Annotated in this window: 36 protein-coding genes, 1 tRNA gene and 1 pseudogene (1 of these 38 running past the window's edge); 14 read left to right on the forward strand and 24 right to left on the reverse strand. The window is 64.0% G+C overall.

What is annotated here, in order from left to right:
* The 8 genes from VDP74_RS06565 to VDP74_RS06600 form a co-directional block, all read right to left on the reverse strand.
* On the reverse strand, positions 1–3,587 hold a 3,587-nt coding region (locus VDP74_RS06565; RefSeq protein ID WP_322998834.1), incomplete at its 3' end, for a retention module-containing protein.
* 266 nt (positions 3,588–3,853) lie between these two features.
* Positions 3,854–10,987: a retention module-containing protein gene (locus VDP74_RS06570; RefSeq protein WP_322998835.1), complete on the reverse strand. Its 7,134-nt coding sequence runs from the start codon at positions 10,985–10,987 to the stop codon at positions 3,854–3,856.
* 206 nt (positions 10,988–11,193) lie between these two features.
* Positions 11,194–15,960: a retention module-containing protein gene (locus VDP74_RS06575; protein WP_322998836.1), complete on the reverse strand. Its 4,767-nt coding sequence runs from the start codon at positions 15,958–15,960 to the stop codon at positions 11,194–11,196.
* Positions 15,961–16,246: 286 nt separating this feature from the next.
* The gene (locus VDP74_RS06580) at positions 16,247–16,882 is read right to left on the reverse strand and encodes a response regulator transcription factor (RefSeq protein ID WP_322998837.1); all 636 of its coding nucleotides are present in this window, start codon (positions 16,880–16,882) and stop codon (positions 16,247–16,249) included.
* 14 nt (positions 16,883–16,896) lie between these two features.
* Positions 16,897–18,258, reverse strand: a complete 1,362-nt coding sequence (locus VDP74_RS06585) for an HlyD family type I secretion periplasmic adaptor subunit (protein WP_416232947.1) — start codon at positions 18,256–18,258, stop codon at positions 16,897–16,899.
* A 2-nt stretch (positions 18,259–18,260) separates the two neighbouring features.
* Positions 18,261–20,483 (reverse strand): type I secretion system permease/ATPase, encoded by a 2,223-nt coding sequence (locus tag VDP74_RS06590; RefSeq protein ID WP_322998838.1) that lies wholly within the window; start codon positions 20,481–20,483, stop codon positions 18,261–18,263.
* Between the two features lie 7 nt (positions 20,484–20,490).
* Entirely contained in the window at positions 20,491–20,712 is a 222-nt protein-coding gene (locus VDP74_RS06595) for a hypothetical protein (protein ID WP_322998839.1), read from the reverse strand.
* A gap of 103 nt (positions 20,713–20,815) precedes the next feature.
* On the reverse strand, positions 20,816–22,297 hold the full coding sequence (locus VDP74_RS06600; RefSeq protein ID WP_322998840.1) for a TolC family outer membrane protein: 1,482 nt from the start codon (positions 22,295–22,297) through the stop codon (positions 20,816–20,818).
* 494 nt (positions 22,298–22,791) lie between these two features.
* Here VDP74_RS06600 and VDP74_RS06605 point away from each other — a divergent pair, with 494 nt between their 5' ends.
* Together VDP74_RS06605 and VDP74_RS06610 are read left to right on the forward strand one after the other, a co-directional pair.
* The gene (locus VDP74_RS06605; RefSeq protein WP_322998841.1) at positions 22,792–23,958 is read left to right on the forward strand and encodes an alpha-hydroxy acid oxidase; all 1,167 of its coding nucleotides are present in this window, start codon (positions 22,792–22,794) and stop codon (positions 23,956–23,958) included.
* Positions 23,959–24,013: 55 nt separating this feature from the next.
* Positions 24,014–25,243 (forward strand): nucleoside recognition domain-containing protein, encoded by a 1,230-nt coding sequence (locus tag VDP74_RS06610; protein WP_322998842.1) that lies wholly within the window; start codon positions 24,014–24,016, stop codon positions 25,241–25,243.
* A 66-nt stretch (positions 25,244–25,309) separates the two neighbouring features.
* Here VDP74_RS06610 and VDP74_RS06615 read toward each other — a convergent pair whose 3' ends face one another.
* Positions 25,310–26,203, reverse strand: coding sequence for a phosphorylase (locus VDP74_RS06615; RefSeq protein ID WP_322998843.1), 894 nt, complete (start codon positions 26,201–26,203; stop codon positions 25,310–25,312).
* 156 nt (positions 26,204–26,359) lie between these two features.
* On the opposite strand from VDP74_RS06615, the gene VDP74_RS06620 reads away from it, so the two are divergent.
* Entirely contained in the window at positions 26,360–26,890 is a 531-nt protein-coding gene (locus tag VDP74_RS06620; protein ID WP_322998844.1) for a hypothetical protein, read from the forward strand.
* 75 nt (positions 26,891–26,965) lie between these two features.
* Here the strand turns inward: VDP74_RS06620 and VDP74_RS06625 are convergent.
* From VDP74_RS06625 to cysS, 6 genes are all read right to left on the reverse strand, one after another.
* Positions 26,966–27,058: transfer RNA gene (locus VDP74_RS06625), tRNA-Ser, on the reverse strand.
* Positions 27,059–27,157: 99 nt separating this feature from the next.
* A complete protein-coding gene (locus tag VDP74_RS06630) occupies positions 27,158–28,423 on the reverse strand; it encodes an aspartate kinase (RefSeq protein ID WP_416232948.1) in 1,266 nt (421 codons plus the stop codon).
* A gap of 60 nt (positions 28,424–28,483) precedes the next feature.
* On the reverse strand, positions 28,484–29,545 hold the full coding sequence (gene tilS, locus VDP74_RS06635; RefSeq protein WP_322998845.1) for a tRNA lysidine(34) synthetase TilS: 1,062 nt from the start codon (positions 29,543–29,545) through the stop codon (positions 28,484–28,486).
* Positions 29,546–29,620: 75 nt separating this feature from the next.
* On the reverse strand, positions 29,621–30,583 hold the full coding sequence (locus VDP74_RS06640; protein ID WP_322998846.1) for an acetyl-CoA carboxylase carboxyltransferase subunit alpha: 963 nt from the start codon (positions 30,581–30,583) through the stop codon (positions 29,621–29,623).
* A gap of 27 nt (positions 30,584–30,610) precedes the next feature.
* Complete coding sequence (locus tag VDP74_RS06645) at positions 30,611–31,258, reverse strand: DNA-3-methyladenine glycosylase 2 family protein (RefSeq protein WP_322998847.1); 648 nt, start codon at positions 31,256–31,258, stop codon at positions 30,611–30,613.
* A gap of 9 nt (positions 31,259–31,267) precedes the next feature.
* A complete protein-coding gene (gene cysS, locus VDP74_RS06650) occupies positions 31,268–32,710 on the reverse strand; it encodes a cysteine--tRNA ligase (RefSeq protein WP_322998848.1) in 1,443 nt (480 codons plus the stop codon).
* 130 nt (positions 32,711–32,840) lie between these two features.
* Between cysS and VDP74_RS06655 the strand changes: the two genes are divergently transcribed.
* From VDP74_RS06655 to VDP74_RS06665, 3 genes are all read left to right on the forward strand, one after another.
* Positions 32,841–33,569, forward strand: coding sequence for a tetratricopeptide repeat protein (locus tag VDP74_RS06655; protein ID WP_322998849.1), 729 nt, complete (start codon positions 32,841–32,843; stop codon positions 33,567–33,569).
* A 157-nt stretch (positions 33,570–33,726) separates the two neighbouring features.
* Complete coding sequence (locus VDP74_RS06660; RefSeq protein WP_322998918.1) at positions 33,727–34,236, forward strand: peptidylprolyl isomerase; 510 nt, start codon at positions 33,727–33,729, stop codon at positions 34,234–34,236.
* Complete coding sequence (locus tag VDP74_RS06665) at positions 34,229–35,047, forward strand: UDP-2,3-diacylglucosamine diphosphatase (RefSeq protein ID WP_322998850.1); 819 nt, start codon at positions 34,229–34,231, stop codon at positions 35,045–35,047. The genes VDP74_RS06660 and VDP74_RS06665 overlap by 8 nt, the downstream gene beginning before the upstream one ends.
* A gap of 117 nt (positions 35,048–35,164) precedes the next feature.
* On the opposite strand, the gene VDP74_RS06670 is transcribed toward VDP74_RS06665, so the two are convergent.
* Both VDP74_RS06670 and VDP74_RS06675 read right to left on the reverse strand, forming a co-directional pair.
* Positions 35,165–36,745, reverse strand: coding sequence for a TerC family protein (locus tag VDP74_RS06670; RefSeq protein WP_322998851.1), 1,581 nt, complete (start codon positions 36,743–36,745; stop codon positions 35,165–35,167).
* 12 nt (positions 36,746–36,757) lie between these two features.
* A complete protein-coding gene (locus tag VDP74_RS06675; protein WP_322998852.1) occupies positions 36,758–37,537 on the reverse strand; it encodes an inositol monophosphatase family protein in 780 nt (259 codons plus the stop codon).
* A gap of 40 nt (positions 37,538–37,577) precedes the next feature.
* On the opposite strand from VDP74_RS06675, the gene VDP74_RS06680 reads away from it, so the two are divergent.
* Together VDP74_RS06680 and cysE are read left to right on the forward strand one after the other, a co-directional pair.
* Entirely contained in the window at positions 37,578–38,402 is an 825-nt protein-coding gene (locus tag VDP74_RS06680; RefSeq protein WP_322998853.1) for an RNA methyltransferase, read from the forward strand.
* A gap of 6 nt (positions 38,403–38,408) precedes the next feature.
* A complete protein-coding gene (gene cysE, locus VDP74_RS06685; protein WP_322998854.1) occupies positions 38,409–39,329 on the forward strand; it encodes a serine O-acetyltransferase in 921 nt (306 codons plus the stop codon).
* 7 nt (positions 39,330–39,336) lie between these two features.
* Here the strand turns inward: cysE and VDP74_RS06690 are convergent, their stop codons facing one another.
* The 4 genes from VDP74_RS06690 to VDP74_RS15305 all read right to left on the reverse strand — a co-directional run bounded on the left by VDP74_RS06690 (position 39,337) and on the right by VDP74_RS15305 (position 45,139).
* Entirely contained in the window at positions 39,337–40,188 is an 852-nt protein-coding gene (locus tag VDP74_RS06690; protein WP_322998855.1) for a mechanosensitive ion channel family protein, read from the reverse strand.
* A gap of 39 nt (positions 40,189–40,227) precedes the next feature.
* Positions 40,228–41,952, reverse strand: coding sequence for a PAS domain-containing sensor histidine kinase (locus VDP74_RS06695; protein ID WP_322998856.1), 1,725 nt, complete (start codon positions 41,950–41,952; stop codon positions 40,228–40,230).
* Between the two features lie 44 nt (positions 41,953–41,996).
* Positions 41,997–44,207, reverse strand: a complete 2,211-nt coding sequence (locus VDP74_RS06700; protein ID WP_322998857.1) for a putative bifunctional diguanylate cyclase/phosphodiesterase — start codon at positions 44,205–44,207, stop codon at positions 41,997–41,999.
* A gap of 617 nt (positions 44,208–44,824) precedes the next feature.
* Positions 44,825–45,139, reverse strand: coding sequence for a hypothetical protein (locus VDP74_RS15305; protein ID WP_416232949.1), 315 nt, complete (start codon positions 45,137–45,139; stop codon positions 44,825–44,827).
* 390 nt (positions 45,140–45,529) lie between these two features.
* On the opposite strand from VDP74_RS15305, the pseudogene VDP74_RS06705 reads away from it, so the two are divergent.
* Positions 45,530–45,842 (forward strand): annotated as a pseudogene (locus VDP74_RS06705) (HigA family addiction module antitoxin).
* 33 nt (positions 45,843–45,875) lie between these two features.
* Here VDP74_RS06705 and cas3f read toward each other — a convergent pair.
* Complete coding sequence (gene cas3f / locus VDP74_RS06710; protein ID WP_322998858.1) at positions 45,876–49,268, reverse strand: type I-F CRISPR-associated helicase Cas3f; 3,393 nt, start codon at positions 49,266–49,268, stop codon at positions 45,876–45,878.
* A complete protein-coding gene (cas1f, locus tag VDP74_RS06715) occupies positions 49,265–50,269 on the reverse strand; it encodes a type I-F CRISPR-associated endonuclease Cas1f (protein ID WP_322998859.1) in 1,005 nt (334 codons plus the stop codon). Before cas1f ends, cas3f begins: the two co-directional genes overlap by 4 nt.
* A 157-nt stretch (positions 50,270–50,426) precedes the next feature.
* Here cas1f and mutS point away from each other — a divergent pair, with 157 nt between their 5' ends.
* Together mutS and VDP74_RS06725 are read left to right on the forward strand one after the other, a co-directional pair.
* Positions 50,427–53,021, forward strand: a complete 2,595-nt coding sequence (gene mutS / locus VDP74_RS06720) for a DNA mismatch repair protein MutS (protein WP_322998860.1) — start codon at positions 50,427–50,429, stop codon at positions 53,019–53,021.
* Between the two features lie 90 nt (positions 53,022–53,111).
* Positions 53,112–54,317 carry a cupin domain-containing protein gene (locus VDP74_RS06725; RefSeq protein WP_322998861.1) on the forward strand — a complete coding sequence of 402 codons (1,206 nt, stop codon included), beginning with the start codon at positions 53,112–53,114 and terminating at the stop codon, positions 54,315–54,317.
* Here VDP74_RS06725 and VDP74_RS06730 read toward each other — a convergent pair.
* Positions 54,308–55,402 (reverse strand): substrate-binding domain-containing protein, encoded by a 1,095-nt coding sequence (locus tag VDP74_RS06730; RefSeq protein ID WP_322998862.1) that lies wholly within the window; start codon positions 55,400–55,402, stop codon positions 54,308–54,310. The two genes, VDP74_RS06725 and VDP74_RS06730, sit on opposite strands and share 10 nt — an antisense overlap.
* Positions 55,403–55,597: 195 nt before the next feature.
* Here VDP74_RS06730 and VDP74_RS06735 point away from each other — a divergent pair, with 195 nt between their 5' ends.
* The 3 genes in view from VDP74_RS06735 to fdhF are tightly spaced (at most 10 nt apart) and all read left to right on the forward strand, a layout consistent with a single transcriptional unit that may run on beyond the window.
* Positions 55,598–56,062: an NAD(P)H-dependent oxidoreductase subunit E gene (locus VDP74_RS06735; RefSeq protein WP_322998863.1), complete on the forward strand. Its 465-nt coding sequence runs from the start codon at positions 55,598–55,600 to the stop codon at positions 56,060–56,062.
* A 1-nt stretch (position 56,063) separates the two neighbouring features.
* Positions 56,064–57,623 carry an NADH-quinone oxidoreductase subunit NuoF gene (locus VDP74_RS06740; RefSeq protein ID WP_322998864.1) on the forward strand — a complete coding sequence of 520 codons (1,560 nt, stop codon included), beginning with the start codon at positions 56,064–56,066 and terminating at the stop codon, positions 57,621–57,623.
* A 10-nt stretch (positions 57,624–57,633) separates the two neighbouring features.
* Positions 57,634–57,671, forward strand: the 5' end (the start) of a protein-coding gene (gene fdhF, locus VDP74_RS06745; protein WP_322998865.1) for a formate dehydrogenase subunit alpha. It continues 2,836 nt past the right edge of the window; only the first 38 of its 2,874 coding nucleotides appear in the window; the start codon lies at positions 57,634–57,636; its stop codon lies off the right edge, out of view.

The raw sequence follows: 57,671 nt of genomic DNA on the forward strand, positions 1-57,671 counted from the left end.
GGCACATCGTCCACAATCGTCACCTGCAAGGTGCCGCTGTCCGTGCTGCCACCCTTGCCCGTCACCCCCACCACAACGCTGTCGCCAACCGTGTTGTTGCCATTGGCATCGGGGTGCGTCTGCGCCCCAGACAGCGTGTAGCTGTAGGTGATCTCCACCGACTTGCCATCGGCAGACACCGTGTGGCCCGTCACCTCCAACACGCCCTTGCCGGTATCCACCGTCTTGCCGTTCAGATCGGCCAGGCTATAGGTATCGGTACCCAGCGTCACGCTGGCCACCCCATCGGTGGCAGTCACCGTGATCGTGCCCGTCGTCGCCTCGCGGCCATCGCTATTGTTGGTCGAGTCGCCATCGGCCATCTCGCCCGTACCCGCAGGCAGGCCCGCCTCATACACCTTGCCCGCATCCGGGCCGGCCCCCGCATCAAAGCTCACACCCGCCGTGTCAGCAGCGCCATTAACTGTAATTTCCAGCTTTGCCGGAGCATTATCCCCATCGCCATCGACTAGGCTGTAGGTGAAGACATCCTTAGGATGGTCACCCTCGCCCAGCGCCTGCAATGCCGAATAGCGAGAATCTTCCATGGTCGCCAAGGTGTACGTATAGTGGCCATCTGAGTAGATGGTCAAATCCCCATAAGCTCCCTTGATGCTCACGCTGCCACCGAATGGCACAGAAGCATGATCCATACTGGAATCGGATGCGATTTCCGACACTCGCGCGCCGTCTGCACCTTGCGTATCTACATGGTCACCAGCCGTCGCACCGGTGATACCAAGCACATTACCCGTCACCGAGGTGCCGTCCTCGCCAATTGCATTGGCATCGTCGGCGGCCTGCGGCGCATCGTCCACGATCCGGATGTTCAGATCCTGCGTCGGGTTCACATCCCCGTCCACATCCTTGGCCACCACAGTGAAGCCATCGGTCGTCGAGGCACCATCCACTGCCGGCGCATTAACCAGCGTGTAGCTGTAGGTCACCGTGATCGTGCCATCGGCCGCCTGGCTGTAGCCGGTGAGTTCCATCGTGCCGTACTGCGTCGTCACCGTCTGATGCGTCGCACTCAGCGCCTCCAGCGCCGCCTTGCTCAGCACCAGCGTGGCCGGGTTGCCGCCCGCATCCGTGTAGCCCAGCGTCACCGCTTCGCTGACATGCAGTCCGTCGAGCGCCTTCACCGTGAACGACCCGGCGGCCGCCAGGTCCGCCGCATTGGGTGCGCTGCCGCTGGCCAGCCCGCTTTCAAAGACCGTGTTATCCGTCGTCGTGCCATGCACCGGATTGCCCGTCTCCGTCGGCGGCACCACTACCGTCACGCCATCGTCGGCCCCGGTCACCGTGATCGTCAGGTCAGCCGAGGACTGGTCATTGTCGCCATCGGTCAGCGTGTACTTGAAGACTTCATCGACCTGCTGGCCCTCGGCCAGGCCCTGCAGCGCCAGGTAGCGCGGGTCGCCTTCAGCGGCCAGCGTATAGGTGTACTGGCCCTGCGCATCAATCGTCAGGTCGCCATACTGGCCATGGAACACCGTCGCGCCGCTGTCGGCCACCGCCGAACTGCCCGCCGCGCTCGGCTCTTGAACGCCCGTCACCTTGGCGCCATCGGCGCCTTGCGTATCGAGGGCATCCCCCGCCGTCGCGCCTGTGGCGCCCAACACGTTGCCCGTCACCGAAGTGCCGCTCTCGCCAATCGCATTGGCATCGTCGGCAGCCACCGGCGCATCATCCACGATCCGGATGTTCAGATCCTGCGTCGGGTTCACATCCCCATCCACATCCTTGGCCATCACCGTGAAGCCATCGGTCGTCGAGGCGCCATCCACCGTCGGCGCATTGACCAGCGTGTAGCTGTAGGTCACCGTGATCGTGCCATCGGCCGCCTGGCTGTAGCCGGTGAGTTCCATCGTGCCGTACTGCGTCGTCACCGTCTGATGCGTCGCACTCAGCGCCTCCAGCGCCGCCTTGCTCAGCACCAGCGTGGCCGGGTTGCCGCCCGCATCCGTGTAGCCCAGCGTCACCGCTTCGCTGACATGCAGTCCGTCGAGCGCCTTCACCGTGAACGACCCGGCGGCCGCCAGGTCCGCCGCATTGGGTGCGCTGCCGCTGGCCAGCCCGCTTTCAAAGACCGTGTTATCCGTCGTCGTGCCATGCACCGGATTGCCCGTCTCCGTCGGCGGCACCACTACCGTCACGCCATCGTCGGCCCCGGTCACCGTGATCGTCAGGTCAGCCGAGGACTGGTCATTGTCGCCATCGGTCAGCGTGTACTTGAAGACTTCATCGACCTGCTGGCCCTCGGCCAGGCCCTGCAGCGCCAGGTAGCGCGGGTCGCCTTCAGCGGCCAGCGTATAGGTGTACTGGCCCTGCGCATCAATCGTCAGGTCGCCATACTGGCCATGGAACACCGTCGCGCCGCTGTCGGCCACCGCCGAACTGCCCGCCGCGCCGGGTTCCTGGACACCGGTCACCTTGGCGCCATCGGCGCCCTGCGTGTCAGCCACATCGCCGGCGGACGCCCCGGCAGCCCCCAGCACATTGCCAGTTACCGAACTGCCGTCCTCTCCGATCGCATTGACATCCGGATTGGCTACCGGCACCGTGTCCGTAATGTTCGCCACCAGATCCGACGAGGCGGTCCTTCCCTGGTCATCGACCACGGTGATGCCGATGGAGTCGAGCACCGACTCGCCGTCGCCTTGCCGATGGTCCTGCGCCCCGTCGGAGGTATAGCGATAAGAGACTTCGCCTGTAGCCGGGTTATAGCCAGTGATCACCAGCAACCCGCGGTCGGTGTCAATTTCGATCGGAGTCCCGGATGAAGCCAGCAACTGGGCCAGGGTGACAGACTGACTGGCGCCAGCCGGAGCGGCTGCGCCACCCGGCGTGCCGGTTTCTCCGGCAAAATCGAATACCAATGACTGCAGCCCACCTGCTGCCGTGAAATTGAACGTGCCTTCGATCCCAACCCCTGTATCCGATTCCACGATACTGAAATTACCAGGAACAGCCACAGGTGGTTGACCATCCCCACCCGGCTGATCATTCGTATCCGGAATATCAATGGTCGGCCCGGCCGGCAGCGGCGCCACAGTGCCATCCGGCGCTGGCGCCGCCCCACCCAACTGCACGAATTCCGGCGTTTCCAGACCCGGACGCGGGTAAGCCAGAGCCAACGGGGTCACCGTCTCCACGATGCTGGACAAGCGCGTGAAGCTGGCGCCGCCGCCACCGCCTCCGGTCAGGACGGCGGCGGTCGGATCCAGGACTGCGAACGGGTCTTGCCCGGCATCCAGCGCGGCCAGGACCTGATCGGCCACGGGATCAGCGGGCGGGGTCACGGCGTTGTCGGCCGGTTGCGGCTGGGCAGCGGCCAAGTCGTCGGACACCAGCATGTCGGTGTTCTGGCCGACGATGACCGGCGGCACGCCGGTAGCCTGCAGGGTCACGCTGGCGCCGCCGTCCGTCAGGATGTGGGCATCGACGGGCACGCGCATGCCTTCGTGCAGCGCGATCAGTTGCCCATCGGCATTGCGCATCCAGGCCTTGCCAGTGACGTGAGTGATCAGGACGGTATCGGTAGCCATGGTGGGGTTCCCCAGAGGTGGAATTCGGTCATGCCTGCCAGGGCGCATCCAAACGCCATGGCGGCCATCATAGGGAAGATGCTACCGATGTAAAAAAATGCTGCCTATTGGCGGGTCGGCCAATAAAGGAGAATTTGAGGTAGGTGGTAACCCGTAGCGGGCACTATCAACGCAACTGGATGAGTTGTGCTGCCGACATTCAAAGGGGAACGCCCGCGCCCCGGAAACACCGGGAGCGCGGGCGCGGGGCCTGCGTAGAGTACCGCTTAGCTGGGATCGACCTTCAGCTTGCCATCGTTGATCAGACTGTTGATGAGGGCTGCCTGATCACCGCCATGACCGACCGTCAGGTCCACGTTGTCGATGACGATCTGCTGAGTCACATGATCGGCTGCCGTTCCGTCCGCATTGACCTTCACATCGATGAAGGTCTTGTGGCCATCACCGCTGACGTTCAAATACTGCGTCAGATCGCCATGGTCGCCCGGCGTGGCACCGTCGACATGGCCCTTAAGCAAGTCGCTGAGATCCAAGAGGTCTTTGCCATTGGCGCCGGCGGCATCCACGCCAAAGTCCATCACGTGATCCACGGCCGCGGGCTGGCCGGCTGCAGCCTGGTCACCAAGCTTCCAGACGAAGACGTCGTCGCCAGCCCCGCCATACAGCGTATCGTTGCCGGCCCCGCCGATCAGGGTATCGTTACCGCCCTGGCCGTAGAGGGTGTCATTCCCGGCGCCGCCATCCAGAGTGTCATTCCCGCCCCGGACATCGCCCGCAACGTTGAACTGATCGGAATGGCCCTTGATGTAGTCGTAGATGTCCTGGTTCGAGGCATCGTGACCCAGGTCAACCTTCAGGAACGCCTTCAGCGCAGCCAGGCCCGAGCCGTCCGGCAGATTATCCGGACGCCCTGCCCAGGTCAGACCATCGGTGTTGATGACGTCGCCGAACAGAATATCGTTGCCGTCGCCGCCCGACAGGGTGTCATTGCTGACAGGCAAGGGATCGATGCTGTCCGGCCCGCCGCCCTGCAAAGCGGCATTCAGGCCGTCGGCATCGTTGACGATGTCGACTTGGCCGGCGTCGGCATGGACCCAGCTGCCATCCTGGAGCTGAACCCACTGCGGGTTGGTGACATCCGTATTATCGAAAAACTGCAGGATGTTCTCATTGACACCCGCGCCGATTCCGATCGCATGGACCTCACCGTAACCGGCAACCCGCTGATAGTCGTCCAGAGCGTTGGCTACATCGCCATAGTTGGTATAGCTGCCACCGCCTTCACCAATATGCGTCGTGGGATTCCCGTCTGTCAGGAAGAACGTCAAGTCCTTGTAGCTGGCATCGGACGGCAGCGACTGGAACCAGTCCCCCGTCTGCTTGAAGGCATCTTCGTAGTTGGTCGCACCATCAGCCACCAGATCGTCGATTTTGTCGATCAGGGTCGCCAATTTTGTGGCATCAAGATCATTGAACACATAGCCCGACTGCCCATGCTTCGGCGTGACGTCCGTCGCACTCTCGCCAAACCCGATCAAGGCTACATTCACCTTGCCGTCGTGACCTGCAAGCTGGGTCGCCAGGTTCTTCAGCGCTTCCTGGACGAGCTCCATACGAGACATTGCCTGGGTTTCAAAATGGCTGGTATCAACCCAATGCCCTTGCAAGAACCCCGTCCATTTCCACTCTTTGCTCTCCACCCAGACCTCCTTGGTCTGGCCAGAGTCCTCGGCCATCGAGCCGGACGTATCCACCACCAGCGCGATGTTGTAGTTCTGGCCCGGCCGCACCGTGACGTCGGCCCCGCCCGGATCGCCCAGCAGGATGTCGTTGCCGACATTTCCGGCCAGAACGTTCTGGTCATTGGTGCCGGTCACCAGCTTGTCGCCGACCAGGTGGATGTCCACCGTCGCGGTGTCCGTACCGCCCTTGCCGTCGGCGACCTGCACCGTCAACGTGTCGGTCTGCTCCTTGCCAAACAGGTCACCGACCTTCGAACCGTCGACCTGGATTTCCCCAGTCGCGGCATCGATGCTGTAGGCGCCGTCTCCGTTGCCGCCAGTGATCTGGTAGCTCAGGGTATCGCCATCAACGTCGTGCGCCTGCACCTCGCCCACGGCTGACGAGCCGTCATGCGGATCCGCAGCCGTGAAGGCGTAGGCGTCGCTGTTCGGCGGCGTATCGGCCGTGTCGGCGCCGCTGAGGAACTCGGGCGGCGTGTTGGCCTTGGTTGTGACATCGAACGAAGTCGTCACAGAATCGCCGTCACCATCCTTGCCAGTGACGTGGACTGTGAAGTCAGGCGCAACGACATGCGCCGAGGTGTATTGAAGATCACCATCAAACCCGACCTTGATATTTCCCTGGCCCGTCACATCCACCTGATCAAACGCCAGCCCGCCCAACTGCTCGCTTGTGACAGCGATGGTCGAGTGATTCTGATCGACAGGAAGATAGAGCGTCTTGACAAACTCGCCGTCGTTATACAGATCGACTTTGACGGAGCCGCCATCCCATACCTTCTTTACCGACAAGCTGAAGTCGGATACTGGCTCTTTGAAGACGATCTGGAACTGTTCGCCCGACTGGAATTGCCCGCCGTTATCAATCCCGAATCCATTCGCGGTACTTGCATTCAGATCACCGCCACTCAACGCACGCACCTGTACGTCATCCCCCCACTGATAATGATCCGTCGGCGAGTTGGAGAGTGGGTAGCCTCCGACCGGAGGCAGAGTGTCTTTTCCTGCCAGCACGTAATGCTGATCAACTGAGTAAGTGCCGCTGCCATTCAGCGTAACGGTATACAGCGGCGTACCCGAATGGCCGGAAGCAAAAATATCCGCCGTCTTTCCATCATCGCTGATCCGCGCCTCGTAGCCTTGGGGCAAGCCATCGATTTTGGTGATGTCCAGTGATGCGCCATTGACATCCGCGCCCGTATGGAAGATCAGCACACCGGACTCGTCACCCACGCCGTTGGTCAGCGTGACATCGGTGACCTGGCCGAATTCGGGACTGTCATCTTCGATATTGATCGTCAAGGTGCCACTATTGCTGCCGCCATGATTATCGGAGACCTGCACGCCGATGCCCAGGGACAGCACATCTTCCACACCATGCCCCGGGGTCCCTTGATCGGGGTGATCGATCTGGCCCGACAGCGTGACGGTGTAGGCACCGGCATCTGTGATCGTCACGGTGACCACAGGAACGCCATCCACCGTACCGATCAAGGTGTGATCGCTATCCGACAAAGCCCAGACGACCGGCTTGCCCTGGGAAGCCAACGCATCGTCCGCCGGCTTCACCAGAGTGACCGTATGCGTGTCGCCGCTATCCTGGTCGGTGATGGCCAGTGTACCGGTCCTGACTGTCTTATCGGTCGTATCCCTGGCTGCATCCGGCAGATCGTCCTGCAGCCCATAGGGCAGCAGACCCTCTTCGGAAACAGCTGTCGCGCCATCGGTGATGGTGGGCGCGTGATTGAGTTCAGGCAGGCTGATGGTGATCCGCCCGACCGACGGATCGCCATCGGCATCCGTCACGGTGTAGGAAAGCGGTAGCGAGGTCAAGTGCTGGCCACTCTCGTTGGTCAAGGACTTGTACTCAAAGAATTCCCATTTGCCAGTCGCGGGGGACAGGATCAACTGGAAGGCCAGCTGGTCGCCAACCATGCCGGTCATCACCGTGCCGTTGCCGCTCATCGTAACGGCGACGAGCTGGCCATCCGCCCGGATGCTGCCGTCCGCAGGCAGATTCCAGTGGGCGCCGCCCGCGCCATCAGCACCGTACTGGTAGTCGAACTCGCCCGTGCCATACGCCAGCGCCCGCGGCAACTCGGAACCGCCGAAAGTGATGCTCTTGACAGCGAAATCACTGTTATCGTCGAAGTTGGTATTACCATTGCTGGTCGCCCGGAACACCAGCGTGTCGAAACCACCGAAGCTGTCGGCATTGAAATCCGCCGCATAGTTGCCAGACCCGGCGTTGGAATCGAAGGCCTGCTGACCAACCCTGACGCCGCCCCGCCAGAATTCGACAACGCCTGATTCGAGTTCGCCGCCGAACATAACGGAGAATTCCACATGGGCGCTGTAGGCGACCTTGCCGTCCTGCAGGGCGACGGTCAGGGTTTCGGAAGCATTCTGGCCGTCCTCGAAGTTCCGAAAATCGACCTCGCCGGGCAGGACGTGATAGGGCTCACCCGCGCTGATCACACCCAGGCCATTGCCGGACTGTTGAACGCCCGCGTCGATCAAGGTGGAATCCGCATCCGAGGTGAACCCCTTGGCCGTGACGAGGATGGCGCCGCCATTGAAGCTCAGCTCATTGCCGGAGGCATTCCCCGCGAAATCCACGGTCCCGACATAGACGTCCGGAATGCCATCCGTACTCACGGAACCTTGGGCATCAGGTGTACCGATATTGGGGCTGTCGTCCTCGACGCGCACCGTGATGGAAGAATGCGTCACGCCACCCGGCTGATGATCGTCCACCGTCAACGGAATGTGCAGGTTCAGCACGTCTTCGGCCGCATTAGCTGTGATCGGATGATCAATGGCGCCCTTCAGAGTTACCTCGTACGTGTACTGTCCGTTAGGCTGACCACCCGTCATCTCCGGAACCAGCTTAATCTCGATGATGTCCTGGCGAACACCATCAATCATCACATAGCCGTTCAACACATGACCACTGGGGTTGGGGTCCCACTGGATGTCCTGCCCATGTGAGGTCAATGCTTGCGCTGCCCCCCCCACATCCTGGGTTGCCGTTACACCGGTTCCATCCCCCAAGGACACTGAAGCAGTCGATACCGCCGTATCTACATCCGCGACGGTGAACGAGCCCGACGCGGCAAGCGCGTCGGTCTGGTCGCCGCTGGGAACATTGTTTCCATAGCCAGCGATACCGTCGTCGTAATTGCCGCCGGCCGCCGTCAGGCCTTCCTCGGAAACGACCACTCGACCGCCATCCTGGCCAAAGGTGAGCGTGGGCGCGTCGTTGGTGCCCTTGACCGTGATCGTCAGTGTCGCCGTGGATGTATCGCCGTCATTGTCCTTCAGCGTGTAGGTGATCGCAAAGTTACGCGTCTCGCCCTGGGCCAATGCCTGGGTCGCGTCCTTGCCGCTGTCCAGCACGAACACCCAGCCGCCTGCGGGCCCCAAGGTCAGGTGACCATAATCGGACAGGCTGGCGCCACCAGGCACCGCATTGCCATCGACATCCACCTGGATCGCATTGCCGCCATTCCACTGGAAGCCGTGCACGACGTCCTTCGGACCATCCGCACCCCAGCCAGTGTCGTTGGACAGCACGTTGCCCGTCAGGACCGCCGCCAGACCCTGAGAATCCTCGACAACCTTGCCGCCATCGTCCTTGACGGCCAGCGGGCTGTCGTCCTGGATGTTCACGGTCAGATTGCCCGTGGTCGTGACATGCCCATCCCACACCAGGATCGGCACCCCAATGTTCAGGGAATCCTCGATACCCTGGATCGGATGATCGAGCGGCGCCAACAGCTTCACGTCGTAGGAATAGGAACCATTGCCGTTGTCGTGCAGCGTGATCTTGATCACGTCCTCGCCGACGAACTTCCCGCCAACTCGCCCGGTCAGCGTCTGCCCGTCGGCGGATACCAGCCAGTGCACGGTCTGCTCGTTCGAGGTCAGGGCTTCCGACGGCTTGCCCAGCTTCACCGTCAGCGCATCGCCCACGTCCACATCATGGACCGTGAAGGTGCCGCCATCCTTGGCGCTGTCGGTCGTATCCGGGGTACCGGCGCCGTCCGGAATGCCAGCGCCATGCGGCGGCAGCGGGAACGGGAACCCGGCCCTGAGCCCCTCTTCCGACACAGCTGCATTCGCATCAGCACCATCGACACCACCAAACGTGATCGTCGGCGCATCGTTCGTGCCATTGACCGTGACAGTCAAGGTCGTGGTCGCGGTATCGTCGTCTGCGTCCTTCAGCGTGTAGCTGAACACGTCATCAGCCGTTTTGCCCTGTCCCAGGGCCTGCACGGCATCGTACCGGGCATCCTCAGGATCACTGACCAAGGTATAGACATAGGAACCATCAGCATTCAGGACCAGATCGCCGTAAGCGCCATGAATGATCTCCCCTACTCCGGCAGTCAGCGCGGTATCGCCCGCATTGCCTGTCGCCACCCCCGCCACAACCGTGACATCGGCGCCAATCGAATCAGCGGCGCCAGCCGCTTCATTCAAGCCGGAGATCACATTGCCCTCGGCAACCGGGCTCGTGTCTTCCGTCACCTGATTGGTGTCAGGACTGGCAAACGGCTGGGTGTCCAGGATATTCGCCACCAGGGATGAAGAAACTGCGCGGCCCAGGCCGTCCACCACGGTGATATCGATGGTGTCGAACACCGAAGTGCCGTCACCCGCCGTCTTGTCATGATCCTGGGCGCCATCGGACCAATAGGTGTACTGCACGACACCGGTGATAGAGTTGTACCCCGTGATGTGCAGCAACCCCCGGTCCGTGTCGATCACGAGAGGATGGTCCACCGTGGCGCCAAGCAGATCTGCTTCTGAAAACGAAGTGTGCTCGGGCGTTGCCGTCGAGCCACCTCCACCGGGATTAGTGCCCTCAGGCGCGGCAGGCGTGGATTCCGGCACATAGCTGAATTGCAGAGCCCCCAGCCCGGCTGCGGCAGAAATGGTAAATGTTCCGGATGCACCGCCATGTGACGGAATATTGTCCGAGGGATCGGGCGCCGCGAACAGCGCGACCGCTGGCTGGGGTGCCGACAGGTAGGTATTGTTTTCCAGGATGTCGAAGGTGCCCGGCACCAGGGTCGGATCCTGCCCATCGCCGCCGGGGTTGTCGTTGCCATCCGGGATGTCAATCGTCGGGCCAGCGGGAGTCGTGTCGGCAGCAGCAGCCGTATCATCCGGCGCCGCCCCACCCAGCAGCACGAATTCCGGCGTTTCCGAACCCGGGCGCGGATAAGCCAGATCCAGCGGAGACACGGTTTCAGTGATGCTGGCCAGGCGCGTGAAGCTGGCGCCGCCGCCACCGCCGCCCGTCAACACTGCAGCAGTCGGATCCAGCACAGCGAACGGATCCTGCCCGGCATCCAACGCCGCCAGCACTTGGTCGGCCACGGGATCAGCCGGCGCAGCAACGGCATTTTCCGCAGGCTGCGGCGTGGCTGAAGCCAGGTCGTCGGACACCAGCATGTCGGTGTTCTGGCCAACGATGACCGGGGGGACGCCAGTGGCCTGCAGGGTGACGCTGGCGCCCCCGTCCGTCAAGATGTGAGCGTCGACGGGCACGCGCATGCCCTCGTGCAGCGCGATCAGCTGGCCATCGGCATTGCGCATCCAGGCTTTGCCAGTGACGTGGGTGATCAGGACGGTATCGGTAGCCATTGTGGATTCCCCATGTGTGAATTTGGTGGTGCCTGCCGGGACGCTGTCTGCGCCATAGCGGCAATCATGAGGAAGAATGCTACCGATGTAAGGAAATGTCGCCTATTGTCGGATCGGCCAATAGAGGGAGAAGTTGACTAAGGGATGACCCAAGGCTTGCGGCCCCCGCAGGGGCCGCAGGATCACGCTCAAGCTGCACAGCGTTTTCAGCTGTGGTCCACCTTCAGTTTGCCGTCGCTGATCATATTGTTGATCAAGGTCGTCTGATCCGTGACGCCGGCAGTCAGGTCCACGTTGTCGATGACGATCTGCTGGTCGTGGCCGGCACCGACATTTCCCGTCGTGCTGATGTTGACCGTGGTGGTGTGGTTGGCGCTGTCCCCCTGGATGTTCAGGTACTGGGTCAGGTCGCCGCCATGCCCCTGCAGCAGCTGGCTGACGTCCAGCACGTCCTTGCCGCTCGGGTCCGCCACTGTGCCGTGCGGGGCACTGTCCGGGCTGGAGGCATGGTCGATGGACAACATGGTGGCGGTGGCCGTCTGCGTGGTGACGGGAGCATCCGCCACTGCATTGAACGTGATGGTCGACGTCTGCTGATCGTTGTCGCCGTCATGCAGGGTGTACTGCACGACTTCCGTGCCAAGCTGGCTGGCGACATAGCTGTAATGCCCCAGGTCGGTGCCCTGCAGATCAAAGATGAATGTACCCCCTGTGGCATGGATGGTCAGTTTGTCGGTATTCGTATCGAAGGACCAGTCGGCTGCTGGGGCCGTGGTGGTGACGCCGCCATCGTGGGCGTAGGCATAGGTATGGCCATCCACCGTCACCGATTCGATATAAGACCCGGCGATATCGGCGCCGATCAGGGTGTCGCCTGCCGTCACGTCGCCACTGACCGGGATATGGACCAGATCCAGCACCGTGCTGTTGAGCTGGCTGTAATCCGTGACCCGAATGGTGTTCTGATCGTCGGGATGCGTGGCCGCCGCCGGGTCGTAGCCGATCGGCTGCAGACTGCTGACATGGGCGCCGTCGCCCAGGCCGATGGCGTAGGAATCGATGCTGTGGCTGGTCAGGAAAGTTTCCCAGGTCGATTGCTCCGTGCTGTTGATGCCCTCCGAGTGCGAAGGCTCATTCGGTTCGCCATCCGAGAAGAAGTAGGCAACGTTGTCGACGTTTGAACCTGTCAGCTTGCCGGAATCTATCCAATGATCTTCGGCCTTGTCCAGGGCGTCGTCGTAATTGGTGTTGCCGCCGGCGCTGAGGTTCTGGACGACTGTCCGGGCATCCGCCAGCGTCATCCAGGTTTGGTCGCCCAGGACAGATGCATGGGACGAGAACCCCACCACCATGACGCGGACATCCTGGCCGGAATCCTGATAGGCATCGAACAGGTGATCCAGGGCTTCCTTCAGGGCCTCCATCCGGGTCTTGCCGGGGATGCTGCTGTCCTCATCCATGCTGCCGGACCGGTCCAGCACCAGCATGATATTGACCCCGCCAGAGCCGACCGCCACGGTCTGCGTGATGGGAACCAGGTCGGGATGGGTGTCCTGGATCAGGATGTCCAGATTGCCCGCGCCGGTCCCTTGCGAATCGTGCGCCGTGATGACGAGATGATCCAGCACACTGTCGTCACCTGCCGAATGGTCGCGCGCCTGGTTGGACTGGTAGGAATACGAGACCGTCCCGCCCCCCGATCCGCTGGGCGTGTAACCGGTCAGCGTCATGACGCTGCCATCGTCCAGATTGATGACCTGATCGGTCCCACCCTGCAGGCTGGCCAGGTCAACGGTATGGTGCGCGCCCGTTTCCTGGATATCCAGGGTCAGGCCCGTGCCGTGGGCCACGATGGCAAAGGAACCAGAAACGGCGCCGTCGTGTTCGACCACGCTCAGTTCGCCGCCCATCTGGCCATTGGTGTCCGGCACGTCCACCGTCGGCGCTTCTGGCAGGCCGATCTGCAGGTTGCCCACGGACGGGTCCCCATCCGCGTCAGTCACGGTATAGGAAAACGGCAGGCCAGTCAGCGCCTCGCCCGAAGCATCGGTCAGCGGTTTGTATTCATAAAATTCCCATTGCCCCGTGGCCTGCGTCAGGATCAGCTGGAACGCCAGTGCGCCATTGACCATGCCGGTCAGGGTGGTGCCATGGCTGTCAGGGGTCACGGTGACCGCCTGGCCATTTACGTAAACCGCAGTCGTCGGCGCATTCCAGTGCACTGTGCCCGCGCCGTCGGCGCCATACTGGTACGACAGGTCGCCAGTGCCGTAGGCGATTGCATGCGGCAGTTCCGATCCGCCAAAGGTGATGCTTTGGACAGCGAAATCGCTGTTGTCGGAAAAATTGGTGTTGCCATTACTGGTGGCGCGAAACACCAATGTGTCGAACCCGCCAAAGCTGTCGGCATTGAAATCCGCCGCGTAATTCCCCGATGCAGCATCGGAATTGAACGCCTGTTCACCGACCTTGGTCCCACCCCGCCAGAATTCCACGACGCCGGATTCCAGTTCGCCGCCGAACATCTTGGAAAATTCCACATGGGCGCTGTAGGCGACCTTGCCGTCCTGCAGGGCGACGGTCAGGGTTTCGGATGCGCCCGGCTGGTCATGATAGTTGCGATAGTCGATTTCACCCGGCAGGGGGAAATATGATTCGCCCGGGCTGCTGACCCCCAGGCCACCGCCGGTCTGCACGACGGTGGCGGCCGTCAGGGTCGGGTCCGTGCTGGACTCGAATCCCTGCCCGGTGACCAGGATGGCGCCGTTGTCGAAACTCAGCGACGCGCCGGACGAATCGCCGGAAAAATCGACCGTGCCGACGTACACGTCCGGGATGTGCTCCGTCGTGGCGGTGCCCTGTTCCTGGGTATCCTGGATGTACGGGCTGTCGTCCTCCACCCGCACGGTGATGTGGCTGGGCGTGACACCGCCCTGCCCATCATCCACCACCAGGGGGATGTTCAGGTTCAGGACGTCTTCGGCGGCGTTCGTCGTGATCGGGTGGTCGATGGCGCCTTTCAGGTCCACGGTATAGCTGTAGTCGCCGGGTGTGGATCCCTGGGCCAGATGGACTTCCAGCACGGTGCGCACGCCGCCCGGGACGGTCGCGTCTGCGACAGTCCCGATCAGGGTGTAGTCATGCGTGGCCAGGCTGCCGCTGGTCGCCCACTGGACGAGCTGCCCGTGCGATGTCAGCGGAACCGTCTGGTCCGAGCCATAGGCGGGATTCCACACGACGCTGAGCGCGGTAGTGCCCGGGATGCCAAAGGCCACGGTGACGCCGGACAGGTCCGTGTCCGGATCGGCGATCTGGAAATGCCCAGCATCGGTTGTCTGGTTGGTCCAGTCTCCGCTGGGCTGGTTCAGGCCGTGCCCCGGAATGCCGTTGTCGTAATTGCCGCCGACAATGAGCAGGCCTTCTTCGGACACCACCGCCATCTGGTCGCGGCCATTGCAGTCGAAGGTGACAGTCGGCACGTCATTGGTGCCGTTGACGGTGATCGTCAGTGTGGTGGACCGGATATCGCCATCTTCGTCGCTCAGCTGATAGGCAAAGGTCTCGGTGGGGTGCGAATTCACGCCCAGGGCCTGGACGGCCGCATAACGGCCCAAGGCATCGCCTTCGGCCGCCAGGGTGTAGGTGTAATTGCCCTGGGCATCGATCACCAGGTCGCCGTACTGGCCGTGGATCGTGGTGGTGGCGCCAGGCGTGGCCACATCGACCGCGTGATCGGCGGCCGCGTCCGGCAGCCAGCTGGCCGCGCTGGTGTCGCCTTGCCACTGGATGCCGACAACGTGCGCGGGCTGGTCGTAGGCATGGTCTGCAGCGGCTGCGGGGTTGCTGCTGCCGGCGCCGGAGATCACGTTGCCGACGGCCGACAGCGCCGTGTCTTCGGTGACGCTGTTGGCGTCCGGCTGCGGGTCGGGCACGGTATCGGTGATCGCTATGCCCAGCGTCTGCGGCGGTGTCGTGGACCGGCCCAGATCGTCCGTCACGACAATCTGGATGCCGTCCATGACGTAGTCGTCGGTGCCGGGCGCGCCACCGAATGCCGGATCGGCCGGGGCCCCCGTATGGTCCTGAGGACCATCGGACCAATAGGTGTAATGGATGGCGCCGGTTGCGGCGTTGTAGCCATCCAGGTGCAACAGACCCTTCTGGGTGTCCAGCACGATGGGGCTGGCGCCCGGATTATTCAGAGCATCCAGCATGGCCTGGGTGACGTCCAGGGTCTGCGGCACGCCTGATTCATTGGTGAACGTGAAATGGATGCCGGACAGGCCGGCCGGGGCGGAAAACAGAATGGAGCCCCCCACGCCCGGATCGCCGCTGGCCAGTGTCTGCGTTTCGACCAGATTGATGGTGCCGGGCAGGTTGACCGGCGGCAGCTGACCACCCTCGCCATCCCCACCGGGATGCGTGTTTTCATCGGGGATCGTCAGGGTAGGCGCCGCAGGCGTGGGCGCTTCAGGCGCAGCGTTCGCGGCCAGGTCGGGCGCCCCGCCCAGCAGGACGAATTCCGGGGTTTCCAGCCCCTGGCGCGGGTAGGACAGATCCAGCGGCGTGACGGTTTCCGTGATGGCGACCAGCCGCGTGAAACTGGCGCCGCCACCCCCGCCCCCCGTCAGCACGGCCGCCGTCGGATCCAGCACGCCGAATGGATCCTGTCCGGCGTCCAGCGCCGCCAGGACTTGATCGGCGATGCTGTCGACCGGCGGTGTCACGGCGTGATCGACTGCCAGCGGCTGGACCTGAGCGAGATCATCGGACACCAGCATGTCGGTGTTCTGGCCGACGATCACCGGCGGCACGCCGGTCGCCTGCAGGGTGACGCTGGCGCCTTCATCCGTCAGGATGTGCGCATCGACGGGCACGCGCATGCCCTGGTGCAGTGCAATGAGCTGACCATCGGCAGTACGCATCCAGGCTTTGCCTGTGATTTGGGTGATCAGGACGGTATCAGTAGCCATGATGGTTCTCCCGAGAGGCTCTGAGCCGATCGTGAGAACACAAGACGCGTTCGCGCGTCAGCTACAAGACCATCCTAGAGAGGCCCATCCTGGGCACTGTATTGGCGGGAACGACAATACAGACAAATTCCCGATTAGGTAGTAACCCTGAATTCGTAACGGACCGCCTACGACGGCTGTTGAATTTGCAAGGCGCTGACACAAAACTAAAAAATAGCTACATATGGTTTTGGGCGGATGCCGGAGACCATGGCCGGCCGCAGGCTGCCGCGACCACCCTGTGAAATCACACATCCACCCCGCGCGGGGCGTGCTGGTCGATCCCGTGTACCCGCAGCGCCAGCATCAGGCGGTCGGTGACGCCCATTTTTTCGAAAATGGCGGAAATGTGGGCTCGCACGGTGCGTTCGGTAATGCCCAGGCTGTCGGCGATGGACTGGTTCGAATGGCCCTGGGCCACGTAGCGGGCGACGTCGCGTTCGCGCACGGTCAGGTCGCGCGCCCAGTCCTGGTCGGGTTCGGGCACGGCCTGGCCGATCTGGCTGAGCATGCGGGTCAGCATGCTTTTCCCGACCCAGATTTCACCCCCCATGACGTGCCGCAGGACGCGGTCCAGGCCCTGGACCGGCATGTAGGCATGCACATAGCCGACGGCGCCGGCCACCAGCGCACGCTGGCCTTCGGGGTCGCCGGGATGCGTGCTGGCCACCACGATCTGCAGGCCGGCGGGGATGGGCGGGACCGATGAATCGGCGGTGGGCAGCAGGCGGGCGTCCATGACGACCAGCACGCCCCGGCGGCCCCAGGGGGCCAGGTCGGCCAGCCGGGTGCCGCGGGCCGGCGCCCAGCCCACGTCCGCCAGGCCGGACCAATGCCGGTAGAGCGACTCGTCCACAGTGAGCAACAGGACCGGTAACGTCATGATCATTCCCCCCTTCAGCGTTCGCGGAACGCGTTGGAATGCGCTCGCAGAACGGGTTTCAGCAGATACTGCATCAAGGTACGCTTGCCTGTCAGGATGTGAACCTCGGCCATCATCCCCGGAATGATGGGCCGTTCGTCGCTGCCGACATAGGACTTTTCAGTGCGGACCTTGACCAGATAATAGGAATTGCCTTTTTCGTCGGTGATCGAATCCGCGCCGATTTCTTCCACGTGGCCCTGCAGGCCGCCGTAGATGGAAAAATCGTAGGCAGTGAACTTGACTTCCGCCGTTTGGCCCGGGTACAGGAAACCGATGTCGCGCGGGTTGACCTTGACCTCCAGCAGCAGGGTATCGTCGGACGGCACGATTTCCATGATGTCCTTGCCGGGCTGGACAACGCCGCCGATGGTGTTGGCCGTCAGGGTCTTGACCGTGCCGTTGACCGGCGAGCGGATGTTGGACGAGGTCACCCGGTCGGCCAGCGCGATCTGGCCTTCCAGCAGGGATGACAGCTTTGCCCGGGTATCAGACAGTTCCGTGCGGGCCTGGTTGCGAAAGGTGACCTCGGTTTCGTTCAATTTGGCCTGGGCTTCCTGGATGGCGGCCTGGATCTTGTCGATCTGCGCGGCCGCCGATTTCTGGTCGCCGCAGTATTTGGCCACGTCGCGCTGCAGGCGCAGCAGATCTACCTGCGACACGGCGCCGCTGGCCAGCAACGGCCTGGTCATCGTGTATTCGCGCGACGACAGGCTGCACGCCGTGGCAGCCTGATCGCGGTTGGCAATGGTGGAACGCAATTCCTGCTGACGCTGATTCAGCTGTTCCCGAGCGACTTCCAGGTTGGCGTTCAGTTCGCGGGTACGCGCCTGCCAGACGTTGCTTTCCTGTTCGGCCAGGTGGGGGGCCTGTTCGACCACGTCAGGCGGCGCCTGGAAAGGGGTGTCGTTGGCAATGGCTTCCAGGCGGGCGACCTTGGCCTTCAGGGCCAGTGATTCTGCCCGGTTTTCACCCAGCGACGAGGAATACCGCGTAGGGTCGATGCGCAGCAGGACCTGGTTTTTCTGAACCTTGTCGCCGGGGCGCACCAGGATTTCCTGGACGACGCCCCCGTCCAGGCTTTGCACGATCTGCACCTGGCGGGACGGCACGACCTTGCCCTCGCCGCGCACGACCTCGTCGATCTCGGCCGTGGAGGCCCAGAAAATCAGCACCCCCAATGTCAGCAGCGACATCCAGATCAGGGCGCGCGAGCCCCGGGTGCGCTGCTGGCTGAGCACCCAGTTGGCGTCGCCGATCATGTCCTTGTTGCTTTCTTGGTGATCGGGGGCGAACGAGGTGCGCAGGCGGCCGAACCAGTTTGGTAGCAGTCCCATGTTCACCCCTTGCGCGCGCCGCCGATACGGCCCTGGCGCAGCGCTTCGACCACCTGGGCCTTGGGACCATCGGCCACGATGCGACCGTGGTCGATGACCATCAGCCGGTCGACCAGATCCAGCAACGAGGTGCGGTGCGTGACCAGGATCATGGTCTTGCCCTGGCTGGCCGCCCGCAGGCGGGCCTTGAGCTGGGATTCGCTTTGATGGTCCATATTGCTGCTCGGTTCGTCCAGCAGCAGGATCTGCGGATCGTTGACCAGCGCCCGGGCGATGGCGATGGATTGGCGCTGCCCCCCGGACAGCGAATCGCCGCGTTCGCCCACGATCATGTTGTAGCCTTCCGGGTGGCTGGCGGCGAATTCGTCGACGCCGGCCAGCGTGGCCGCCCGCAGCACGTCTTCGTCGGAGGCGAAGGGCGATGCAATGGTCAGGTTGTGTTTCAGGGTGCCGTAGAACAGGACCGGGTCCTGGGGCACGTAGCCGATGGTGCGGCGTACGTCGGCCGGATCGATCTGGTTCAGGTCGATACCGTCGACCAGGATGGCCCCCTGGACAGGCGCATAGAGCTTCAGCACCAGTTTTTCCAGCGTGGTCTTGCCCGAGCCGATGCGCCCGATGATGCCGACCTTTTCGCCCGGCTGGATACGGAAGCTGACGTTGTCCAGCGCCGCCATCTGGGTGTTGGGATACGCGAAGGTCACGCCCTGGAATTCGATGCCGCCGCGCAACAGCGGGCGCGGCATGAAGGCGTGATCAGCCGGGCGTTCGACCGGCATAGCCATGTAGTTGTCGATGGATTTCAGGGATGCCTTGGCGTTGTGATATTGCATCATCAGGCCCACGACCTGCCCCAGCGGGGCCAGGCAGCGTCCGGAAATCATGGACGCGGCGATGATGCCGCCCATGGTCATGCCGTCCTGGACCAGATAGACGCCGATCACCACCACGCTGATGTTGACCAGCTGCTGGCAGGTCTGCACGAAACTGACCGTGACGGAGGACGTGAGTTTGATGTGCGCCCCCAGTTCGGCCAGCCAGCGGGTGGATTCTTCCCACATGCGCTGCGAATGGCTCTGGGCATTCAGGGCCTTGATCGTTTCCATGCCGTTCAGGGCCTCGATCAGCCCGGCGTTGCGCTGCGCCCCGGCCTGGAAGGATTCCAGGGTCATTTTTTCGACCCGGGCCAGCGAAAACAGCGACACGATCAGGATGATCAGGATGGCCACGATGGGGGGCGCCACCATCCAGGGCGAGATCCAGGCCAGCACCACCAGGAACAGCAGCACGAAGGGCAGGTCCACCAGGGTGGTGAGGCTGGCCGATGCGATGAAATCGCGCACGGACTCGAAGGAACGCAGGTTCGATGCGAAGGACCCGACCGACACCGGCCGGCTTTCCATGCGCAGATCGAGCACCTGTTCCATGATGCGCGAGGACAATTCGACGTCGACGCGCTTGCTGGCGATGTCGACCACGTAGGCGCGGATCGCCGTCAGCGCCAGATTGAAGACCATGGCCAGGGCGATGCCGATGGTCAGCGCCCACAGGGTTTCGACCGCGCTGTTGGGAATGACGCGGTCGTAAATGTTCATGGTGTACAGCGGCATGACCAGCGCGAAGATGTTGATCAGCACGGCGGCCGCGATCGCATCGCGGTACATCTTCCAGTTGCCCAGCATGGCGGCCCAGAACCAGTGGCCGCTGCGCGCCCGCATATGGGCATCCTGGGTGCGGTCTTCGGTGCGATATTTGGGCCGCACGAAGGCCGCCAGGCCGGTGTATTCGATTTCCAGGTCGGCTTTGTGGACCTCGACGGGTTCCGGGGATTCCGGGTACTGCACCAGGTACTGGTCGGCGCGTTCACGGATCAGCACGCAGGTGCGCTGGTTCTTCAGGAACAGGATGGCCGGAAACACGCTGCGCGACCAGCCACCCAGCTTGCGGCGCACGACGCGGGCGCTGCACTGGGCCCGGGAGGCGGCCCTCGCCAGCAGGGACGGCGTCAGGCACTGATCGACCAGCGGCAGGCCGGACGACAGCTGTTGCCCCGTGCAGGGGCGGCCCAGCAACTGGGTGACCAGCACCAGGCTGGCCAGCAAGGGGTCGTCATGCAGCTGGTGCGGCGTTGCGCCGGGCAATTCCGGCCCCGCAGCCGCCGGCCCTGACGGGAAGGCCGCCTGTGGCTGGGAATCGGATTTGGGGGATTCAGGCTGTGCGGCCATGGCAGCTTCAGAGGATGTTGTCGTCATCGGGAATCAGATCCAGCGCGTCATGCAGGCGCTGGCGCGCGCGTTTGCGCTGGTTGAGCTTTTCGAGCGCCTGGGCGGGCAAGTCCGTCAGGCGCAAGGACCCGTTGGCAATCAAGGCATCGATCAGGTCTTCCAGGACCCGGATGAACCCGGCATCCAGTTCGGAAAGATCCTGTTTGATGCGGTCACGGTCAGAAGCCATCAACGTGTTCCTTGTTCCATAGAGAAAACCGGGTTGCCTGCCCGGCAACCCGGTTTTCTCTGCGCCCGGGCAGGCCGGAGCGGCCCGCCGTCATGACACGGCATCAATTCCAGCCGCTGGCGCCTTTTTTACCGGCTGGAGCCAGGACCGGGGGTTTCATGCCGCCCTGGTAGTTCACCTGCACAGGCTGGAGCCGGCTGGTGTCGGGCAGAGGCGTGATGCAGGCCTTGAGGATCTCATCCGGGAATTCCAGCTTGCTGGCCTCGTCGGGTTGTTCCTGGTAGGGATCGCCCAGACCCAGCGCCGGCAGCACACGGTGCGACAGGCTGAGCCAGCGGAATTCCGCGACCCGCAGATCGAAGGCGCCGTTGGTCAGGGCCTGGCGGGCATCGAACAGTTCGTTTTCGGTATCCAGCAAGTCCAGCAAGGTGCGCTGGCCGATCTTGAACTGTTGCAGGTACGCCACGCGAACCTGGGCAACGTCACGTTCATGCTGCTGCAGGAAAGGCATCTGCTGACGCAGGCGCACGACGTTGTTCCAGGCGATGGACAGTTCCTGCTGGACGTTGCGGCAGGTGTAGTCGCGCACGTCGCGGGCTGCGTAGGTCTGCGCCGCCGTCTGGCGCACACGGGCGATGTCGGAGCCGCCACGGAACAGGTTGAAGTTGGCCATCAACTGGATGTTGGAGCTTTGCACCGACTGGTCGGCGATGTACGGCGGATCGGATCGGTCACGCCCGGTTGCCGCACGCAATTCCAGAGTGGGCGAGAAGCGGCCTTTTGCCGAGGCATTGCCGCGTTCGGCCGCCTGCACCAGGGCCTGCTTGGCCAGTACGCTGGGGTTCACCCGCACCGATGGGATGAAATCCGTGGGGTCTTTAGGCAGGTCTTTGTCCACGTTGGGGACTTCGGCCATGGTATCGGCCGGGACTTTGCCCACAATGCGCTGGTAGCGCTGTGTGACGTCGTTGAGATTGCCGCTGGCGGTCAGCAGATTGGTCTGCGCCAGGGCCACCCGGGCCTGGGCCTGGACTTCGTCCACGCCCCGCCCCACGCCGGAATCGCTGCGTTCGGCGATCTGCTTGAGGATATCGGTGTGAAGCTTGTAGTTCTGTTCGGCCAGGCGGACCTGTTCGCGATACCGCTGGACGTCCAGGTAGGCCTGGGTAGCCTGCTGGGCCAGGTCGTCCATCGTGGCTTTCAGCGTGTAGTAGTCGGCCAGCTTTTCAAAGCCCAGCTGGCGCACGTCATTGATGGTGGAAAAGCCATCGAACAGCAACTGGCGCAGCGACAGGCTGTAGCCGTTGCGAGTCCAGTCGGTGGACGGGTTGTTGTCGCTGCTGCCCCGATATTCGCGGCCGGTCCAGCCCTGCAGATTGACTTCCGGCAGCAGGCGGCCGCGGCCGACCTTCTGGCCTTCCAGGCTGGACTGGAAGTTCTGGAACTGGGCGCCGATTTCGGGGTTGTTGAGCACTGCGGATTCCACAGCTTGCTGCAGGGAAATGTTTTCCGCAGACGCCGTAACGGAGAATGCCAGCGCCACGGCGGCGCACAGCAAAGCGAGGGGGGTTTTATGGTTGTTCATGTGTCATTCTCCTCAGGGACATCAGCCCGGACAGCCATGTGGCCTTCCGACAGCGTCCAGACGAACGGATACAAATTACATCGTCAGAAACAAGTGGACTCTATTACACACGTATACGGCGCCACGCAGGCCCAAGAGGGAAAATCTGTCAAGACGGCTGTCCGCACCGGATGTAACAACGAAATGGTATTAAGACCATGACGACACCAGTGTTAATGGAACATTGAGAGCACCTGGGCAAACGCCCACTGGCAAGTCGGAGCCACTGGCTTCTGGCCAGTGTTCTTGAAGCATGAACTTGCGTCTTTAATTGTTTAAGTGTTGCAAATACCGTTGCATTGTACAAACCAGATGCACTTGTGACCAGTATTGACAGCCCTAAAACGGCAAGAAATGAAGTTAAAAAATATTTCCAGACGGCGATCCATAATACTGCCTTCCCCGATGCCGGGAAACACGGTATAAACCAGGGTGTCTCTACCGGAGCCCCCTCTTTGCCTGCCCTGAACAAGATCACCTGTATCGAAGATTTCCGCCGCCTGGCCCGACGACGCGTGCCGCGCATGTTCTACGACTACATGGATTCCGGATCCTGGACAGAGACCACCTACCGGGCCAACGAAAACGATCTGCAGGCCCTGCAATTCCGCCAGCGGGTGGCCGTGGACATCGCATCGCGCAGCCTGCGCGCCCAGTTGCTGGGTGAAGACGCAGCCATGCCGGTGGCGTTGGCCCCCACGGGGCTGACGGGCATGCAGCACGCCGACGGCGAGATCCTGGCGGCGCGCGCGGCGGAACGCTTCGGTGTGCCCTTCACCCTGTCGACCATGAGCATCTGTTCGATCGAGGACGTCGCAGCCCACACCAGCCGGCCATTCTGGTTCCAGCTGTACGTGATGCGCGATCGCGACTTCATCGGTCGACTGATCGACCGGGCCCGGGCCGCCCGCTGTTCGGCCCTGATGGTGACGCTGGACCTGCAGGTGATGGGACAACGCAACAAAGACATCAAGAACGGCCTGTCCACGCCGCCGCGCCCGACGCTGGGCAATCTGCTGAACCTGGCGACCAAGCCGGGCTGGTGCAGGCAGATGATGGGTACCCGGCGCCGCAGCTTCGGCAACATCATCGGCCACGCCCAAGGGGTAGCCGACATGCGCTCGCTGGCCTCCTGGACTCGCGACCAGTTCGACCCGACCCTGAACTGGAACGATCTGGCCTGGATCAAGGAACGCTGGGGCGGCAAGATCATCGTCAAGGGCATCATGGACGCGCAGGACGCCCGCCTGGCGGTCGATGCCGGGGCCGATGCGCTGATCGTCTCCAACCACGGCGGGCGGCAGTTGGACGGGGCGCCCTCATCCATCGCGGCGCTGCCGGCCATCGCGCAAGCCGTCGGCGAGCGCATCGAGGTCCTGATGGACGGCGGCATCCGCAGCGGCCAGGACGTGCTGCGGGCGCTGGCCCTGGGCGCGCACGGGGTGCTGATCGGCCGGGCCTTTCTGTACGCGCTGGCAGCGGCCGGCGAAGCCGGCGTGCGGCGCGGGCTGGAACTCATCGCCAATGAGCTCGACGTGTCCATGGCGTTTTGCGGCCGCACCCGGATCCAGGATGTCGACCGCAGCATCCTGGTCAATCCGGATGCAGTGACGACCAGGTAGGCACGGGCATGCGGCCGTTCCGTCCCGACTGCGGCAGGTTCACGCGGAGGCCGGCATGCTGAACATCCTGTGGCTGGCCTTTTTCCTGATCGCGGCGGTGGCCGGGGTTTTCCAGTGGCTGGTGCTGGGCGACCCGGACGTATTTTCCCGCCTGGTCGCCAGCCTGTTCGACATGGCCGATCTGTCGGTCAAGTTGATGCTGCTGCTGTTCGGCACGCTGACCCTGTGGATGGGATTCCTGCGCATCGCGGAATCCGCCGGCCTGGTGCAGGGCCTGGCCCGCCTGCTGGGGCCGCTGTTCCGGCGGCTGATGCCGGGGGTGCCCGCCGGACACCCGGCGCTGGGCCTGATGACGCTGAATTTCGCGGCCAATGCCCTGGGGCTGGACAACGCAGCCACACCCATCGGGCTGCGTGCCATGCATGCGCTGCAGACGCTGAATCCGGACCCCAAGTCCGCCACCAATGCGCAGATCCTGTTCCTGGTGCTGAATTCGTCTTCCCTGACCCTGCTGCCGGTATCGATCTTCATGTACCGGGCGCAACAGGGGGCGCCGGACCCGACGCTGGTGTTCCTGCCCATTTTGCTGGCGACCTCGGCCTCGACGCTGACGGGGCTGCTGTCGGTGGCGCTCGTGCAGCGCCTGCGGCTGGGGGACCCCGTGGTCCTGGCCTGGCTGGGCGGAGGCGCCCTGTTGCTGGGCGGGTTCATGGCGCTCCTGGCCAGCCTGAGCGCCGGCGCCGTAGCGGCCCTGTCATCCCTGCTGGGCAACCTGGTGCTGTTCGGTGTCATCATCGCCTTTCTGGCGGTGGGCGCCTGGAAGCGGATTCCCGTGTATGAAAGCTTCATCGAGGGGGCTCGCGACGGTTTCGAGGTCTGCAAGAACCTGCTGCCCTACCTGGTCGCCATGCTGTGCGCCATCGGCGTGCTGCGGGCATCCGGAGCGCTGGACCTGGTGCTGGACACCATCCGCTGGGCGGCGCACGGAATGGGCCTGGACACGCGCTTCGTGGACGCCCTGCCCACTGCCCTGGTCAAGCCATTTTCAGGCAGCGCGGCGCGGGCCCTGCTGATCGAAACCATGCAGCATTCCGGGCCGGACAGTTTCGCGGCGCTGCTGGCCGCAACCGTACAAGGCAGCACGGAAACCACGTTCTACGTGCTGGCAGTCTATTTCGGGGCCGTCGGCATCCAGCGGGCGCGCCACGCGGTGGGCTGCGCCCTGTTGGCCGACCTGGCCGGCGTGCTGGCATCCATCGGCGTGTGCTACTGGTTTTTTACCTGAGACCGGCTGGCGTGCCGTTCGACTAATCCATCCAAACTCGAGTACGGGCATTAGTCGAACAGCGCACTAGGCCGGCACTCCGACGCTGGCCAGCGCCTGCAGCGGGCCGGCGGCGCGAATGGCATCGATCTGGGCCGGATCGCGCACGTAGATGGTGCCGCCGAAAGACAGGGCGTTCAGCGATACCCCCTGAAAATGTTCTTGGCTGCGCGGCAGCACCAGCATCCAGCCATCACCCGCCAGCAGGTTGCACGGCGGCAGCAGGCCATCGGCATCCGGTCGCAGGCCCAGCGCAATGCATGCCTGATTGAAGGCCGTCAGCATGCTGCGCGCGCTGGCCTGCACGTCCTCCCCCAGCCCTGCGGCCACCCGCGCGAAACAATGCGCCAACGGCAACGCCGGATGGCGGGCGATGGCCCCCTGCGGCAGATCCGCCGGCATGCCGGCCCCCAGCGCTCGCAGCGAGGCGTTCTGGTCCGAGGCAGGGATCCACTGCACGTGCTTATGCCGCTGGCTGGCTCCGGCGGCCGCCCCGCCGTTGTAGAACCCCAGCCCGCCCTCGACTGACAGAACGGCGGACAGCGCCTGGAAATCGACCTGTTCCAGCGGCGAGCATTGTTCCGCGAACACGCGTCGCGCCAGCACCAGGTGATGCAGGCAGACGGGGAATTTGTTCAGGATGGCGACGTGATGATCGCCCACCGGCCCCACCAGCAAGGCGGGATCTGGGTTCAGGAAGGGATTGAAGCTGGGGTCGCGCGGACCACCCGGCAACGTCGTGGCGACGCCGACCGGATTTCTCGCCGCGTCCTTGGCGGCCAGCGCGGCCACCCAGCGCACAATGAAGGACAGGCCCCGATCCTGCAGCACGACTTGATCGGCCTGGATGGGCTGCAGGTCGCCCGAAGCGATCGCCGCATCGGTGCGGTCGCGCACAGCGCGCATGAAGGTCGATTCCACGATGTCCCCCTGTGTCTGCGGGCAGGATGATGCCTGGCCCCGAGCCGCCCGTCCGGCCCCTTGCCAACGGGCTCTGGGCCGATTGTAGGGTATTCGCGCCGGGGGTTTTTCGGGATATGCTGGTGATCCGTACTTCGCACCGATCGAGAAGCCAGCATGTCGCACCGCCCTTCGTTTCTAACCCTGCTGACCGGATCGATCGCAGCCGGCGCCAGCCTGGTGCTGGCTGGCTGCGCCAGCATCAGCAGCACACCGCCGGGTACGCCGCTGGCGCAGGTATCCGCCCAGTTCGGCTCTCCCACCCTGCAATGCACCGACCGCCAGGGCCAGGCGCGCGCGATCTGGTCACAACAGCCTTTCGGGCAATACGCCTGGGGGGCGACCGTGGACGCCCAGGGCCGTGTCGGGCCGATCCAGCCCATCCTGACCGACGAACATTTCCAGGTGCTGAAACAAGGCACCTGGACTGCAGAGCAGGTGCGTTGCGAATTCGGCCCGCCCGCCATCATCGACACGGCTGGCCTGCCCAACGTGCGCCAGATCGTCTGGAGCTACCGCTACAAGCAGGACCACGTCTGGAATTCGCTGATGTACGTGTTCATGGGCCGCAATGGCGACCAGGTCACGAAATTCCACCCAGGCCCGGACCCGATGTACGACCAGGAAGACGCGTGGCCCAGGATGTGAACATGGGCCATGCGTCAGGCCAAAAACAAAACCCGCTGATTCCACGAATGGGATCAACGGGTTCTACGTAATCGCTGGCGGAGACGGAGGGATTCGAACCCTCGATGCGGGTATAAGCCGCATGCTCCCTTAGCAGGGGAGTACCTTCAACCACTCGGCCACGTCTCCAGCAAGATCGGCATTCTAGCATAGGATCCCGGAGCGACTTGCAAACCGCGCCGGGGGCCTGCCGCCGGCTGCAGATGCCAGTGGCGGGCCCACCGGGAATCAGGCTTCGGCCTTGGCCGGCTCCTGATCCAGTTCGAAGGCCTTGTGCAGTGCGCGCACGGCCAGTTCCATGTACTTGTCGTTGATCAGCACGGACGTCTTGATTTCGGAGGTGCTGATCATCTGGATGTTGATGCCTTCCTCGGCCAGGGTGCGGAACATCAGGCTGGCGACGCCGACGTGGCTGCGCATGCCGATGCCGACGATGGAGACCTTGGCGACCTTGTCGTCGGAGACGACGTCGCCGGCGCCCACGGCCGGGCCGATCTGATTTTTCAGCAGGTCCAGGGTGCGCGCGAAGTCGTTGCGGTTGACCGTGAAGGAGAAGTCGGTCATGCCCTGCTGGGAGATGTTCTGCAGGATCATGTCCACGTCGATGTTGGCCGCGGCGACGGGTCCCAGGATCGAATAGGCCACGCCCGGGGTGTCGGGGACGTTGCGCAGGGTGACTTTGGCTTCGTCGCGGCTGAAGGCGATGCCGGAGACAACGGCGGATTCCATTTTGTGATCTTCCTCGAAAGTAATGAGCGTGCCCGAATGCATTTCCTCGTCGACCGGGATCAGGGGATCGGTCAGGGACGAGAGCACGCGCAGGGGCACCTGGTATTTGCCGGCGAATTCCACGGAACGGATCTGCAGGACCTTGGACCCCAGAGAGGCCATTTCCAGCATTTCCTCGAACGAAATGACGTTCATGCGACGGGCTTCCGGCACCACGCGCGGGTCGGTCGTGTAGACCCCGTCGACGTCCGTGAAGATCAGGCATTCGTCGGCCTGCATGGCGGCGGCGACTGCCACGGCCGACGTGTCCGAACCGCCCCGGCCCAGGGTGGTGATGTGACCTTCGTCGTCGATACCCTGGAAACCCGTGATGATGACCACCCGGCCCGCATCCAGATCGGCCCTTACGCGGGAATCGTCGATCGATTTGATACGGGCCTTGGTGTAGGAACTGTCGGTGCGCACGGGCACCTGCCAGCCCGCATAGCTGCGCGCGGCCACACCCTGGCGCATCAGGGCGATGGCCAGCAGGGCGCTGCTGGCCTGTTCGCCCGTGGCCGCCAGCATGTCCAGTTCGCGCAGATCGGGCTGCGGGGAGATTTCTTTTGCCAGGCCCAGCAGGCGATTGGTTTCGCCCGACATGGCCGAGGGCACTACGACCACCTGGTGGCCGGCCGCATGCCATTTGGCCACGCGCCGGGCGACGTTCTGAATGCGTTCGACAGAACCCATGGAGGTGCCGCCGTATTTCTGGACAATGAGCATGATGGATAGAGAATGAAACGCTGCGGGGTCAACTGGCCCGCAGGCAAGAAAACAAGCTGATTATTCTAACTGGGTTTTGAGGATGTTTCCGTCCGTTGCCTCGGATATCAGCCGAACACGCCCCTTTTGGACCACGATCACGTGTTTTTCGTGGCGCAGACGCACCTGGCGATCATGCCCCAGGGCATGGACTTCGCGCAATTGTTTCAACCAGGCGTTCAGCCGGGCCTCGGTGGGCATGCGCAGCCCCCGTTCCTGCAGCCAGAACCGCAATACCGGCGCCTGGCGCGCGGCAGGCAGCGCCCGCCAGGCCGCCAGCGAGAAACTGTCGTCTCCATCCTGCGGGTCCAGTTGCAGCCAGTCGGCTGTTGCGGCATCCCGCGCCCCTTGCGCCAGTTCTCCCGCCTGGCGGGCATGCCGGGCCAAGGTCCGGCGCCAGGCAGGCCAGTGCGCATCCAGCACGGGAACCAGGTCCAGGCGTACGGCTGCGCGCTTATACCGGGCATCCCGGTTGCTGGGGTCCTGCACGGCATGCCAGCCACTGGTCTCGGCGAAACGGTCGGCCACCTGCAGGATGCGGTCCCGGGGCTGCTCCAGCCAGGGCCGGTGGTAGCTCATTGCCTGACGTTGCATGGCGGGGGACATGGCCGCCAGGCCCAGCGGCCCGGCGCCGCGCAACAGGCGCAGCAGGACGGTTTCGGCCTGGTCGTCCAGGTGATGCGCCAGCAGAATGTGTTCCACGCCCGCATGCGCCGCCAACGCGGCCAAAGCGGCATAACGCGCCGAACGGGCAGCGGCCTCCATGCCGTCGCCCTGCCTCGCGACCCGGACGCGCCGGCTATGGCAGGCGACCCCCAGCAGCCCGGCGAGGGCATGCGCCTGCGCCTGCCACTGATCTGCAGCGGCCTGCAGGCCATGATGGATATGAAAGCAATGCAGCGGCCGGCCGGCATCAGCCGACGCGACGGCGGCGTGCAGGGCCAGCATGGCCGAATCGGCGCCGGCGCTGAGCGCGACCCCGACGGAGGCGCCTGCAGGCAGACCCGCCAGCGTAGTGCGCACGGCGGCCAGCAGGTGGCCGTCGCAGGCGGACCGCCAGACATCGGCGGAATGGATGTTCATGACAGCCCCCGCAGAATCACGGCGCAGCGCCGCTGCACCGCACGGCCAGGCGCCGCACCAGGCCCTCAGGGCCGATCAGCGGGCCTCCTGGAAGCGCCCATAGGCGGCGATGCGATCCAGGCGGCGGCGCAGCAGTTCTTCGGTATCCAGGCCGGACAGTTCGCGCAGGGCATCGGCCAGCGCACGATGCAGCTGGCGCGCCATGGTGGCCGGATCGCGGTGGGCGCCGCCCACGGGCTCGTTGACGACGCGATCGATCAGGCCCAGGTCTTTCAGGCGTGGCGCCGTGATGGCCAGGGCTTCTGCCGCCGTGGCGGCCTTGTCGGCGCTGCGCCACAGGATCGAGGCGCAGCCTTCCGGGGAGATGACTGCGTAGGTGGCGTACTGCAGCATCATGACGGTGTCGCCCACGGCGATGGCCAGGGCGCCGCCCGAACCGCCTTCGCCAATGATGGTGACGATGATGGGGACCTTCAGGCCGGCCATGGCGAACAGATTGTGGCCGATGGCTTCGGACTGGCCGCGTTCTTCCGCCCCCACGCCGGGGTAGGCGCCCGGGGTATCGACGAAGGTGAAGACCGGCAGGCGGAATTTTTCCGCCAGGCGCATCAGGCGCAAGGCCTTGCGGTAGCCCTCGGGCAGCGGCATGCCGAAGTTGCGCATGGCGCGTTCCTTGGTGTCGCGGCCTTTCTGGTGGCCGATCACCATGCAGGGAGTGCCATTGAACCGCGCCAGGCCACCGATGATGGACTGATCATCGGCATACATGCGGTCGCCGTGCAGTTCGTGGAAATCGGTGAACAGCGCCTGCACGTAGTCCATCGTATAGGGCCGCTGCGGGTGGCGGGCGACCAGCGCCGTCTGCCACGGGGTCAGTTTGGCATAGATGTTCTTGGCCAGCGACTGGCTCTTTTGCTGCAGACGGCCGACTTCTTCCGAGATATCCACCGCAGAGTCCGTCTGCACGTAGCGCAGTTCTTCGATTTTCTGTTCGAGTTCGGCCAGAGGCTGTTCGAATTCAAGAAAGGTATTTCGCATGAGAACAGGATTTCCTGAATGGAAAAATCAATATTCGACGGCAGCGGCATCCATGCTGCGCCACAAGTACCAGCTGGCGACCGTGCGCCATGGCGCCCAGGCCTGCGCAACCTCGCGGGCCTCGAAGCGCGACACGGGTTCGCCGCTGAAGTAATGATGGGAAATGGCCTTGAGCAGGGCCGTGTCATCTAGCGGCAGCACGTCGGGACGCCGCAGAGAAAAAACCAGGAACATTTCCGCCGACCAACGCCCCACCCCGCGGATTTCGCACAGTCGGGCCACGATGGCTGCGTCGTCCTGCGCCTGCCACCAATCGAGATCCATGTATTGGTCCTGCTGGAAATATCGGGCGGCGTCCCGCACGTACTGAGCCTTGCGCAGCGACAGGCCCATGGCCCGCAGATCGGATTCGGAGTGTCTCAGGATGCAATCGGGCCGCAGGTCCTGGCCGCAGGCCTGCACCAATTGACGCCATAGTTTGCGGCCCAGCGCCAGCGAAATCTGCTGGCCGACGATGATGCGGATCAGCGTCTGGTAGGGGCCCTGCGGGGCCTGGACGCATTCCTGCCCGTATACCGGGATCAGTTTGCGCAGGATGCGGTCGCGCTGCATCAGGTCCTGGCAGGCCTGGGCCCAGTAGACGGGACGCTGCACGACGGATTCAGGATAGGACATGTCCATGGCCTACACCCGCCGCCATTGCGTGGCGCCGCCGGCCGCATCGGCCAGTTCCACCCCCTGGTCACGCAATTCGGCGCGAATCCGATCGGCACGCGCAAAATCGCGGGCGGCCTTTGCAGCCGCGCGTTCGGCGATCAGGCCATCGATATCCTGCGCCGACAGCGATGCCGCAACCGCCCCACCGGGCAGGAACCGGGTCGGCGACTGCAAATAGACCTGCGGATCGGCCTGCAGCAGGCCCAACACGCCGCCCAGGGCCCGCAACAGGCCGCTGGCCTGGGCGTCGGCGTCGCGATTGGCCTGACTGGCCAGATCGAACAGGACGGCGACCGCGCCAGCGGTGTTGAAGTCGTCGTCCATGGCGTCGCGAAACGCCGTTGCCTGGGACGACTGCCAGTCGATGTCCACGGCTGCGGGCGGCACGTTGTTCAGCGCCTGATACAGGCGGTCGAGCGCGTGCTGGGCATCCTGCAGATTGTCGGGCGTGTAGTTCTGCACACTGCGGTAATGGCTGCGCACCAGGAAGAAACGCAGCATTTCGGATTCGCGCGGATTGGCCGAGTAGTCGGCGGCATCGTCGGCCACCGGATCGGCCACCGTATCGCGGATGCGACGGAAATTGCCCAGGGACTTGGACATTTTTTCGGTGTCCACCATCATGGGGCCGCAATGCATCCAGGTGGTGGCCAGCGTGCCGCCAAAGGCGCCTTCGCTTTGCGCGATTTCGTTTTCGTGGTGGGGGAATTTAAGATCCGGCCCGCCGCCGTGGATGTCCAGCGGCATGCCCAGCAGACTGTGGCTCATGGCAGAGCATTCGATATGCCAGCCCGGGCGCCCCGGCCCATAGGGCGATTCCCAGCGCGTATCGGCGGGCTCGTCGGGTTTCGCCGATTTCCACAGTACGAAATCCAGGGGATCCTGTTTGCCGGCGGATACGGCGACCCGTTCGCCCGCCCGCAGGTCGTCCAGCGATTTGCCGGACAGCTTGCCGTAGCCCGGAAATTTGCGCACGGAAAAATTGACGTCGCCGTCAGCGCCCTGATAGGCCAGGCCTTTGGATTGCAGCACACCGATGATGTCGAGCATGCCGGCCACGTGTTCCGTGGCGCGAGGCTCGTCGTCGGGCGCCTGCACGCCCAGGGCGCGTTCATCGGCCCGCATCGCGGCGATGAAGAATTCGGTCAGGGCGCGGATCGGCATGCCGCGCTCGACAGCGCGGCGGATGATCTTGTCGTCGATGTCGGTGATGTTGCGCACGTAGCGCACCCGGTAGCCCGAGGCCCGCAGCCAACGCTGCACCACGTCGAAGCTGACCAGCATGCGGGCATGGCCCAGGTGACAGAAATCGTAGACCGTCATACCGCAGACGTACATCCGCACCACCCCGGATTCCGCTGTCTTCAACGGGGTTTTCTGGCGCGAAAGGGTGTTATAAATGTGCAGCATGTCGGATGGATAAGGTCAAGCAACCCCCACGCGCCGGGCCTGCCGGCGATGTGATGGGATGTAAAATGAACTGCCAAGTATACCGTCCCCCGGCCCCATCTCTGAAACCCCTCATTAGGCGCTCCGTGTCGTGACCCGTGTTTTTCTGACTATCCTGACTGCCTGCGTCGGCTTGATCGCAGGACCCGCCCAGGCCGCATCTCATGATACTAACGCGTCCGCGACGGCGATCCAAGGCCTGGTATTCGACTCGGCAACCGGGGAATTCACCCAGGCGGAAAAGCCGGACGGCGGCTGGCAGGGGCTTGCCGACCTGCTGAAGAAAATTACCCCTTCTGTCAATACGGGTATCCCCCTGACGCCTTCCCAGGTCACGGACCGCATTGCCGAACTGATCGACACCGGTCACGCCCAGGATGCCCTGGACATGATCGCGAAACAGGAATCCGCCCGCGCCGCCAAGGACCCCGTCGGCACCGACGTCCAGCTGCAATACCAGAAGGCCCGCGCCCTGGCGGCCCTGGGCCATCATGACCAGGCCACGGCCCTGTGGCAGTCCATGACCGAAAACTACCCGGAACTGCCCGAACCCTGGAACGCGCTGGCCATCGAATACGTCCGCCAAGGCCAGTTGCTGATGGCCCGCGACGCCCTGAACATGGCCCTGGTGTCCGACCCCACATTTGCGCCCGCCCTGGAAAACCTGGGCCACGTGCAGATGGCGCTGGCCCAGGAATCGTTTGCCCGGGCGCGCGCCGTGCAGGCTCGGCCGGCCGCCGGCCCACTGCCTGCCGCCTCCCCCGCCCCGGCATCCCCGGCTCCCGGCAACGCGTCCCCCCTGGCTCCCGCCACCCACTGACTTCCACATTTCCGCGTACCCTGTCATGTCCCATCTTTCTTCTTTCCTGCGCATCCTGACCGGGATGCGCGTCCTCAGTCTGGGCTTTGCCCTGGCCCTGGCCCCCGGCCTGGCCGGTGCTCAAACCAGCGCCCAACAATCCACCCAAGGCAAATCCATGAGCACACATCCGCACGTCAAACTGCACACCAACAAGGGCGACATGCTGATCGAACTGGATGCTGAAAAAGCGCCCAAGACGGTCGAGAACTTCCTGACATACGTCCAGGAAGGCTTCTACAACGGCACGATCTTTCACCGCGTGATCAACAACTTCATGATCCAGGGTGGCGGCTTCGAACCCGGCATGAAACAAAAGCAGACCCACGCGCCGATCGAAAACGAGGCCAACAACGGCCTGAAGAACGACCGCTACACGCTGGCCATGGCCCGCACGGCCGACCCGCATTCGGCCACCGCGCAGTTCTTCATCAACGTCGCGGACAACGACTTCCTGAACTTCACCGCGCCCACGTCCAACGGCTGGGGCTACGCCGTGTTCGGCCGCGTCATCGAGGGCACCGACATCGTCGACGAGCTCAAGAAAGTCAAGACCGGCAACAAGGGCTTTCACCAGGACGTCCCCGTCGAGGACGTGATCATCGAAAGCGCCACCCTGGTTGAATAAGGCTGCGCTGCCAGGCGATCTGTGGATCGCCTCGGACATCCACCTGGGCGCGGCCGTCCCGCAGACGTCACGCGCCTTCTACGACTTTCTGGCCTGCGCCCGCACCCAGGCGCGCGCCCTGATCCTGTGCGGCGACATCTTCGATGCCTGGATCGGCGACGACCATGCGCTACGCAACCCACCCGCCTGGCTGGACCAGGCCCTGCGCGAACTGCGCCAGACAGCGCAGGCCATCCCCGTCTGGCTGATCTGCGGCAATCGGGATTTCCTGATGGGCGCAGCCCTGGCGCAGGCGCTGGGCGCGCGGCTGGTCGCCGCCCCCGTGCGACTGGACACCGACGCCGGCCCCATCCTGTTGGCCCACGGCGACGAATACTGCACCGACGACACTGCCTATCAGCGCTTTCGGCGCGTGGTGCATACCCCCTGGATACAAACGGTCTTCCTGGCCCTGCCCCTGGCCTTGCGCCGCGCCGTCGCTGACTGGGCGCGCCAGCGCAGCCGCCAGGCACGGCGCGGCAAGCCCATGCAGATCATGGATGTGAATGCCGGCGCCGTGGCCCAGGCGCTGCGATCGGCCGACTGCAACGTCATGATCCACGGGCACACGCACCGTCCCGCCGTGCATGAATTGGACCTGGATGGCCGTGCGGCGCGGCGCTACGTGCTGCCCGATTGGGAATTCGATCATGCGCAGCCCCCGCGCGGGGGCTGGATTTCCGTGTCGGCGGCGCAGGGGGTGCAGCTGCACCCCTGGCCGCCGCTCCAGCCAGGGACTAGTGTGTGTTGTTCGGCTGATACGCGTACTTAAATAAAATTGGCGTCCGCAGGGACGGTCCTGTGTCCAGACTGCCCCACCTCGCAGCCTGCAGGCCGCTCGGATTCGTCAGGCACAGCACCGTCCGCAGGGACGGTCCTGTGTCCAGACTCATCCCAGCATTTCTACGTCGGGGTCGGCTTCCAGCGGGGCCAGGCGCTCGATCTGCACGGCGGCGATCCGACGGCCTTCCAGGGCGGCGACCGTGAAACGGAAGGCGTCGTAGTCATGCACCAGTTCGCACTGGTCGCCCACGTCGGGCAGGCGCCCAAAGCGGCTGAGCAGGTAGCCGGCGATGGTGGAATATTCCTCGTCGTCATCCACCAGCCCATCGGTGTGCAGGATCTGTTCCAGGTGATGCAGGTCGGCCGCGCCATCGACACGCCAGCGCCCGCCCCCCTGGTCGATGATGTCCGGGGCCTCGTCCTCGTCGGGGAATTCGCCGGCGATGGCCTCGAAGATGTCGATGGGCGTGACTACCCCGACGATGGACCCGAATTCGTCGGCCACCAGCACCAGCAGGCCGTGCGATCGTTTGAGCGTTTCCATCAGCGACAGGATCTGGATGGATTCATGCACGATGATGGGCTCGCGCAGGCGGGTTTCGCGGATGTGGCCGTGTTCCAGCAGATCGAGCAGCAGTTCCTTGGCCCGCCCCACGCCCACGACCTCGTCCAGGGTGCCCCGGCACACGGGGAAGAAGCTGTGCGGTTCCCGGATCAGCTGTTCGCGCAGGTCTTCCACTGGTGAATCCAGGTTGATCCACGACACGTCGGTGCGCGGGGTCATGACCGAATGCACGTTGCGGTCGCTGAGCGTGAGCACGCCGCTGACCATGTTGCGTTCCTCGTCGACGAAGGCCTGTATGGGCTGATCATGCGCCTGATCGGCTTCGGGTTCGGGGCTGGTCAGGGGCTTGCGCCCCAGCATCAGCAACACGGTCTCGGCCGTGCGTTCGCGCAGTGGCCGACGCAGTTCGGCGCGTCGCACGTTGCGCCTGGCCCACTGGTTCAGGGTTTCGATCAGGACCGAGAAGACGATGGCCGCATACAGATAGCCCTTGGGCACCGCGAACTTGAAGCCGTCGGCCACCAGCGAGAAACCGATGGTCAGCAGGAATCCCAGGCACAGGATGACGACGGTCTGGTGCGCGTTGACGAAGGCGGTCAGCGGCTTGGAGGCCACCAGCATGATGGCCATGGCAATGATCACCGCCGCCATCATGATGACCAGGTGATCGACCATCCCGACGGCCGTGATGACGGAATCGATGGAGAAGACCGCGTCCAGGATCACGATCTGGGTGACGATGACCCAGAACCCGGCATGGATGCGCGACCCGGTGGCATGCTGGGTGCGGCCTTCGATGCGGTCATGCAGCTCGAAGGTGCCTTTGAACAGCAGGAAGAACCCGCCCACGATCAGGATCAGGTCGCGCCCTGAAAACCCCATGTCCCCGATGTGAAACAGGGGGGCGGTCAGCTTGACCAGGTGGGACATCAGGGTCAGCAGCAAGAGCCGCATGATCAGGGCCAGGCTCAGGCCCAGCACCCGCGCCCGGTCGCGTTCTTTGGGGGGCAGCTTATCGACCAGAATGGCGATAAAGACCAGATTGTCGATTCCCAGAACGATTTCCAGGACAATCAGGGTGAACAAGCCCACCCAGGCTGCCGGATCCAGCAACCATTCCATCATGTTTCCTTATCAGGCCTGCAAGTGCGCCATCATCTGGGTGAATATCTTGGGCGCGGCGGCCAGCACATTGCCGGATTCCAGCCAGCCCTGTTCCCCATGGAAATCGGCCACCAGGCCGCCGGATTCCAGCACCAGCAGGCTGCCGGCCGCCATGTCCCAGGGCTTCAGGCCGACGCCGCAGAAGCCTTCCAGGCGGCCGCTGGCCACCCAGGCCAGATCCAGCACCGTGGAACCCGTGCGCCGGGCGGCGGCGCAATCGGCCAGCAGCGGCACGAAGGGCGAATGCGCCGGCAGCGCGGTGGACTGCGGAATGTGCGAGGCCAGCAGGGCGTCGTGGTAGCGCACGCACGAGGACACCCGCACCCGACGGTCGTTCAGGAAGGCGCCGCTGCCGCGGCTGGCCGTGAACATTTCGTTGCGCGAGGGATCGTAGATCACCGCATGCGTCGCCTGGCCGCGCTGCATCAGGGCGATGGACACCGCGTAATGCTGGAATCCATGAATGAAGTTGGTGGTGCCATCCAGGGGGTCGATGATCCACTGGAATTCGGCGGCCGCGCTGCCCGATCCCGCGTGAGTACCCGATTCTTCGCCCAGGAAACCGTGTTCGGGATACGCTGTGCGTAAAATGTCGATAATGGATTCCTCGGCAGCCCGATCGACCTCGGTCACGTAGTCCTTGGGGCCTTTGCGCGCGACATTCAGGCGTTCAAGGTCGAGACTGGCTCGGTTGATGATGGCGCCTGCGCGGCGCGCCGCCTTGATGGCGGTGTTGAGCATCGGATGCATAGGTTTCCAAAGATCACGGGTAACAAGTTCTCTATTTTAAATGACTCTGCCAGTTTCCTCCGATTCGCCCGCCAACGGGCCTGATCCCTTCGCCCGGGTGCGATTCATCATGGTCAGCCCCAGCCACCCCGGCAACGTGGGCTCGGCGGCACGCGCGATCAAAACCATGGGGTTTCACGACCTGCACCTGGTCGCGCCCGCTGACCCCGACGTCCTGAGCCACCCCGACGCGCAGGCGCTGGCCAGCGGCGCCACCGACATCCTGGAACAGGCCGTCCTGCACGACAGCCTGGCCGATGCGCTGGGCCCCACGACCCTGGCCTTCGCCCTGACGGCGCGGGCCCGCGCCCTGGGCGCGCCGCCCTGCGACATCCGCGAGGCCGCCGTGCAATCGGCCGCCGTCCTGGCGAGCCCCGCATCGCAGGTCGCCATCGTGCTGGGCACGGAACGATCCGGCCTGTCCAACGAGGACATCCTGCTGTGCCAGCAGATCTGCCATATCCCGGCCAATCCGGAATACAGTTCCCTGAACGTGTCACAGGCGCTGCAGCTGGCCGCCTGGGAAATGCGCTACGCCCTGCTGCCCCTGACGCACCAGGCCCGGTTGCCCGACACGCACGGCCGCCACGACCCCGGCACCGACCCGGCCAGCAGCAGCCGGGTCCAGGCCATGCTGGATCATTTCGAACAGGCCCTGGTTGCCGTCGAATTCCTGGACCCGCAGCACCCGAAGAAACTGGTGCCCCGGATGCGCCAGATGTGGACGCGCAACTGCCTGAGCGCCGACGAAGTGGACATGATGCGCGGCCTATGCACCGCCATGATCCGCACCGCCCGACTAGCCCATCCCCAGGACCCTGCCTGAACCATCATGTTTGAACAGCTTCGCGAAGAAATCGCCTGCATCCACGAGCGCGACCCGGCCGCCCGCAGCCGCATCGAGATCCTGACCTGCTATCCCGGCCTGCACGCCATCCTGATCCACCGCATGGCCCATGGCCTGTGGCGGCGCGGCTGGTACTGGGCAGGGCGCTTCGTCTCGCACCTGGGGCGGATGCTGACCGGCATCGAAATCCACCCCGGGGCGCTGATCGGGCGGCGCGTCTTCATCGACCACGGCTTTGGCGTGGTCATCGGCGAAACCGCCGAGATCGGCAACGACTGCACGATCTACCAGGGCGTCACTCTGGGCGGCACCCGCCTGTACAAAGGCGAAAAACGCCACCCCACCCTGGAAGAAGGCGTGGTGGTCGGCGCCGGTGCCCAGATCCTGGGGGGGTTCACCGTGGGCGCCCACGCCCGCATTGGATCCAATGCCGTAGTGATCAAGCCGGTGCCCGCCGGGGCGACGGCAGTCGGCAATCCGGCCCGCATCATCCTGCCGCAGGACCACACATCGGAAGCCCCCGCCTCCGACGCAGCGACCTCTGGCGCGTCCGCTGCCGCAGCCGTGCAGGACGGCGCGCCTCAGGCGCCATCCGCGCCGCCGACCCGAGACGACCTGCCCTGCCAATCAGATTGGGCAGCCAAGCCGTTGCAGGACCTGCTGCAGCGCGGCCGCCAGGGCGAAGACGCCGGCGCCGCCGACCGCCCGGAGGATTTCGCACCCTACGGCGTGGGCCGTTCGGACGACGACCCCCTGGTGAAAGTGCTGCACGAACTGATCAACCATACGGCCCAGCAGGATCAGCGCATCCACCGGCTGTGCCAGGCCATGGAAGACCTGGGCCAACGCGTCGAAAATGGCCAGCGGCCGCTGGATGTGGAACGCCTGAACCGGATGGTGGACTAAGAACCCATCAGCCGCCGTTGGCCGCTGCGCGCGGCGCCGTCGACTCGTCGATGGTCCGCACTTCGCGCAGCGGAATCGGGCTGCGCAGGCCGGCGTCCCGCAGCACCTGCGGCGCCTGGCGCTGCAGGTCGAACCGCACATCCCAGTATTTGTCCGACAGCGTCCACAGCCGGATGTTCAGCATGACGGCGCTGTCGCGGTATTCCATCACCATGACCTGAGGCGCCGGGTCCTTCAGCACGTCGGCATGCCGGTCCGCGAGGCCTTGCAAGGTCGCCAGCGCTGCGTCCAGATCATCGCCCTGGCGCACCCCCACCATCATGTCCAGGCGGCGTGTCGAATTGCGGCTGTAGTTGACGATGGGATTGCCCCAGACCAGGGAATTGGGCAGCAGCAGGTGGATGCCGTCGGCCTGCACCAGCCGCGTCATGAACAGGCCGATTTCATCGACCGTGCCCAGGCCCTTGCCTTCGACCGAGACGAATTCGCCCGCCCGCACCGGGCGCAGCAGCAGCAACATGATGCCGGCCGCGAAATTCTGCAAGGTGCCCTGCAAGGCCAGGCCGATGGCCAGGGCGGAAGCACCCAGCATGGCCACCAGGCTGGCGGTCTGCACACCCAGTCTGGCCAGCACGGCCAGCAGCACGACGGTGCGCACGGTCCAGACGGTCACGCTGCGCAGGATGGGGATGACGGTGGGATCGATGCGCGCGGAATGATCCGCCAGGCGGCGCACCAGTCGACCGAGCATGTTCGAGATCATCCAGCCGATCACCAGAATGAGCAGCGTGACCAGCAGATGCACGGCGGCGTCTTGGAAATCCGGCATGGACGCCCAGAAGGCTTTGAATTGTTCCATGGTGTAGGCCACTGTCCTGTTGAAAAACACCGTGTGATTTTACCGTGCCGATCGATCCTCGCCTTCTGTCCGTGGGGCCTGCAGCGGCAATCTCAGGCTGAACCGGCTGCCCTGCCCGACCTGGCTGTCGAGTTTGATCCGCCCCCCCAGCAACCCCGTCACCAGGGTATGAGTGATGTGCAGACCCAGGCCCGATCCCCCCTGCCCCAGGCGCGTAGAAAAAAAGGGGTCGAAGATCCGTTTCTGGTCATCCGAGGCAATGCCGCAGCCATCATCGATCACGGACAGGCACACGATGCCTGCATTGTCTGATGGGCCCGCGACCAGACGGATCAGGCCGGCATCACGTCCCTCGAAGGCATGAATCAAGGCATTGTTGATCAGGTTCATCAGCACCTGCCCCAGAGGGCCGGGGAAGCTGTCGAGCACCAGCCCATCGGGGATGTCGTCCTGCAGGCTGATCCGGGTCTTGCGCACCGCCGGGCTCATGGTCATGACGACTTCCCGGACCAGCACCCGCAGATCGAAGCGCCGGCGCTGGTAGCTGGTCTGGTCGGCGGACAACTGTTTGAAGCCGCCGATGAGTTCGGCCGCCCGCACCAGATTGCGCTCGATGATCTGGCTGCCTTCCTCGACGTCGTCCAGGTAGCGGGCCAACGCGCTGCGGGTCAGGCCGGATTCCGTCTGCGCCCGGAAGCCGCGATGCGCCCGGGCCAGGGTCGAGGCCACAGTCACGGCATTGCCAATGGGGGTGTTCAGTTCATGCGCCACGCCAGCCACCAGGGCGCCCAGGGATGCCAGTTTTTCGTTTTGCAGGAGCTCTTCCTGTGTGTGGCGCAGCCGGTCCAGCGTCGATTGCAGTTCCACCGTGCGTTCTCGCACGCGGCGCTCCAGGCTGGCGTTCAGGTTCCTGATTTCCTGTTCCCGCAGCTTGCTTTCGGTGATGTCCAGTTCGATGCCGTCGAACACCAGATGGCCGTTGTCCAGGCGCCGGGGGGACGAGGCGATCAGAAACCAGCGCTGGCGGCCATCGGGCAGAGTCGAACAGATCTCGAACCTGAAATCGGACATGTCCGCCAGGCACTGGCGCTGCCGCGCCAGCAGGCGTTCACGGGTGTCCGGGGAAACCTGCCCGTAGATCAATTCCGGCGACCGCAAGGCATCCGCAGCGCAGACCCCATGCAGGTGCCAGACGCCTTCGCTGAGATAGGTGAATTTCCGGGTATCGCCCGTGGGGCCGCAATCCACCTGGTACACCATGCTGTCAGGCAGATTGTTGCTGATCGCGGCCAGCCGATCCTGGCTTTCGCGCAAGCGTTCCTGGGTCTGGCGCAGCGACGTCACATCGATGTGCGTACCCACGGTGCGACCCAGCGACCTGCCCTGTTCATCCCTCAGGGTGGTGCCGCGCGACCAGACCCAGACCCAGCCGCCGCCGGCATGGGCCATGCGAAATTCGCTTTCATACATGTCCGTCGTATCCGAGGCCAGATAATCCGCAAAACTGCGGCGGGCCTGCTCCCGATCATCCGGATGCAGAAAGTCGAGCCAGACCGTTGCCAGGTTTTCCTGAGCCTGGCCGGCAAAAGCCGCCGGGTCCAGCCCCAGCATGCTGAAGTATTCCGGGCTGCACCACAGATGGTTGCGTCCCGCGTCCCATTCCCAGACACCGGTATTGGACACGCGGGCCAGCGCGGCAAAACGTTCGCTTTCCCGGCGGGAATCATCCTGCGGGCCCAGGGAGGCAAGGTCGGTAGCGATCATGATTCCATCCTGGTGAGATTCGCTGGCCAGCGAACAGCCGGTGTTCAGATGCCGGCTGCCTGCCGACCAGCCAGCCATTGCCGAAATGCCGCATCGTCCAGCGGCCGGGAAAACAAGTAGCCCTGGCCTTCCTCGCAGCCCGAGGCCTGCAAGGCTTCGCGCTGCGAGGGCGTTTCTATGCCCTCGGCGATCGTGTGCACCCGCAGGTGCCGGGCCAGCGCAATAACGGTACGGGCGATGCCGAAACGATCGTCCCCGTCCTGAGGCCCGCTGACGAAGCTGCGGTCGATCTTCAGCCGGTCCAGGCTGAGACGCTGGATGACGCTGAGCGACGAATACCCCGTACCGAAATCGTCCATGGCCACCCGGATGCCCCGGGCGCGCAGCGCATCCAGGCGCGCGGCCAGCACATCGACGTTGCCGATGGCCACTGATTCCGTCAATTCGATTTCCACCTGTTCCCCCGGCACGCCGATTTCATTCAGGATGGACAGCAGCCCGCGCACGAAATTCGGCTCTGCGAATTGCACGTGGGACACATTCACCGCCACCCGGAAATCATCGCCCACCAGCCCGGCCAGGGATTTGCGCCACTTCAGGGCAGTGCGAAACACCCATTCGCCAATCGGAATCATCAGGCCGGATTGTTCGGCCAGGGGAATGAAGCGATCGGGAGGAATGAACTGGCCATCGGGAGTCTCCCAGCGCAGCAGGCATTCCGCCCCCACGACGCGCTCGTCTCGCAGGCGGATGAAGGGCTGATACTGCAGAAACAGGTGTTCCGCCGAAAACGATGCCCGCAAGCGATTGAGCATCTGGATGCGATCCCGGGCCGCATCCGCCTGGGCAGCCTCGAACATCATGAATTTGCCCCGCTGGAAGCGTTTGGCCTGCTTCAGGGCTGCCCCGGCGTTCTTCAGGACCGCCACCCCCGGCTGGCCATCGCCCTGCAGGCGCACCAGGCCCGCCGTGGCCGACAGGCGCAAGGGTTCGCCGCCCGCCATCTCGAACGGTTCGGCAAAGACCCGCGCGATATGATCTGCCGTCACCTGATCGGCAGGCCCGTACAGGCCAAACAGATCGCCGCCCAGCCTGGCCACCATGGTTTCCGCCGGGAAGGCCAGCCGCAGTTTGCGGGCGGCCGCCTGCAGCACGGCATCGCCGTAGCTGTCGTCCAGGATGCTGTTGATCTCGGAAAAATTATCCAGATCCACCAGCGCCAGGACATTCACCCCGGCAGCCTGGGCATCGATCGCGGCCACCATGGCATTGCGATTGGGCAGATGCACCAGGACGTCCTGGTAGGCCAGGTCGTTGATATCCAGGTACAACTGCAGATTTTCAAAGGCGATGGAGATGTTGCCGCAGAAGACTTCCAGCAGCCGCCGTTCGAGTTCCGACAAGGGGCCGGGCACATCGACGAAGGCGGCCAGGACCTGCCCGCCCCGCCCGGAGAAAAACAGGCCAACCCCACCATCGAAACAATGCTGCCGGGTATCCAGCACGTGCTGCAGGCAGCCCCTGACGCGCCCATCGGGCACATCGCGCAGGGCCATGCCCACCCAGGCATCGTAGTGGCCCGCCGCCGCCAAAATGTAGGGATGCGAGCCGGGTTCCGGCAGGACGGCACACACCAGACATTCAGCACTGACCTTCAGCACGGCGCACAGCTGGGTCACGATGCCGGCCGCGAATTTCTTCATGCCGACCGGCCTGCCCAGTTCCGCCGTGGCCGACAGTACCTGTTCCAGCCCGCGGCGGCTGGATTCCAGCTGCCGGATCTGAGCGTAGGAGCGCACCGCCATGGTCAGGCTGGTGAACAGGCGCACCTGGGTCAGTTCGGATTTGGTCTTGTAGTCGTTGATGTCATACAGCCGGATCGTGTCGATTTCAGGCGCATAGCCCGGCTGCCCCGTGCGCAGGATGACGCGGATCATCGAGTTGCCCAGATCCTCGCGGATCCGGCGCACCAGCTGCAGGCCTTCGTCGTTGCTGCCCATGACGACATCGATCAGCGCCACCGCAAAATCATCGCGCCCAGCCAGGAATTCGATCGCCTGCGCCGCAGAACTGGCATGGCTGAATTCAAGCGCACGGCCCTCGACTTCCACGTCCTTCAAGGCCAGCCGCGTCGCGGCATGGACATCGGGCTCGTCATCGACCACCAGCACCTGCCAGACCTGCATGGGCGGTGGTTCCACCGGCCCGCCAGGTTCTTCCATGAAGGCGAAGGCCTCATCATCACTATGCGCCATGGAACCTCTTTGATTTTTATAGGGCTTTCCCCGCTGTTCGACAGCCAGGCAGCGATGCGGACAAGGTTACATCAAGGCAATGGCCCCCATTTCAGCAAGGAAATGGCACTCTTCGGCCCCATGCGGCAGATTTATCCACGCGGCTTGTGGACAAACCCATGGACAAGCTGCGGGTTATCCCTGAATCTTCTGTCTGATCAAAGACTTGAATGCACCGCACAAATATTGCCCGGCGTGCTGCACTTGTCCACGAAAATTGTGGACAAGGTTAGGGATAAGCGAGGTTGGTTCCGGGAGGTTCTGTTTGAGATCAAAGGGTTGGGGTGGATGGGGTGCGGGGTGATCGGGGGTATGGGGTGAGGCACCTACGGCAAACGCTGGAGGAAGCGATCCTGCTGGCGGGCTGAGTTGGCCTCGTGACGATCGGATGCGGATCGTCCAGAACACGGATACTTGCCGAAGCCAGAGCAACAGGCTCGGCACGAGTCCGCTGGCGCAACCATCCGCGCTTTGGCCCGATCTAGCCGAACGCCCCTGACCCGGCCATCACGAAAACTGCGCAAAGCGCCAGCTGCCTGTGCGGCAGTGAACGCGCTATCGCGCGGTCCTCCCAAGGTTCAGGTTTTCTCAGCTGCCTGTGCGGCAGTGAACTTGGCGAACTTGGCAAGATCGGCGGCGCGCTTTTTCTCAGCTGCCTGTGCGGCAGTGAACTTGTGATCGTCATCGAAACCCAGCCCACCTGGTTTCTCAGCTGCCTGTGCGGCAGTGAACAGGATGCGATGCTCATAATCCCATCCATCGTTTTTCTCAGCTGCCGCACAGGCAGCTGAGAAAACACCCGCGAAACCCTGGCGCTGCTGCAGCACGTTCACTGCCGCACAGGCAGCTGAGAAAACAGAGATCGTGCCGGCCGTCTTTTTGATGAGGTTCACTGCCGCACAGGCAGCTGAGAAAAAGGGCAAGCGCTACAGCGTCGAGCACCTGCGGTTCACTGCCGCACAGGCAACTGAGAAAAGGTGCGGCGTGATGCCGCAGAAATAGATCGCGTTCACTGCCGCACAGGCAGCTGAGAAAGTCAGACCTAGCGGCGCTGTGTATGCGCAAGGGTTCACTGCCGCACAGGCAGCTGAGAAAGTTCCCCACATGGGTATCGGCCGGTATTTTTGGTTCACTGCCGCACAGGCAGCTGAGAAAGTCGCGTGGGCTGCCGAACGTGAAGAGCAGATGTTCACTGCCGCACAGGCAGCTGAGAAATGTAGATTGCAATGCGGTCATGGGCTGATTACGTTCACTGCCGCACAGGCAGCCGAAGGACCTAGAAAATGATCAAAAACGGCATGCGCCCCGTACACCCCGGCGAAATCCTGCGCGAGGACTACCTGATCCCCCCTGGGGATGAGCGCCAATGCGCTGGCTCGTCATCTGCTCGTACCTGCTTCCCGCATCAACGACATTCTGCTCGAACGACGCGGCGTCACAGCCGACACGGCACTGCGGCTAAGCCGCTATTTCGGCTGCGACGCGCAGTCCTGGCTGAATCTCCAGACGGCCTTCGACCTGCGCACAGCAGAACTCAACCCCGAACTACAAACGGCACTGGAATCGCTACACCCCATGGAACCAGTCCCCGCATAGCGGCAAGGCAAGCCCAGCATTCACTGTTCACTTTCACGCCTTCACTGCAAACCCCAAGGCTGGATGCCAGCGCCAGCCTCCCTCACTGGCCGGCAGCATGACACGCGTGTACCTCAGGACGAATACTTCCAGGGGTAAACCGAGATCCTCGGCCTGGCTTTCAATACCGCTTTTCCAATCCTCGTCCTTGCTCCAGCGGCTGATCCCTTCGCCCTGAACATCGGTTTCCGGTACCTGCCAGCACTGGCTGGCACCGATCGGGACATAGAGTTCCTGGAACTTGCGCTCCCCCTCCTCCACCCGGCATAGGCGAGGCACCTCATCCTCGTCCAGTTTCCAAACCACCTCCACATCGGGACGCGGCTGATGCCGGAATGGCTGCCCCTGTTGCAAAAAGGCGGTCAGCCGCGCATGCGCACGCAGCCAAAAGCTCGTGGCATTCAGTCGACGCGCAGGCTCAGGTGGCAGCATCTGAAACGCCATCCGGACATGTTCCAAGTCGACCAAATTACCGGCGGGCTGGCGATCCGATTCAGCGCGGGCGACGATGCGCAGCTGCGCATCGACGGGCATACACTGCTCGCCATTCAACCAGGGCGCCAGCAGCGCAATCAGGCTGTGCGGCTGCAAAGGACAATCCGGACTTTCGAAGCCCGGCCGGCAAAAGGCCGGCTGCCCCGGTTGCTCAAAATGCTTCAGATTGCTGTCGCACACCAGCACATTGGGTTGCAACGCGACCTTGTCGCGACGATGACGCCACACTCGCCCCGCAAGCTGGATCAATGAACGCATCGAAGAAGGTTCAACCACGGCCCAGTCATAATCATGATCTCGCCCGACCTCGGTCACAGGAGATCCCAGCACCACAAACAACTGATCCCTGGACTCCACTGCATCGATGCGCCGGCGCACATCGGGCAGGTTGAACACTGTGCCCTCCAGCCGCCGGTCCAGTGCCATATCCAACTGATTTTCGATCCGGGACCGCAGGCACAGCGGGAACTGGGAATGATAAACACACAGGTGAATGTGCACCCCCGGGGGCGCTCCCAGGTGGAACAAGGCCAATGCCACGTCGAACAGCGGATTGATATTCGCCATGCGAATCAAGCCGAAGCTGACGCGCTTGCCACTGTGTGGATCCTCGGCACCGTGCTGGGCATGCAGGCGCAAAGCGGCATCCCGGAGAATGCCAGCGAAAGCGGCTCTTCGATCCGCCTCACTCATTGCCCGCAAGGTTCCGGGCAATGGAAACAAACCCGCCAGACGCCGTACTGCCTGCTCCCCCAACCGTTGCGCGCGTTTCTCCGCGAACATCTGGTGCGCCTGATCGAATTGCCCGGCGTCCGGGCAATCCGCATGCATCTGCGCAAACTCGTCGATCCAGAGACAGCAGACAGCGGGCGCATCCGATGGCCGAACGCCACGATTTCGCTGAAACCAGCGGCGCCCCTCCAGATAGGCCGCAAACAACCCCTGGACCAGAGCAGGCGGCAAGGTTGCCGAAGACACCAGGACGCGTGCGCCCAGCAGGCCAGCCCAATGCACTAGGCGCGTCAAAGCCGGCAGGTCGGACAGATCAAAATCGTCCGGTTCGTCCAGCACCAGATCCCCCGTCATCAGGCGCAGCATGGGCACGATCTGGCGGCCGCCACGCAGGCCCTCCGTGGCCGGAGTCAGATGATCGACCGTGCAGACCAGCAAAGGCGCCGCCAGGAAGCGGCGAACCCCAGCCTCGTGCCCCAGATGATCCAGCACCGGATGCTGGTCATTGCCCTCGTAGACGATGTGAGTGGTCTCGTCCAGCAAAGATTGCCGGGAGGCAGAACCACTGTCTTCAGCCAATCGCGCGTAATACTCGAACAATTCTCGGTTCGCGACGCCCCCTACCCGAATGGCCAGTTCGTCATCCGACAGGCCCAGATCCTTTTGAAAGCTACGGCCCGTTTGCAGGGTCAGTGTCCGCAAACCGATCGCGAATGCGCAGCGTAGACCCAGCGCGGGGTCGGCCAGCGCGTTCATGATCCGAGCGTTCCCCAAGGTCTTGCCGCACCCAGTCGATGCCATATTGACGATGAAAGCCCCCTGCTCCGCCGCACGCTGGCGCACGCCTGCAGTCAGATCAGCCGCCTTGTCCTGCCAGCGGAACGCAACATTCGCGCTGCGTTTTTTTAGTCCGCGATGACCGATCAAGTGGCTCAGATCCCTTGTCAGAATTGGCAGCGAATGCACGATCCGGCCCGCATGCAACTCTACGCCCAGCAAATGCTCGTCCAAGGGCTGCAGCAGCGCGCCAGTCTCGCGCCGTGTATTGGCGTACAACGGAAAATCCTTCTCCCCCCTCGTCCGATCCTCTGCCGCCTCCAGGCTAGAGTAATGGTGATCCCCCAACATCAGCGCAAGGCGCGACACATGCATGATGAACGGGTCGCTCAGACAGTCTCCAATCGTCGACAGATCCTGCAATAAACTTCGCGCGATACGCGCCGCCCGCTTGCGCCACTGCACAGTCCGCACCGGCAGCCCCTCGGGGAATTTCCAGTACGGATCAAGCTTGCTTTTGGAGAGCCTAAGTTCCCCCCACGGCTCGTTCCAATCCGCGTCGATCTGGCTCAATACGGCATCCAGGCTCTGGCCTTTCAGCCCCCTGGGTGACCGGCCATGCCACAACGTAGTCGACTCAAGCGATTCTGTCGGGCTATACGGCAAGGCGGGCAAACGGTGATGCGTCAGCACCAGCCAGGCCACCGCCTGAGCCAAGGGAGGCAACCCCATGCCAGACGGGGCGAACGGTTTGTTGTCGCGCGCAGCCGGATCCACACCATCCCGCAGCAGACGACCTTTCTTATGATCCAGCCACGGAGCCTGGAACCGAAGCCCATCCACACCGTCCCCACCGCCTTCGACCAGACGCTGCAGCCAGGCGGCGTCATCATCCTGGCCCACGAAGGCCTGAAACAATCGCACCGAAACCCATTCATGACGGTAGCGGTTCTTCTCCCGAGGCGAGCCAGGTTGCAGGCGATCCTGAAAGGACTGGGTTGCCTTGCCCAGGTCGTGCAATAGCGCGGCCAATGCGGCGAGCCGACGGATCGTCCTCAAGCTGTGCCAGTCGTTCTCGTCATCGCGCCGCAGCACATCGCCGGCAGTCGTATTCGTCGGCACAGCGCCTTCAGCATTGAACTGTCGTGCATCGCCCACGATCCACAGCAATTCACTATGGTCCCGACCCCTGATCCAGTGACAGGCGACCGCGGTGTTTTTGCGTGCTGTCTGGCGCAGCAATTTTCGCAAAGTTGCCAGTCCTGCCTGAGTGATGGCGGTCTGCCACGTCCGCTCCCCCCGTCTCTCGGCAAACTGATCCAGAATCCGGCGCGTTTCCACTAACGCCCGTTTGCTGCACTGGGACACCAGCAGCACGTTCACATGCTTTCCTTTTGACTCGGTGGATCCGTAGGCGCACGGCTGGCAGTGCTCACGGCAATATCTTTGGCCGTATCAATCATGAAGTCCAGGGATTCGCTGCGGGTCAGCGCCTCGATGCAGTTCCGGCGAAACTGCTGCTCATCATCGCCCCGCATGGCGGACAGAAAGGCTTGGGGCAAGATGCAGGCGTCTTTGGCCAAATCCGCCACGTCGAAGACCAGGCCGCCACGACGTGTCTTGCCATGCAAAACGGCCAGACCATGAGGCAGACCCAAGACCCAACAGGCAGTTGCCCCGAGGCCATAGGCGAGATAATTGCCGTGATCCAAAAAACGGTTGGCGGGATCGGTGCTGGATCCCCGCCTGGCCCGTGTGAAATCCCCATAGCCCACGGTATCAACAGCCGTCTTGAACAAGGCCTTGGTCAACCGGGCTTCCTCTGTCAACAGATCAACCGTATTCCCAGCCTGACCGACTCGCGACAAACTCTGTTCCAATAATGCGTCAAGCCGCGCGCCATCGACCTGAAAACCGGCGTCCGTAAGAGCTGCCTGCCGCCATTCCCGATTCAGGTGCTGAAGGCGGGCCCTCTGCAGCGACTTCGCCGCCACCAACCTCAGATCGTCGTCAAACCAGAACCGCACCCACGCCTGCAGGTATTCCGTCGGACGATACTCGCTCTGAGGACTGAGCCAGGCCACTTCCACATCGACCTCGTTCGCGGAAAACAGGGGAGTTCCACCACCCCCGCTGAAACCCACCAGAACACCAGCCTTCGCCAATTCCCGCATGGCCGCCTGAGTGATCGACGTCCCTGTGCCCAACAAGATGCTGGTGGTATTGGCAATAGGAATGTTCCAGTACAGCGAGCGCTTGCCCGCATCCGTCACATATTCCACCCGGCCACCATTGACCAGCACCCGGCAATGTTCCAGATAGTAGATATTGGCCCGCTTGGAGTGCAGGATCGTCTTGAGATCCGAGGCAGCGATATCATCCATGTGTATTTATGTAACACAAATCCACGGCAAGTACAGCTTTCGGCTTGCACTTGAAAGCGGGTATTGCTCAAAGGGTACTTCGCCCCAACACCCCCACCCCCACATTGAACGATAATACCCCCTGCCCCTCCCACCTCAAGCAGACCGATTCCCCCGCATGACCACCCCCGATCTCTCCGGCCACACCCCCATGATGCAGCAATATCTACAGCTGAAAGCCCAGGCGGGCTCGCACCTGCTGTTCTATCGCATGGGGGACTTCTACGAGATGTTCTACGACGATGCGGAACGCGGGGCGCGGCTGCTGAACCTGACGCTGACCAAGCGCGGCACATCCAACGGCTCGCCGATTCCGATGGCGGGGGTGCCACATCACGCCATGGAAGGCTATCTGGCGCGGCTGGTGGCGCTGGGCGAATCCATTGCCATCTGCGAACAGGTGGGCGATCCGGCGGCCAGCAAGGGGCCGGTGGAACGCAAGATCGTGCGGGTGGTGACGCCGGGCACGCTGACCGACGAGGCCCTGCTGCCGGCCCGCGAAGACCGGGTGATCGCGGCCTGGGTGACGGGCCGCAACCGGCACAAGGACAGCATCGGGCTGGCCTGGATGAACCTGGCCAATGGGGAATTCAAGACCTGCGAATGCGCGCCGGAACTGCTGGATACGGAACTGGGGCGCATCGCGCCGGCCGAGCTGGTCTGCGCGGAACAGGCGGACGTGCAGGCGCTGGAAGCGTCCGGGCTGGAATCGGCGATCAGCCGGGTGCCGGACTGGCATTTTGAATCGGATGGCGCGCGCGATACGCTGCTGCGCCACTTCGGGGTGGCGGACGTGGGGGCCTTCGGGCTGGACCACCTGCCGCTGGCAATGTGCGCGGCAGGCGCCCTGTTACGCTATGTGGGCGCCACCCAGGCGCAGACACTCAGCCACGTCCACAGTCTGGCGGTGGACGCCGGCGGTGACTACGTGGTGCTGGATCCGGCCACGCGGCGCAATCTGGAAATCACCGACACGCTGAACGGGGGCGAAGGGCCGACCTTGTTCAGCACACTGGACCATGCCCGCACGCCCATGGGCAGCCGCCAGCTGCGGCGCTGGCTGCAGGCGCCGCTGCGCGACAATCCGCAGGCGCAGGCCCGGCAGGATGCCATCACGCAACTGCTGCAGGCCGCCGATTCGGACCGTGCGCTGCTGACCCTGCGAGACGGCCTGCGCGCCCTGCCCGATCTGGAACGCATGGCCACCCGGCTGGCGCTGGGCACGATCCGGCCGCGCGAACTGGCCAGCCTGCGCGACGCGCTGGGGACGCTGGAACCGCTGGCCGCCACCGCCCAGGCCGATTTCCAGGCTGCCGGGCTGCTGGCCGACAGCCTGCGGGCGATCCCGGTGGACGCGGCGCTGGCCACCCTGCTGACGCGGGCCATCGCCCCCGAACCGGCGCTGATGATCCGCGATGGCGGCGTGATCGCCGCAGGCTACGACGAGGAACTCGACACCCTGCGCCAACTGGCGGGCGATAACGGCGCCTTCCTGGTGGAGATGGAAACCCGCGAACGCGAACGCACCGGCATCGCCAATCTGCGGGTGGAATACAACCGGGTGCACGGCTTTTTCATCGAGGTCACGCGCGGCCAGGCAGACAAGGTCCCTGACGACTACCGCCGCCGCCAGACGCTGAAGAACGTCGAACGCTACATCACGCCCGAACTGAAGGCCTGGGAAGACAAGGTCCTGTCGGCCCGCGAACGCGGCCTGGCCCGCGAGAAACTGCTGTTCGACCAGATGCTGGCGCAGGTGGCCGAACACGCGGCTGCCTTGGCGGCCAGCGCCGCCGCCCTGGCCCGCATCGATGCGCTGGCGTCGCTGGCGCACCATGCCCGCCGCCACGGCTGGGTCGCCCCCGAATTGTGCGATGACATCTGCCTGGACATCCAGGCGGGCCGCCATCCGGTGGTGGAACACAGCATCGAGACGTTCACGCCCAATGACTGCCTGATGCACGACGAACGTCGCATGTTGCTGGTCACCGGGCCGAACATGGGCGGCAAATCCACGTACATGCGCCAGGTGGCGCTGATCGCGCTGCTGGCCCGCATGGGCAGCTACGTGCCGGCCCGCCATGCCCGCATCGGGCCGATCGACCGCATTTTCACGCGGATCGGGGCGGCCGACGACCTGGCGGGCGGGCGCTCGACCTTCATGATGGAAATGATGGAAGCCGGCGTCATCCTGGCGGCCGCCACGCCGCACAGCCTGGTGCTGATGGACGAAATCGGCCGAGGCACATCCACCTACGACGGGTTGGCGCTGGCCTGGGCCATCGCCCACCGCCTGCTGACGCACAACCGGGCGCTGACGCTGTTCGCCACCCACTATTTCGAGATCACCCGGCTGCCGGAAAAGACCCACGGTGTCAGCAATGTGCACCTGGCCGCAGCCGACGCCCCCGACGGCGTGGTGTTCCTGCATGAGGTGCGCCCCGGCCCCGCCAGCCAGAGCTACGGCCTGCACGTGGCGCAGCGCGCGGGGATACCGCCCGTGGTGATCCGCCACGCCCGCAAGGAACTGGCTGAACTCGAGGCCCGCAACCGCGCTGAATCACAGATGTCATTGTTCATCCAGCAGACCGAGGCGGAAGACCGCGATCCGGACGCCCCGCTGAAAACGGCCTTGCAGGCCCTGGATCCGGACACGCTCAGCCCGCGCGAGGCACTGCAGCTGCTCTACCAATTGCGCCGCGATTTTCTTTGATTTTCAGCGGCGACCCCCTACACTGATTCCACCCGATCACCCCGTGGCGGCGTCCCGACGTCACCACGGGTCCTGCCAGGACACACCGCCATGTCTCGCGCCTACACCACCCCCGACATCGACCAGCCCACCTCTTTGCTGGGCGGCCTGACGCCACGCGAATTCATGCGCGACTACTGGCAGAAGAAACCGTTGCTGATCCGCCAGGCGATTCCCGGTTTCCAGCCGCCCGTGACCATCCGCGACGTGCAGACCCTGGCCCGCCGGGAAGAAGTCGAATCCCGCCTGATCACGCAGGGCGACAAGGGCTGGTCCCTGAAACATGGCCCGTTTCGCGGGTTTCCGCCGAAATCCCAGCCCAACTGGACGCTGCTGGTGCAAAGCGTGGATCTGCACGACGACGAATCCGCAGCGCTGCTGCGGCAATTTCGCTTTATTTCCGATGCCCGCCTGGACGATCTGATGATCAGCATCGCCACCGACGGCGGTGGCGTGGGGCCGCATTTCGACAGCTACGACGTCTTTTTGCTGCAAGGCCAGGGCCGGCGCCGCTGGCGCACCAGCAGCCAGCCCGATCGCGGCCTGGTCCCAGGCCTGCCGCTGAAGATCCTGGCTGATTTCCGGCCGGATGCCGACGACATCCTGGAACCCGGCGACATGCTGTACCTGCCGCCGCACGTCTGCCACGACGGGGTGGCGATCGGCAACGACTGCATGACGCTGTCCATCGGCTTTCGCGTGCCCAGCCAGGCGACCCTGGCGCGCGGCCTGCTGGAATCGGCTGCCGACCAGCTGTCGGCGCAGCACCTGGGCGATCCAGGCCTGTACGGGCACCCTTGCCTGCCGGGTCCGGATCTGTCCACCCTGTACACCGACGCGGACATCCCCGCCACGCAACATCCGGCCGCCCTGCCCGATCAGCTGGTGCGATCGACCCTGGACACGCTGCAAAGCATCCGCCTGGACGAAGCCGTGGCCGCCCGGTTCCTGGGTCAATGGCTGACGAACCTGCCCGACAATGCGCTGTTCGATCCCCCGGACGAGCCGGCGTCCCTGTCGGCGGGGGTTCCGGCACAAGGCCGGATCGTGCTGGATCGCTGTACTCGCCTGATGTACAGCGGTGCGCAGGTCTTCATCAACGGCGAAGTCGCCGATCTGGCCGCATCGCCGGCCCTGGAAGCCCTGGCAGACCACCGCAGCCTGCCGGCGGACAGTCTCAGGGGGCTGGCCCCCGACGTCCTGGCCATGCTGGACGAATGGCTGCAGGAAGGCTGGGCGCACTGGGATCAGGCGTAGCCGGCGCCAAAGGCCTGTTCCAGCGTCTGCACCTGCCCCAGCAGGCTGCAGTCGTAGCCGACCAGGTCACGGACGTAGGCCTGGTAGGCCTCGCCGTTCATCAGATCCAGCAGGCGCTGTAGGGACTGCGTGCCCACCAGGTCCTTGTTGATGCCGAAGAAATACCGTTCCTTGGCCAGCGGAATGAAATCCAGCCCGCAGCGCCAGGCGGCGGTCTCGACCCCGATGCCCACGTCCGCCATGCCGCTGGCGATGTGCGCGGCGATCGCCAGGTGGGTGAATTCGCCGCTGTCGAAACCCGTGACCTGGCTGGGATCGATGCCATGGCGTTCCAGCAGCAGGTGCACCAGGAAGCGCGTGCTGGACCCCATCTGCCGATTCACGAAGCGCACATCGGGGCGCACGAAATCCTGGACAGACAGGATGTTTTTCGGATTGCCGGGCTGCACGAACAGGCCGGTGTTGCGCTCGGCCAGATGCAGCAGCAGCATGCGGTCCGGATTCAGCCAATGGCCGTAGCGCTTCAGGATGGGCTGTTCGTATTCATCGACCGGCACCTGGAACCCCGCCAGGTCGCATTCCCCCCGGTCCAGCGATGACAGGGCCTCGATCCCGGTGCGGTAGCGCAGTTCCAGCGGCAGCATGTCCTGGCCATTGGCCAGGCGCATCAGGCCTTCGACCGCAAAGCCGTGGCTGGCGTGCAGGCGCAGCACCGACATTTCTTCCGAATACAGGCGCTGCAGTTCTTCCTGCAGTTCGGATGCGATGCTTTCGAAGGTAGGCGCCAGGCGGGCGTCGATGCGGCGATTGGCCCATAGCAGATGCTGGGCAAAACTGGTCAGCCGCGATCCGCGCCGGCGAGAGGTTTCGATCAGCGGCGCCTGGAAGTCGGCCTCGGCCTTGCGCAGGATACCCCAGGCATGCCGGTACGACAGGCCGCGCGCCTGACAGGCGCCGGCGATGTGGCCGTATTCATCCACCGCCGCCAGCAGCCGCATGACCTCGCCCATGGGCAGTATTTCCCCGGATTGCTTTTCCAGAACCCATTCCGAATCCAGTCTGGGTTTGAAGCGATAAACCGCCATGTCTCCTCCTGATTTTTTAATATTATGCAATCAATTGCATATAAATGGAGTACCCATCTTTTTAATATGCTCTTTATATCTTATTGAAATCAATTCATTTTCGATAGTAGAGTAAATCAACGGCAATCAATATATATGCATACAAAAACATATTAAAGCGCGTGGCCTGCCGCCCATGCGCCTGGAGACATCCGCATGGACAGCGTTCGCACCGATCCGGCCCCCCAGGACCACAGCCCCCTGATTCAGGACATCCTGACGCGGCACGCCGGCCAGCCCGGGTCGCTGTTGCCCATCCTGCATGCCGTGCAGGACACCCTGGGCCATATCCCCGAAGACGCGGTCGGCATGATCGCCGCCGGCATCCAGCGGTCGCGCGCGGAAGTCCACGGAGTCATCCATTTCTACACGCACTTTCGCACCACGCCACCGGCGCGCACGCAGGTGGAAGTCTGCCGCGCCGAATCCTGTCAGGCCTGCGGCAGCGAGGCCCTGTACCGCCACGCCGAACAGCGCGCAGCCGGCCAGCCCGCCGGCCAGATGTCACTGGCGCCGGTGTACTGCCTGGGGCTGTGCGCCCAGTCCCCGGCAGTGATGATCAACGGCCAGCCGCACGCCCGGGTCACGCCGGAAAAACTCGACGCCCTGCTGGAGTCCTGACATGGAACGCACCCTGTACATTCCCCTGGATTCCTCGGCGCTGGCCATGGGCGCGGACGCCCTGGCCGACGCCTTCCTGGCCGAAGCCGCGCAACGCGGCATTGCCCTGACCATCGTGCGCAACGGCTCGCGCGGCATGCTGTGGCTGGAACCCCTGGTCGAGGCCCAGACCCCGGCCGGGCGCATCGCCTACGGGCCGGTCACGGTACAGGACGTGCCGTCCATCCTGGATGCCGCCTGGGCCGACGGCGCCTCGCACCCCCTGTGCCACGGCCCCACCGACGCCATGCCCTTCCTGCAGAAACAGGAACGCCTGACCTTCGCCCGCGTGGGCATCACCGACCCGGTCAGCGTCACGGACTACCAGGCCCATGGCGGCTACGCCGGGCTGCGCCAGGCGCTGGACATGCCCCCTGCCGACATCGTGTCCTGTATCACCGAATCCGGCCTGCGCGGCCGGGGCGGCGCGGCCTTTCCCACCGGCATCAAATGGCGCACGGTCCTGCAGACCGAGGCCGCCCAGAAATATATCGTCTGCAATGCCGACGAGGGCGATTCCGGCACCTTTTCCGACCGCATGCTGATGGAAGGCGACCCGCTTTCCCTGATCGAGGGCATGACGATCGCCGGCGTGGCCGTGGGCGCCACCCGGGGCTACATCTACCTGCGATCCGAATACCCGCAGGCCGAACGCGTGCTGGCCCAGGCCCTGCTGGCTGCGCGCGCAGCCGGCTGGCTGGGCGACGACATCCAGGGTTCCGGCCACGCCTTCGACATCGAACTGCGGCGCGGGGCCGGCGCCTACATCTGCGGCGAGGAAACATCCCTGCTGGAAAGCCTGGAAGGCCGGCGCGGCCTGGTACGCGCCAAACCGCCCCTGCCCGCCATCCGGGGCCTGTTCGGCTGCCCCACGGTCATCAACAACGTCATCTCCCTGGCCACGGTGCCCTTCATCCTGGACCAGGGCGCCGCCGCCTACCGCGACTACGGCATGGGCAAATCACGCGGTACCCTGCCCTTCCAGCTGGCCGGCAACATCCGCCAGGGCGGCCTGGTCGAAAAGGCCTTCGGCCTGACCCTGCGCGAACTGCTGTTCGACTACGGCGGCGGCAGCCGATCGGGCCGGCCGCTGCGGGCCGTGCAGGTGGGCGGCCCCCTGGGGGCCTACCTGCCGGAATCCCAGTGGGACACGCCGCTGGACTATGAAGCCTTCCTGCAGATCTCGGCCATGCTGGGCCACGGCGGGATCGTGGCATTCGACGACACCGTGGACATGGCCGCCATGGCGCAGTACGCCCTGGAATTCTGCGCCATCGAATCCTGCGGTAAATGCACGCCCTGCCGCATCGGCTCGGTGCGCGGCACCGAAGTCCTGCAGAAAATCCGCGACCGGCAAGACCATGAAAACCAGGCCGACCTGCTGCAGGACCTGTGCGACACCATGATGGCCGGGTCCCTGTGCGCCCTGGGGGGCATGACGCCCTACCCGGTGCTGTCGGCCCTGCGCCATTTCCCGGAAGACTTCGGTCTGTCCGCCGAACACGTCCTGCACACCGCCTAAGGAGCCCGCCATGCTGGAAACCGTCCTCAAGCGTGACCGCGATCTGGG

This window comes from Castellaniella sp. (assembly GCF_034674885.1).
Lineage (GTDB): Bacteria > Pseudomonadota > Gammaproteobacteria > Burkholderiales > Burkholderiaceae_B > Castellaniella.

Bases quoted from the DNA above. Each gene is read 5' to 3' on its own strand.
- VDP74_RS06570 (WP_322998835.1), bottom strand. From the start codon at position 10,987: ATGGCTACCGATACCGTCCTGATCACCCACGTCACTGGCAAAGCCTGG.
- VDP74_RS06575 (WP_322998836.1), bottom strand. From the start codon at position 15,960: ATGGCTACTGATACCGTCCTGATCACCCAAATCACAGGCAAAGCCTGG.
- VDP74_RS06580 (WP_322998837.1), bottom strand. From the start codon at position 16,882: ATGACGTTACCGGTCCTGTTGCTCACTGTGGACGAGTCGCTCTACCGG.
- VDP74_RS06585 (WP_416232947.1), bottom strand. From the start codon at position 18,258: ATGGGACTGCTACCAAACTGGTTCGGCCGCCTGCGCACCTCGTTCGCC.
- VDP74_RS06590 (WP_322998838.1), bottom strand. From the start codon at position 20,483: ATGGCCGCACAGCCTGAATCCCCCAAATCCGATTCCCAGCCACAGGCG.
- VDP74_RS06595 (WP_322998839.1), bottom strand. From the start codon at position 20,712: ATGGCTTCTGACCGTGACCGCATCAAACAGGATCTTTCCGAACTGGAT.
- VDP74_RS06600 (WP_322998840.1), bottom strand. From the start codon at position 22,297: ATGAACAACCATAAAACCCCCCTCGCTTTGCTGTGCGCCGCCGTGGCG.
- VDP74_RS06610 (WP_322998842.1), top strand. From the start codon at position 24,014: ATGCTGAACATCCTGTGGCTGGCCTTTTTCCTGATCGCGGCGGTGGCC.
- VDP74_RS06620 (WP_322998844.1), top strand. From the start codon at position 26,360: ATGTCGCACCGCCCTTCGTTTCTAACCCTGCTGACCGGATCGATCGCA.
- VDP74_RS06630 (WP_416232948.1), bottom strand. From the start codon at position 28,423: ATGCTCATTGTCCAGAAATACGGCGGCACCTCCATGGGTTCTGTCGAA.
- tilS (WP_322998845.1), bottom strand. From the start codon at position 29,545: ATGAACATCCATTCCGCCGATGTCTGGCGGTCCGCCTGCGACGGCCAC.
- VDP74_RS06640 (WP_322998846.1), bottom strand. From the start codon at position 30,583: ATGCGAAATACCTTTCTTGAATTCGAACAGCCTCTGGCCGAACTCGAA.
- VDP74_RS06645 (WP_322998847.1), bottom strand. From the start codon at position 31,258: ATGTCCTATCCTGAATCCGTCGTGCAGCGTCCCGTCTACTGGGCCCAG.
- cysS (WP_322998848.1), bottom strand. From the start codon at position 32,710: ATGCTGCACATTTATAACACCCTTTCGCGCCAGAAAACCCCGTTGAAG.
- VDP74_RS06660 (WP_322998918.1), top strand. From the start codon at position 33,727: ATGAGCACACATCCGCACGTCAAACTGCACACCAACAAGGGCGACATG.
- VDP74_RS06670 (WP_322998851.1), bottom strand. From the start codon at position 36,745: ATGGAATGGTTGCTGGATCCGGCAGCCTGGGTGGGCTTGTTCACCCTG.
- VDP74_RS06675 (WP_322998852.1), bottom strand. From the start codon at position 37,537: ATGCATCCGATGCTCAACACCGCCATCAAGGCGGCGCGCCGCGCAGGC.
- VDP74_RS06680 (WP_322998853.1), top strand. From the start codon at position 37,578: ATGACTCTGCCAGTTTCCTCCGATTCGCCCGCCAACGGGCCTGATCCC.
- cysE (WP_322998854.1), top strand. From the start codon at position 38,409: ATGTTTGAACAGCTTCGCGAAGAAATCGCCTGCATCCACGAGCGCGAC.
- VDP74_RS06690 (WP_322998855.1), bottom strand. From the start codon at position 40,188: ATGGAACAATTCAAAGCCTTCTGGGCGTCCATGCCGGATTTCCAAGAC.
- VDP74_RS06695 (WP_322998856.1), bottom strand. From the start codon at position 41,952: ATGATCGCTACCGACCTTGCCTCCCTGGGCCCGCAGGATGATTCCCGC.
- VDP74_RS06700 (WP_322998857.1), bottom strand. From the start codon at position 44,207: ATGGCGCATAGTGATGATGAGGCCTTCGCCTTCATGGAAGAACCTGGC.
- cas1f (WP_322998859.1), bottom strand. From the start codon at position 50,269: ATGGATGATATCGCTGCCTCGGATCTCAAGACGATCCTGCACTCCAAG.
- mutS (WP_322998860.1), top strand. From the start codon at position 50,427: ATGACCACCCCCGATCTCTCCGGCCACACCCCCATGATGCAGCAATAT.
- VDP74_RS06725 (WP_322998861.1), top strand. From the start codon at position 53,112: ATGTCTCGCGCCTACACCACCCCCGACATCGACCAGCCCACCTCTTTG.
- VDP74_RS06730 (WP_322998862.1), bottom strand. From the start codon at position 55,402: ATGGCGGTTTATCGCTTCAAACCCAGACTGGATTCGGAATGGGTTCTG.
- VDP74_RS06735 (WP_322998863.1), top strand. From the start codon at position 55,598: ATGGACAGCGTTCGCACCGATCCGGCCCCCCAGGACCACAGCCCCCTG.
- VDP74_RS06740 (WP_322998864.1), top strand. From the start codon at position 56,064: ATGGAACGCACCCTGTACATTCCCCTGGATTCCTCGGCGCTGGCCATG.